This is a genomic window from Vallitalea longa, assembly GCF_027923465.1.
Taxonomy (GTDB): Bacteria; Bacillota; Clostridia; order Lachnospirales; family Vallitaleaceae; genus Vallitalea; species Vallitalea longa.
Window position 1 is genome coordinate 230686 of sequence record NZ_BRLB01000003.1, and the last position, 57671, is coordinate 288356.

Consider the following 57671-nt stretch of genomic DNA (forward strand, 5'->3'; position numbering starts at 1 on the left):
TGAGATAGATAATTGCGATTATTATTTTCAAGATTGATTTCCTTGCATAGCTTAGATATTTTATTATATAAAGTTTTAGCGCCTATGGGTTTCAATATATAATCTTTGACTCCAAGAGCTATAGCATCTTGAGCCAACTCAAATTCATCATATCCACTTAAAATGACTATATAAGAATTAGGAAGATATTTATTCAACTGTTTAGTTAATTCCAGACCATCCATAAATGGCATTTTAATATCTGTTAATACAAGATTAGGTTTTTTATCTAAAGCTATCTCAAGTGCTTGTTCACCGTCTTCTGCTTCATAGACTTCAGAAAAACCTAGGGAATTCCAATCAATTATAGAACTGATAGAAGAACGTATTAACTTTTCATCATCCACAATTAATAGTTTATACATATTATGAACCACCTTATTGCCTTAATTTAAAAACTAAAAAAAGCTTATCATTATAATGTCAAAAAATCAACATTATTACAGGGATTGTTAAGAAATGGACCAAAACATGTTAAGAAATTGAATTAACTTATTATTGTAAGCAAATTATAATATATCTATCGCAAGTGATGTGCTAATATTAACAATAATAATGCTTAAGGAGGAGTATACTTGAAAAAATTATTAGCACTTGTTATAGCTTTTTTTCTATTGTCAGGTATGTTTGTTAGCTGTAAATATAAAAGGAATGATTATGATACATATAAGAAAACAGATAGTATTTCGGTTAACGATCAATTAGCATATCAAAATAATATAGATGTACAAGCTGATATTTCCAAATTAAAGTCCTATGATGGGCAGTTACTCATTTATCCAACTCAAAATAAAAATATACCTAATAGACCTGCTGATCCTGATTTGCTTCCAATATCCGATCCTATGCATTGGTACGATATTCAATTTCCAGGTTGGGTAGTGGATAAAATCAATATTCCTTTATCTGATGGAGATGGACCAAAGGGTAAAAAAGTCTATGTTATCATAACCAGTGAACATCCCTATTGGACAGCAGTAGGCATTGGAGCAAAAAAAGTAGCGGATGCCTATGGAATAGATTTCAAGATGTTAAATCCCAATGGAGATTTAGTAAAACAGAATGAGCTGATTGAGGATGCGATAAATGATAATGCTGACATGATAATATTAGCTACTATTGATACAAGAAAAGCAGTAACTCAAGCAAAAAAAATCAATGAAGCAGGAATACCACTTATATTCTTTAATACTCTTCCAGAGTCAGAAGCTTTGAAATATTGTCTTGCTTGGACTGGACCTGATGATTGGGAAAATTTCAAAATGCTTGCTAGGACTTTGGCAGATGAATTAGATAGTATTGGGGGTGTTTGTTATCTTAGACATGCACCAAAAGGAGGATCTCCATATTATGCCAGAAATTGGGCACCTATTACAGAATTGGCCGATTATTCTCCTATGATTAAGTCTCTAGATAGTAAAGACGCTGAATTCAATTATGACAAGACTAAGAAAATAGTTATTGATTGGATTAATGATTATGGAGATGAATTAAAAGGTATTGTATGTAGTGATGATTCAATTCAAGCCATTGGAGCTATAAATGCTTGTAAGGAAATGAATAGACCAGACATAGTAATAGTAGCATCAGGTAATGGTAAAAACGGAATGGATGCAGTTAAAAAAGGAGATATGTTTGCTATAACATATCAGTCAGCAGAGGCAGATGGAGCACTTCCATTAAAAGTTGCAGCTGATTGGTTTAGTGGAAAAGAGATTGATAATATATATTATCTATCAAGTAATATCATAACTAAAAAGAATGTAGATAAATATATGCCAGCTCAATGGTGAGGAGGGATAGGTATGACTTCAAAAGAAAGAGGAATCGCTCCAATGAAGAACAAGAGACTGGACAGGTTTCCCATGTGGTATGGAGGTGATCCAAGAACCACTCAGAATATAGTTACTGCTCTAGGTGTAAACAATGCTGATGAAGCTCTATATGACGTGTTAGGTATAGATTATAAGACATTTAGACCAAATTATATTGGAGAACCTTTTCAAGTTTATGAAGATGGAAGTGTCGATACTGATTGGGGGATACGAAGAGCAGGGCTTCATTATGGGCAAGCAATTACTCATCCTCTTGCAAAGGCTGATTCAGTTAAGGATATTATTAATTACTCTTTTCCTAATATAGATGATTATGATTGTAAAATTTCTAAAGAACAGCTCTTAGAGGCAGAAGGTTATTCCATAATTGGAGGGACCTGGTCTCCATTTTTCCATGATTCAACCGAATTAATTGGCATGGAAGAATTCTTTATAAAAATGTATACTCATGAAAAAGTCATAGATGCTCTTGTTGAAAAATGTTTTAATTTCTATTATGAGTTAACAGAACGATGTTTTAAGGAAAATCCTGGGATCATTGATATGTTTTTCATGGGGAATGATTTCGGGACACAACGTTCGTTATTGTTATCTCCAGAAATGTGGAGAAAATATTTTAAGAACAGGATTAGAAAGATAGTAGATTTAGCACATAGCTATGGTGCTGTAACCGCAGTTCATTCATGTGGTGCAATTAGAAAACTAATTCCTGATTTGATAGATATAGGTTTTGACGCAATCAACCCAATACAGGTAAATGCTGAAAATATGAATCCTAAGGAATTAATCAATGAATTCGGTGATGATGTAACATTTTTTGGAGGTATTGATGAAAATGATATTTTATTAAATAAGTCAGAAAAATGCGTTAGAGAAGAAACAAAACGAATAATTGATATATTGGGTAGTAAAGGAAAATACATAGTTGCAGCATCTCATGATTATCTTTTACCAGAAGTTCCAGCAAGAAATATTATTGCAATGTTTGAAGAAGCAAAGAAATATGGTTTAGGTGATTTCAAGGAAAATAGAAAGTAGAACTTTCATATTTAATTAAAGAGATAGAAAGTGGGGATATATTTTGGCAGACAAAGTGGCACTTGAAGTAAAAAACGTTAGTAAGAGATTTCCTGGAACTCTTGCTGTTGATAACGTAAGCGTCAAATTTAATAGAGGTGAAGTTCATGCTCTTATGGGAGAAAATGGGGCAGGAAAATCCACTCTAATGAAGATGATAGCAGGTTCCTACAATGATTACACAGGAGATATATTGATAAATGGAGAAAAGAAATTGCTATACTCGCCTTCGATATCTAAGAAAAACGGTATAGGTATGATATATCAGGAACTTAGTTTAGCACGTCCTATAAGCATAGCAGAAAATATTTTAGTAGGTAGACTTCCAGTAAAATACAAAATAATAACAGATAAAGCCAAGATGATAGAGGAAGCAAAAGAATGTCTTGAAACAGTAAGGTTAGAACATCTAGATCCAGAAAAGAATATTTCGGAAATTAGTCAGCATCAAGCTCAACTAGTTGAGATAGCAAAAGTTATGGGGAACAAACCGAGTATTCTAGTATTTGATGAACCAACATCTGCATTATCAAGAGAAGAAGTAGAAATGTTGTTTGATATAATCAATGATTTGAAAAGGAAGGGTATGGCTATTATTTATATATCCCATCATATAAGTGAAATATATAGAATTGCTGATAAAGTTACTGTAATGAGAGATGGGAAGAAAATAGAAACACGAAATATAACAGACGTCAAATCTGAAGAACTTGTTCAAATGATGGTTGGGAAAACAATAGATAAATTCTACAGTAAAAGAAAAGGGAAAATTGGAAAAACATATTTAGAAGTGAAAGATTTAACCAGATATGGATTCGTTCATAATATATCATTCAAAGCAAAGAAAGGCGAGATATTAGGATTTATGGGGCTTTCTGGAGCGGGACGTACTGAACTTGCAAGATGTATAGTTGGTATTGATCCTATAGATAAAGGAACAGTCATGAAAGATGGGGTAGATGTAACTCCTAAGAATTATGATGATGGTATTAGTAAAGGATTTGCTTACTTGTCTGAAGATAGGAAATCACAAGGATTATTCTTGAGGTTAACTAATGAAGAAAATATTCTGTCAGCACTAATTCCTATGTGTTCAAGCAAGGGTATATATAAAAAAAGAAATGCCGGTGATGTAGTTACGGAGCAAATAGAAAAATTGAAAATCAGTCCTCCGAATCCACATGTAGGAGTAGGAAGCCTGTCGGGTGGTAATCAACAAAAAGTTTTATTGGGAAAATGGCTTGCAACTAAACCAGATATCCTAATATTGGATGAACCAACAAGAGGCGTTGATGTTGGTGCAAAACAAGTAATACATGATGTAGTTACTGAGTTAGCCAATAAGGGAACAACAGTATTGTTGATGACCTCTGATCTACCTGAATTAGTTGGATTATCCGATAGAGTTTGCGTAATTAGAGGAGGCCATATAATTGGAGAAATAAGTAAAGAAAAGCTTACGGAAGAATCAGCCTTATTAGCGGCTAATGGGGAAGGAAGTGTATTTGATGCCTGCTAAAGATAATACAGCATTAAGTGGATCAAGATTTAGCAATGTAGATAATAAAAGTGGAATCAGCAAATTATTTGATAAAGCAGGAGTATATGTTATTGCACTTTGTTTAGTTATTCTGGGAATTATTGTTTCGCCTACGAAATTTTTGACACCAGATAATTTATTAAACATATTGAGAGCAGTCGGAATGTTAGGTATAACAGCTTGTGGGTTATCCTTTGTAATTTATAGTTCACAAATGGCGGATATGAGTGTTCCTTCTGCAATGGCTTTTTCAGGAATAATAACCGTACAATTTTTACATCTTGGATTTGTTCCTGCAATAATTCTTGGAATCATATTCGGTATGTTGATTGGTCTTGTTAATGGGATTGTTGTAGGTTATTTTAGAGCAAATGCTATTCTGTGGACTCTAGCTATGCAGTTCGGTATGGAAGGAATTATGAGATATGTATGGTCTGGTAATCAATTATATCCGGATCTAGAGCCTGGTACATCAGGAGCAGCTTTCGTTAATATTTTCAGATTAGAAGTATTCGGTATTCCATTTTTGATTATCGTAATGATAGTTCTATACATAATAGCAGATATTATTATGAAGAAAACAAAATTCGGTAATCAGTTGAAATTGGTGGGTTCTGCTATTGATGCTGCAAAATGTACAGGTATCAACGTCAGAAAAACAGTATTATATGCATTCTTAATCAGTTCTTTTACTGCTTCAATAGCAGGAATATTCATTACTTCCATGAATAAACTTGGTGTCTATTATCTTGGAGAAGGTTATGACTTCAAGAGTGTTACAGCTATTGTAATTGGAGGTATGGCATTATCAGGAGGTAGAGGTAACATTTGGGGTGTACTTGGAGGAGTCTTGGTAATGGGATTGTTAAATAACATATTAACTTTTATAGGTATACCTACAGCGGTACAGAATGTCTTTATAGGATTGGTATTCATAGCAGTTGTTGCTTTGCACACATATAAATTGAGAAAGGTGGGAAAAGACTATGCGTAAGAAAAGTAATATTATCTCACTTATTGATCAAAATAGAGCAATGCTATTAGTGATTTTATTAACTATTTTCTCATGTATTTTTGCGCCGAATTTTGCTAACAGGATGAATTTTTCAACTATACTCATCTCAGCATGTATGTTAGCTATTATATCGGTAGGATTTACTATTGTATTTATTTTAGCTCAGATTGATTTATCAATCGGTGCTACTGCTCAATTCTGTGGAATGCTATGTGTTGGGTTACAGCCTAATCTAGGTTGGGGGTTAAGTTTAATTGTAGCTGTTGCAGCAGGAGCTTTAATCGGATTATTTAACGGAATAGTTGTAGTGAAATTCAGGATTCACTCTTTCATTGCAACAATAGGTACAATGACGATTATTAGAGGTATCTTACATCTATATAGTGATGGAGGAACAAAAAGTATCGATGATTATTCATTAGGTGAATTCTTAGAAACAGGTCAATTCCCAATATGGTTTATTATAATAGTTATCGCTGCAATAGTAGCATTCGTAGTATTAAGTAAACCAGATATAAAAACAATAAATGGAATAGCTACTTTAGTTGTTCCTACAGTATTTATAGTGCTGTGGTTAACAACTAAATTATTCTCTCCTATAGTTATCATTACGTTCATTATCATCTCAGTAGGAATATTTATTGTTGATCATACAAGATTCGGTAAAGGTTTTTATGTAGTAGGAGGTAATGCTGAAACAGCGTGGTTAGCAGGTATTAATAAAGATCTGTACATTATACTTGGTTTCGTGATATGTGGAATAACTGCTTCACTAGCTGGCTCTATATTTGCAATGAGATTAAGTTCAATGACTGCTAGATTCATATTCGCACAGAAAGCTCTAATGACAGCTCTTGCAGCTGTAATTATTGGGGGTACACAACTAACTGGTGGAAAAGGAAGTATTCTAAAAAGTTATTTCGGAGTGTTGATGTTCCAAATATTATTCAATATGATTGGTTGTTTCGGACTTGGATTCGAGATTCAAATATTTATTAATGGACTTATTCTTGCAGTGGTAGTTTTCTATGAAGCATATACCAATTATAAACATGATTTGCTAAAAGGACAGAGACCAGAATTATTGAAAGAAGCACAGAGTATGCGTTTGTAGGTAATAAAAATTACATATAAATAGGAGGATTATTATGTTAAAAAAATGTTTTGGAGTAATCTTGGTTATGAGTTTGGTTGTAACTATATTCACTGGATGTGGTACTAAAGATAAGGCAGAAAAAACTGACAGTGGTAAAACTTCTGTAAGTGATAATGCTGATGGACAATCTAATCTTGAACAATCAAAAGAAATAGACGTATTCTCGATTATTGGTAGTGATGGTCAACCATTGATTCTACCTACTGAAAAGAAAGAAGTACCAGAGCGTCCAGAAGATCCAAAAGCTTTAGCAGAAGAAGAAGCTGGACATTGGTGGGATATCGAATATGCAGGCTGGACAACAGAAAAAGAAAATCTACCTAAGTCTCCAGCAGATGGAGCTATAGGCAAAAAGGTCGTTCTTCTAAAAGCAGGAGATCACCCTTATTGGACTGCTTATGTTAATGGATTCACTCAAATAGCAGAAGCGTATGATATTGATTTCAAGATTCTTAATGGTAACTGGAACATGGATTTACAGTCTCAACAAGTTGATCAAGCGATTAATGAAAAACCAGATGCTGTTATATTCGCACCTGTAGATGCAACAGCTTGTGCACCTCTAATGAGAAAAATAAATCAGGCAGGAATACCTATCATAGCATCTAACACAATTCCAGCAGAAGCTGCAATGAAATATTGTACAGCATGGACTGGTCCAGATGACTGGGGACAATTCAGAATGATAGCTAGACATTTCGCTGATGAGATGGGTAAAAAAGGCGGATATGCCATAGTAAGACATATGCCAGGTTCTTCACCATATTTTGCAAGAACATTCGCGCCGATTACAGAATTAGTGGAATATGCACCAGATATGGAATTATTGGCTATGGATACAGCTAACCTTGAAGCAGAAGCAACAATGCAGTTGGTATCTGATTGGATCACTAAATATGGAGATGACTTAAAAGGATTAATCCTTGCTGGTGACGGTTTCAGTATGACAGGTACAGAAGAAGCTCTTAAAAATACCGGAAGAGAAGATATTGTAGTAGTAGCAGCAGGTAACTGTAAAACAGGTATGGATGCAGTTAAAAACGGAGTATGTTCAGGTATCACATACCAGTCAGCAGAAGGTGACGGGGCAATTGCTTTATATACAGCAGTAAGATTCTTTAATGGAGAAGAATTAGACCCAGTTGCTTATTTACCTAGACATATCATTACAGCAGATGACGTAGACAATTATATGCCAGCTCAATGGTAAAAAAATAATTTGAATTAAGGGCTGTCTTTTAATACATTAGTATTCATAGACTGCCCTATATTAATAAAGGAGGAAAAGAATATGGAGAATAAAAGTGTAAAAACTAAAATAGATAGAATCAGAAATGCAGCTGAATTCAGTGATGAATGCGATAAAATACCTGTTGGAGAATTCTTTTGGACAGGGTTTAAAAATAAGTGCATCAAGAAGTGGGGAGAAGATTTTGATCCATATCTTTTCTTTGATTTAGATTATATACCTATAACTCCCAATATGGACCCCCATATTAAACCATTTGAAGTAATTAAGCAAGATGGTGATGATATATACATACAAACAGGTTTTGAAGCTACTATTCATAGATCCAAAGATATCGTTATGCCTCATTATGATAGCTTTTCTATAAAAGAACCACAGGAGATGGCCGAATTCACTTTTGATGATCCTACTGACAGAAGAAGGTTCTATGAAGATGGTGATGACCAGATTAATGGTGTTGGAGATGTTCTAGTTCAAAATATCCCAGCATGGTCTAAACGTGTAGATGATTATTATGGTAAATTGCCCGTATTCGGTTCTGTTTGCGAAGGTTATGAATATGTATGGCGTATTGTAGGTACTGAAAATTCTCTTATGTGGATGTTAGCAGAACCAGATGCATTTGGAGATTTCATGAAACGAGTAGGAGATTTCCTATATAAATTTGCAGAAGCACAGATTAAAGAAGGAAAAGGAAAACTTTCCGGAATGGTCATATGGGGTGATGTGGCTTATAGAAACGGTATGCTCTTCAGTCCAGATGCCTGGAGAAAATATTTTAAGCCTATAACCAAGAAACTTATTGACTTATGTCATGCTAATGATTTGATCGTCATTTATCATGGATGTGGTAATGCTACTTCAATCTATGATGATATGGTTGAATTGGGACTTGATTTTTATAATCCTCTTGAAGCAAAAGCAGATCTCGATGTAGTTGAATTAGAAAAGCAGTATGGAGGTAGATTAGGCTTCTGTGGAAATATCGATATGAGAGTTTTGGAGAGCAACAATCTGGATATGATTAAACGTGAAGTATTATATAAAATGCAGGCAGCAAAAAATGGTGGTTGGATATTCCAATCGGACCATTCAATAAGTAATGACGTTGAACCGGAGAGTTATCTGCATGCACTCAATGTAGTTAGAGAATATGGAAATTATCCTCTTAATTTAGATAAAATCAAGGCAGAAATAACAAGGTTAGATGAAGAGTTGAACATAAAATAAAAAGAGAGGTTGATATTATGAAAAGATACGGTTCAGTAATTAAAGTAAAACCCGAGAAATTAGATGAGTATAAAAAATTACATGGAAATGTATGGCCAGATGTATTGAAAATGATAAAAAAATGTAATATAGAGAATTATTCTATTTACTATAAAGATGGTTACCTATTCAGTTATTACGAATATGTCGGTAGTGATTATGAGAAGGATATGGCAAAAATGTCAGCTGATCCTGTGACTATCAAATGGTGGGACTGTTGTAAACCATGTCAACAGCCTCTAGAAAGTAGAAAAGATGGAGAATGGTGGGCAGATATGGAAGAAGTATTCCATCAAGATTAATTAATGGGAGGTAGATCATATGAATTCAAGAGAAAGAATATTAGCTGCTATAGAACATAGAGAACCTGATAAAGTACCAGTTGATCTTGGTTCTACTCCTAGCTCTAATATTTCTGCTATAGCTTATAATAATCTGAAAAAGAAATTGTCTATCAACACAGGACATACAAGGGTATATGATGTTGTACAACAGGTTGTCATTCCTGAAGATGATATTATTGATAGATTCGGTGTAGATGTCATTGATATAGGCAGAGTGTATAATGATAAAGAATCAGATTGGTATGATTATACATTAGCTGATGGTTCCATAGCACAATATCCCAAGTGGTTCAAACCTAAGAAGGCTGATGATGGGAGTTATGAGGCTTATCACTCTGATGGTACTTTTATCGCTAAGATGCCTAAGGGTGCAACTTTTTTCGATCAAACCATTTTTCCATATGTTGATGGATATCCAGATAACTATAAAAACATCAAGGATGCAATGGATAAAGTTTTGTGGTCGTATCTTGTACATAGTCCATGGGATCATGCAAATGAACCAGATTTTTGGGAGAATCTAAGAAAAAAAGCAATAGAATTACGCAATTCCACAGATAAAGCTATAATGATAGTATGTGGTTGTAATCTATTAGAATGGGGTACATTTCTTAGACGTATTGATAATTTTCTGATGGATTGTTATATTGACCAGAACAACGTAGAAAGATTATTGGATAAGCTTATGGAAATACATCTTGATACACTAGATAAAGTGTGCCAGTCAGTTGGCGACGTAGTAGATATTCTAAGATTTGGGGATGACCTAGGTATGGATAGTGGACCTCTCATTGGTCCTGATGTTTATAGAAAATTATTCAAGCCTAAACATACTATGTTATGTGATTATGTACATAAACACTCTAATATGAAAACATTTTTACATTCATGTGGTTCAATTCATTCTCTTTTACCTGATTTAATTGAAGCAGGATATGATGTGATTAACCCTGTTCAGACTACAGCTAATGGAATGGAGCCTGCTGTATTGAAGAAAGAATTTGGTAAAGATATAACTTTTTGGGGTGGAGGATGTAATACACGCTGGATACTTAATAGAGGAACACCTGAAGAAGTCAGGAAACATGTACTTAGTAATTTGGAAATATTTTCACCTAGTGGAGGTTTTGTATTCAATCAGGAGCATAATATTATGCCTGATGTACCCGGGGAAAATATTATTGCTATGTTTGATGCGGTTAGGGAATTTAATGGAGGGTGAATGAATTTAAGTATTGTAGTGCAAGATGGGTTGGATTAATAGAGAGAAATATGAGATTAGGATTGATTATATGTATTATAATTGGTCCTTTTTTTATTATATAAGTGAAATTTTTAAAAGGAATCTTTTTAGGTTAGTTGTGCAGTATATTATGTTTTGTGTATGAAAATAAGTATGGTATACTTTTTATTGAATGATATTTTTTGGAGGTGTTATTAGTGAAGAAATTCATATTAAGTGGATTGATGTTGATTCTATTGCTGATAGGTTGTGATAATAATAACATCAAAGACAAGCAGGAATTAGTTACTGAAGTAGAGACTGAATCAGAAGATAATAATTCATTAAGTGAACAAGGTGAAGATTCAACTTGGTATTCTATGTATGATACTCAAACTGATAAGATTATAATTGCTGTAGCTGATTATGCTTCTGACCATCCACACAAGGAATTAAAGCATATCGTTGAATTAACCGATACTGATGATATAACACTTATTACTGATTCTATAGCTTTTCCTTCTTGGGAGAAAGTTAAAGGGGGAAATGTAATAGCAGCTGAACCATACTTTTATATAATAATAAACGATAATATAATGATATATATGTTAAGTGATACTGCTTATGGTGGTGTCATAGAATATACACTTAAAGATAGTATGTATATAGGTAAAGATTATAGCGGTGATTACGTTATTACCCAACAATTTTTTACCACCATATGGCAATTAGTGGAACCTTACTCAGAACAACTTGACGTAGAAATATACCAAAGTGAGTAAGATCTATTAATAATCTCTAATTGACTACAGAGGGTAAATCTTGACAGAAAAACCCCTATACTTTAATATGTATCTGTATAAAATTATTTGGTCAAAAATGCAAAATGGTGATTATTTAACAAAATATAATACACTAATCAAATAATTTTGTCTAAAAACAATAAAAGTTTGGGGGTGAAATATGAAATTCAGAGCAAAAATAATTTTAAGTATTATTTCTATCACAGCGATAATATCAATCATAACAGCAATAATATATTATAAAAGAACTTCTAACACTATACAAATAAATTACAGAAAAACCATATCAGAAAACATTAATAACAAAGCGTTAGAATTTGATACCATAATGAGAAAGATGTACTATACATGTATAGAAGCCAGCTGTGATAAGGAATTGATACGATTGATCAGGGAACAAAATGGCGGACAAGACAGATTACTGGCAATTAGTATATTACTGAACCACTATAAGATATCAAGTGATAATATTGATTCGATATATGTTTATTTGCCGCGAGAAAAGAAGATAGTTATATCTCAAGAATATAAAGCTGTAAAAAATATCAATACATCCAATGACTATAATTGGCTTCGTAATACTAATAACTATATACAGAATTTTAGTCCTATCTATATAGAAGATGATATCGGTTCTGCTAACAAATTTCTATTTACATATAAAAAGCCAATCAAAGATCCAGATACAAATGAATTAATAGGGGAAATTGCTTTTAACATGGATGAGCGGATCGTATATTTCTTATGTCTTGATAGTATCAACAGTTCTCTTAATATTACCACAGAAATAATGAATAAAGATAATAAAATCGTTTCTAGCAAATTATTATCTAAGCTAGGCAAAGAAGTTTGTCTAGAAGAATATGTTAATGCAAAGCAATACCAAAAAATTACTGCACCATTTACTGGGTATGATTTTATTAGTGTTCTAGATGTAAATGCATTAACTAAAGATATTGTTCAAATAAGAAATTATATAATCATAGCAGCGATAATCACTATAATTATAGCTATTCTATTAGCATTTATCATGTCAAACAGATTGTATGCTCCAGTCAAGAATCTAAAAATAGCTATGAGAAAACTCAGTGAAGGAGACCTGAAAGCAAGAGCTATTATAACTGGAAATGATGAGATAACTATTTTAAGTAGAAGATTTAACAATATGGCTGATAGAATGGAGAAACTTATTGATGAACTTGTGACAGAGAAACTACTTAAAAAAGAAGCTGAACTTGAAGCATTACAATATCAGATTACTCCTCATTTTATGTATAATACCCTTAATTCAATAAAATGTGCTGCTTTTTTAGAAGAGGCTTATGACATAGTCGATCTACTAGATGCTTTTATTGAATTATTACAGTCTACAATAAGTAAAAAAGGAGCTTTTATTACACTGGAAGACGAACTCAATCTTGTCAAGAATTATGTATTGCTACAACGTTTTCGTTATAAGGACAATTTCTCAGTGGAGTATGAAATTGATAATAACGTGAAAACGTTATACGTACCTAGACTTATCTTACAACCTTTAGTAGAAAATTCTATTTATCATGGACTTGATACTAAAACTGATAAAAATAGAATTATTATTTGTGCTTCAATGACACATGATGAATTAGTACTCAGTATAGAAGATAATGGAAAAGGTATGGCAGAAGATGTAAAAAAGAACATATTCAAAAGGCAAACCAGTAAAAAAGAAAAGTTCAATCACATAGGTATTACTAATATAAAAGATAGAATCAATCTATATTATGGGGATTATGGAAATATATCTTATTCAAGCGTACTAGAAAAAGGAACAAAAGTTGTAATTATAATACCAGCTACAAAAGATAAAGAGCAATATATGATTAAGGAGGAGGAGGAATCATAAAAAAGATAGTATTTATTATTATTATATTAACTTTAGTTATAGGATATATGATTCTATTTAGTGATGAACATTATACACAAGAAAACTGTACTGATAAATATAGGATAGGGGTTGTTTTAAAGGCCATGGATAGTGAATATTGCTTATCATTAAAATCTGGTGTGGAAAAAGCTGCTGATGAACTAGATGTTGATGTTCTAGTTGTTAATCCATTAACTGAAAAAGATGTTAGACAACAGAATATCCTAATAGAAGACACCCTTAACAGTAATGTGGATGCTATCGTTATTGTTCCTTGTGATTCATATAATACAGAAGAATATATGGAATTGGCTGAAGAAAAAAATATACCAGTCTTTTCAATGGATACTGATATTTATGGGAAAGATGAAATTTATGTGGGTTCTGATAATATAGAAATAGGAGAGATTGCAGGTCGATATATGGATAAATTACTGAATGGTAAAGGTTTGGTAGCAGTATTGACAGGTACATTATTACAATCTCCTCATGTTGAAAGATTAGAAGGATTCAAAGATTATCTAGAGTGCAATACCAATATAAATATTGTTTATGAAGAAGAGGCCTATTGTAGTTTCTTTGATTCTTCACAAAAAACAAAAGAAATATTGGATGAGTATGGGAACATTGATGGTATTTTCTGTACCAATGCTACAATGGCACTAGGTGTAATAGATAGATTAGAATTTTTGAAACCTAATAAATCTGTACGAATCATTGGCGTGGATACACAAACAGATACTATCCGTAAAATAATAGATGATAAAATTTCAGCTATGGTTTCTCAAGATGGATATGATATTGCTTATGAAACGATGCAAACAGTTGTAAAATATCTTAATGGAGAAGATATAGAAGGTAATCTATATATAGAAAATGAATTGATAAACAAAGAAAAGGCGGAAAAGTACTTGATAACAAACAAATAGAAGAAGGTGGAAGAGTATGATAAGAACAATAATAGTTGATGATGATTATTTAGTTCGTATGTTTTTACTCGCAGTAACAGATTGGGAGAAAGAAGGATTTGAAATAGTTGATAATGTTCAAGATGGAGAACAGGCGTTAGAGATAATAGAAAGACTTAGACCAGAATTAGTCATTACTGACATAAGTATGCCTGTAATGGATGGAATATCACTTATAAAAGAAATTAAAAAAAGAGATTTCTTCTGTAAGATAATAGTATTAAGTTGCCACGATGATTTTGACTATGTAAAAGAAGCGTTAAAAGAAGGAGCAGATGATTATATATTAAAAAATTCTTTCAACAAAAAGAACATAGATAGTATATTAGAGAATCTAAGAAGTAAAGTTGAAGAAGGAAGACAGGAGATAAGAGAAAAAGCAAAACTATTACATCTGGCGGATCTTGGAAGTAATGAGTTGAAAAAGAAATTTCTTATTAATGTAATTAACAATAAATATAATTATGAGCAGTTAAAAGGTAAATCAGCCAATAATGATATCAGAATATCACTACTGAAAACGGCTGTCATAGAAATAAAGATATTGTTAACATATAAGCCTAATGATAAAAGTGACCAGCAGAAACAAGCTGAAATTTTCAATGATTTGATAGGTATGAGTAAAAATATAATAGATACAAAATATAAATATGAAATAATAGCCACTAAAGATTTTAACTATACGATAATCATAGATGCAGTGTCTATTTCTAGTCACGAAGTTCTGAATGAAATAGCAACTAAGATACATATATTCATTGAAGAGCATTACAAGCTTAAATCAGTTATTGGAGTCAGTGATATCTGCATAGGAAAAGATAGTTTAAAAAATGCGTTCAGTCATGCTCAAAAAGCTATAGAGAGAAGTTTTTATAATGAGAATGAGATATTTTATCATGAGTTGAAAAGCATTATATATAAAGAAAAATGTTATACAAGGTTTTATGATGATATAAAAAAATTATTGATAACTGTGGATATTGAAGAGATATTAAAGAAATCAAAAGAACAGATTGATTATTTTGAGAGGGAGCATATTAACCCACAAATAGTAATAGAGTGGTTAAAAAAGATGGATGATATACTTAAAGTAGCTAGAGAAAATCAGATATATGAACATATTACATCTATTGAACAAGTAAAATCGATGGTAGACGATTATAGGGAACATATTAACTATTATCCTAATATCAGTGTAAAGATTACTAATATAATTGTAGCAAAAGCAATTCAACACATTAATAATAATTATGATAAAACCATATCACTAACTAGTGTAGCAGATTATCTCCAAGTCAATTCAACTTATCTTAGTCGTCTTTTTAAACAAGAAACTAAAATGAACTTTACAGATTATTTGGCAATAGTCAGAATAGATAATGCTAAGAGTCTATTAAGCAGTACCGATAAGAAAATAAAGGATATCGCTAAGTTATGTGGTTTTTATGATTATAGATATTTTTGTAAAATATTCAAGAAGATAGTTGGTAGAAATCCTATGTCATATAGAAAATTCAATAACTGATAAGAGCAAAATTTTACACTAATATCATTATTTTACACTTCTAAAATTATTTATGTGTGTAAATATTTGACAATGATATTATTATAGGTAAATTAAATAGTATATTATCTTGAAAATGCATGTCTGTTAAGGACATGCATTTTATTTTACAATTATATATGAAGAACTTATTAAGAACATTATAGATATATCACATATTTTTTATATCTATGAGTTCAAAGAAACGATAAGGAGAGGTAAAAAATGAAGAAATTTTTAGCATTATTATTTACATGTATTTTAACAGGTTCGTTATTAGCAGGTTGCGGGGGGAAAACTACAACTACAGGTAATGAAGGAAATAGTGGTCAAGAAGGTGGCAAAATCAAAATAGGACTTACTATGTCCTCAAGAGATCAATTTCTTTCAACTCTGGAAACAGCCGTTAAAGATGCGGCAAAAGATTATAGTGATGTAGAAATAGTTGCTTTTGATGCAGAAAATGATATTCAAAAACAGTTATCTCATATCAGTAGTTTCGTATCACAAGATTGCGGTGCAATCATAGTCAATCTTGTCAATACAGATACAAGTGAAGAAATATTGAAAGCAGCAGGTGATGTTCCTGTTGTATTCGTCAACAGGCTTCCTAATGAAAAAATACTGGAAGATTCAAGTAATGCATCTTATGTAGGTTCTGATGAATATGAAGCAGGTCAGTTACAAGCAAAATTCTTAACTGATTATTTCAAAGATAAGAGTGATAAGACTATCAATTATGTACTGTTCATGGGTACACTTGGTCTGCAACATACTAATGCTCGTTCCAAAGCTGTAAAAGCTACACTTGAAGAAAATGGATTTACTCTTGTAAAACAATTTGAAGATACAGCTGAATTCGATCGTGCAAAAGCTATGGCTAAGATGCAGCAATTTATCGGAACTGGAAAACCTTTTGATGTTGTTATCGGTAATAATGATGAAATGGCTCTTGGAGCTGTAGAAGCATTGAAATCAGCTAATAAATTAGATGTTCCTGTCGTTGGTATTGACGCTACAGCTAATGCTATTGCAGCTATAGAAGCTGAAGAAATGGCATGTTCAGTTTTTCAAGATGCAAGTGGACAAGGAGCAGGAGCTTTTGATTTTGCATATAAAATGGCAAAAGGAGAAGAAGTCGATAAATATGGTTGGATACCTTTCCAAGTGGTATCTCTTGATAATATAGAAGATTTCAAATAAGTGGGAATAAACTAAGCTGGGGTCTAGTTGCCTCAGCTGTTGAATATAAAGCGATAGATATTGGAGGTAAGGCTTTAATGAGCGAATATATATTGGAAATGATAGATGTCGTTAAAGTTTTTCCTGGGGTCAAGGCATTAAAAGGAGTTAATTTCAGAGTAAGATCTGGGACTGTACATGCACTGATGGGAGAAAATGGAGCAGGCAAGTCTACTTTAATGAAATGCTTAATGGGTATCAATCAAATGACTTCTGGAAAAATCATCCTTAAAGGAGATCAAGTGACTATAAAAGATGCATTATCAGCACAGAAACATGGAATATCCATGATTCACCAAGAACTTAACGTTGTTACAGCAAGAAGTATTTCAGAGAACATATGGTTAGGAAGAGAACCATTAAAAAATAAAATAATGATTGACCATAAGAGAATGAGACAGGATACAAAAAAGTTACTAGATCAATTACATATGGATATCAATCCAGATGAATTAATGGGTAATCTTACTGTAGCAAAAATGCAGATGGTTGAAATAGCCAAGGCTGTATCATTTAATGCTGATATAGTTATCATGGATGAACCTACATCTGCACTTACTACAACAGAGGCTGAACATTTATTTAAAATAATCGATAACTTAAAGAAAAAAGGTGTAACTATCATATATATATCTCACAAGATGGACGAGATATTCAGAATATGTGATGAAATTACAGTGTTAAGGGATGGAGAATTAGTAGGAAGTGATATGGCTTGTAATTTAGACATTGACAAATTAATTTCACTGATGGTAGGAAGAGAACTTACTGAAATGTTTCCTAAAATAGACTGCAAAATAGGTGATACAGTATTAAAAGTCGAAAACTTGTCAGCAGGAGATGCATTTCATAATGTTTCTTTTGAACTACATAGAGGTGAGATTTTGGGATTTGCAGGTCTAGTTGGAGCTGGTAGGACAGAAATAGTTGAAACTATTTTTGGAATCAGACCTAAGACTGAAGGTCATATATATATCAATGGGAAAGAAGTGTATATTGATAATCCTCATGAGGCATTAAAAAATGGATTATGTCTATTGACGGAAGATCGTAAGAAGATGGGAATCATACCTGTTCTAAGCGTTAGAGACAATACTGTCTTATCCAGTTTAGATAAATATTCAAATGGAATTAAGCTTAATCATAAGAAAATTCATGTTGATACTGAAGAATATATTAATAAATTAAATGTAAAAACAGCAGATTTTGATACTCAAATCAAAAGTCTCAGTGGTGGTAATCAACAGAAAGTATTAGTCGCAAGAGCATTATTGACTGATCCAGATATATTAATGGTAGATGAACCTACAAGAGGTATTGATGTAGGTGCCAAAACGGAAATACATAGTTTGATAACGAAACTAGCTTCTGAAGGTAAGGCAGTCATAATGATTTCATCAGAAATGCCAGAAATATTGGGGATGAGTGACAAAATACTTACAATGCATGAAGGAAAAATGACAGGTATCATCAATCGTGAAGACGCCAATCAGGAAGTAATAATGAAGTATGCTACGGAGGGTTTTAGTACAGACGAGGAGGGAAAAGATGAATAGAACATCTGATTTAAAGAAACTAGCCAGTAAAAATTCTATATATATCGTATTGATATTTTTAATTGTTGTAGTAACAATTGCATCTCCAAAGTTTTTGACTATAGGTAATATAATAAATATATTTACGACTGAATCTATAAAAGGTCTATTAGCATTAGGAGTAGCTTTTTGTATTCTATCAAAAGGTATTGACCTTTCACTTGGTTCTATTGTCGCTCTGTCAGCTGTTGTATCAGCAAGTCTGATTCAAGATCCAACTTATAGTGCACAGATGTTCAAAGGACTTGATATGCCCATTGGTATTGGATTACCTGTAGCGATAATTGCAGGAATATTGGCAGGGACTATTTTTGGAGTTGTTAACGGAGCACTTATTGCTTATACCAAGATACCTCCTTTTATTGCTACTCTAGGAAGTATGGTTGTAGCTAGAGGCCTTGCCATGTTATATACTAATGCTTATCCTATACCAATGTTGAAAAAGCCATTCAAAACTGTTGGTCAGGGCAACATATTAGGTATACCTAATTTGCTGATCATACTTATAATATTTGCTATATTTGCTTGGTTCCTGCTTAATCATACTAAGTTCGGAAAGAATGTATATGCAATAGGAGGTAACGATGTAGCAGCTAGAGTTGCTGGAATAAAGGTTAAGAAGAACATAATATTGGTATATACATGGTCATCATTCTGTGCTGCTGTTGCAGGAGTTCTATTAGCTGCCAGAACAGGATCAGGAATTGCAACTCTTGGATTAAACTATGAATTAGATGCTATAGCCGCAGCAACTATCGGAGGAGTAAGTCATAATGGGGGCGTTGGACGTATAGGCGGTGTAATAGCTGGTATATTGATACTTGGAGTGGTTAATAATGGATTACTGTTATTAGGGGTTTCACCTTATATACAACAGATAGTAAAAGGTTTAATTATTGTAGGTGCCGTAGTATTCGATATGAGGAAAAATGCAAAAACCGCATAAATATAATTTAGCAGGAGGTATGTTGTAATGAAAATATGTTTTAATGAAGCAACAACAATGAAACATTCTACATTAGAGAAGGATTTAGCTTATTGTGAAAAGTATGGGTATGACCTTATTGAAATCAGATTAGATAAATTAAGGGATTATCTTACAAGGAATACAATAGAAGATTTAGCTGATTTTTTTAGAAAGAGCAGAATTAAGCCTTTTGCTTTTAATGCTCTTGAATTTATTACATTCAGAGATGATGAAGGTAATAAAGAAATACTGGATAATCTAAGATTCTTATGTGAAATGGGAGATATCATTGATTGTAAAAAAATCGTTATAGTGCCTACATTTGATATTGGAGATTATACAAGGGTAGAGATAAAAAATGAATCTGTAAAGAGAATAACCGAGTTAGCTAAGATAGCAGATGGATATAGTGTTAAATTAGCGTTTGAATTTGTAGGATATCCTAATTGTTCAGTCAATAGATTTGAACAAGCTTATGATATAGTGAAAACTGTTGATTTGGATAATGTAGGAATTGTATTGGATTGTTTCCATTTCCATGCTATGGGTTCTGATATAAGAGATCTGAAAGTAGCAGACGGTAAGAAAATCTTTATATTCCATATTGATGATAGTGAAGACCTTCCTATAGGTGCTTTGCGTGATGATAAACGTTTATGGCCTGGGGATGGAGTAATAGACCTTGATGAAATATTGGCAGCATTGAAAGTTATCGGTTATGATGAAATGGTTTCAGTAGAATTATTCAGACCAGAATATTGGGATATGGATATAGAAGAAACGATTAAGGTAGGAAAAGAGAAAACAAAAGAAGTCGTATCCAAGTTTTTCTATGTTGAATAAGGAGGATTTTGTTATGGTTAAGATTGGAATTATTGGTGCAGGTAGGATTGGAAAATTACATACAGAAAATATTTGTTATAATGTAAAAAGAGCAGAAGTAGTTGCTATAGCAGACATTCACATGACTGATGAGATAAAAAGATGGGCAGAAAGTTTAGGAATAACAAGGTGTTATAAGGATTATAGAAAAATACTTGCTGAAAAAGATATAGATGCCGTTCTTATCTGTTCCTCAACTAACACACATGCACCTATCTCTCTAGAAGCTATACAAGCTTCTAAACATGTATTTTGTGAGAAACCGGTTGATTTGAAGATTGATAAGATTATGGAGGTTATTGATGCTCTTAAAGGGAAGAAACTCAAGTATCAAGTAGGATTCAACAGAAGATTTGATCATAATTTTAGAACTATCAGGCAAGCCGTTGAAAAAGGTGAGATAGGAGATCCTCATATAATGAAAATCACATCTAGAGATCCAGCTCCACCATCAATAGATTATGTGAAAGTGTCAGGAGGACTATTTCTTGATATGACAATTCATGATTTTGATATGGCAAGATATTTAGTTAACAGTGATGTTGAAGAAGTGTATGCTAGAGGAGATGTTCTTATTGATGAGGAGATTGGTAAAGTTGGAGATATAGATACAGCCCTTATTTCTATGAAAATGGAAAACGGTACTTTGGCAGTTATTGATAATTCCAGAAAAGCAGCATATGGATATGACCAAAGGGCAGAAGTATTTGGTTCAAGAGGAATGCTATCAACATCTAACGATAAACCTTCAACAGCTATATTAAGCAATGAAAAAGGTACTATGGGTGAAAAACCACTATATTTTTTCTTGGAAAGATATATGGAATCTTTTAGAGACGAAATGACTTCATTTATTGATTCTATCGTTAATGATGAACCTGTAGCTGTAGGAGTTTACGATGGACTTAAAAGTGTTATGATAGGGATGGCTGCTAAAAAATCAATAGAAGAAGGAAGACCTATTAAAATATTAGAAATTGAAATATAAAATTAATATACTAGTGATGAGATAAAAGGATATTCTCATTGCTAGTATATCAATAATAGACATGATAGGTTTTATTTTTGTTTCAATAAACAATTATGAGCGATATTTATTGCTGTTTCTCTAGGTAAGATTCTATTAAGTTGTCTCAACAGATTATTTTTGATTCCTACCACTTTGAATAATTTGTTTTTCATCAATGCATTATAACCTGCTTTTGCCACTCTTTTTGGAGATAGCATTGATTGAAATATTTTAGCTTGACCTGAACCTTTGGCACAGTCAGTAAAATTGGTATCTGTTGGACCAGGACAAAGAGCTGTAACTTGTAAACCGTAAGGTTTGAATTCACTGTGGAGTGCATCGCTAAAATGTAGTATAAATGCTTTTGATGCAAAATATACTGCCATATATGGACCACCTTGAAAAGCACTTGTTGAAGAGATATTCAATATTTTTCCATGGAATCTTTTAGCCATATCTTTTGAAAATAGTTTGGTCAAATGAGTCAATGCTCTAATATTAAGTTCTATCAAATCTAATTCTTTTTCTAGGTTAGTCTCAATGAATGGACCATAAGTTCCAAAGCCAGCATTATTGACTAAGATATCAACTTGTATTTTTTTTCCTTTTATTATGTTATAGATTTCGTTAGGAGTATTTCTCTTAGTTAAATCCCGTTGAATAAGATTAACTGGTACTTTATAATTTTTCTTAATTACGTTTCTAGCTTCGTATAGGGCTAAAATATCTGTTCCCACAAGAATCAATGGGTAATTGTTTTTGGCAAATATTTTAGCTAGTTCTAAACCTATTCCTTTGTTTCCACCTGTTATTAGTACATATCCTTTTTTCATAACATCACCTTTTTCAAATATTATTTAGTTTCTGTAGTTGTTATCTAATTATTCAGCGTAATACAAAAATAATATGGCAACATTTAGTATTTTTATAAATATATTCTTCTAACTTTTTAATCTGCATATGAGATTTAAAACTTTTTATTTATTTGCATCAATTTAATGGTGGGAAAGTAGAGATAGGAGTTATATTATATATTTATTTGTGGTATAATTTTCTTTGTTAAATAGGAAAGTTCTACTTTCTATTTTCCTTGAAATCTTATATGAGGCGTAGCCTCTTTGTTGATATTATAATATTACAGAATATAAACGAAGAAAGGACAACGTAATGGAATTAATATCTAAAGTAATACCCATTCTTTTATTGTTTTTGGTAGGATACATTATTAGAAGAACCAATTTCCTCAGTAGAGAAACTATGGATGGTATAAAGAAGATAGTTATTGATATAGCACTACCAGCAGTTTTATTTATAGCCTTTGTTGATTTAGAACTCAAGAAGGAATATGTAGGATTAATCTTGTCGATAGTTTTATTGTGTATTCTTATGCTGTTTATTGGGTTTATGATAAATAAAATACCAAAAATCAGTAGCCCTGTGTTTCCTTTTATAATGTCTGGATTTACTTTCGGACTATTAGGTATTCCTTTATATGTAACTGTTTTTGGTGAAGCTAATTTACCTTCTATGGCTATAATGGGTATTGGACATGAGTTTTTTATCTGGATAGTATATATATCGGCTGTAAAATTAGTTTTTAATCATGAGAAGTTGAATCTAGAAACTGTAAAAGGCTTTATAACGTCTCCACTTATAATTGCACTTGTACTAGGAGTTACAATAAATCTATTAGGTTTGACTAATCTATTATATGATAATCTTATATGTAATGGCTTGTATACTACATTAGAATATTTCAGTGGTATAGCTACACCATTAATCTTAATAGTGATAGGGTATGGATTATCTTTCAACAAGGAATATACGAAACCAACAATCGTTTATACTATATTACGTTTAGTGATAATGTTGTTGGTAGGTTACTTAATTAAATTTACGATTATTGATAGATTCATGGAATTTGATAAATATATGGAATATGGTTATTTTACATTCTTAATATTACCACCTCCATTCTCTTTATCAATATTCGTTGGGAAATATGGTCGTGAAAAAGATGCGGAACTTGTAAATAATATAACAGTAACTTATACGTGTTTATGTGTTATTATTTATATTGCATATGTTTTTATGATAGGAAGTTAACTAGAGAGTAGCATATAATAAATATAAAAAAGATTGGACTGAATAACTATGACATATATAGCAAAAGCTAGTATAAATGATATAGAAAAAATTATGATGCTTATTAAAGCATGCGTCAACAATATGAGAACTAATAATATAGATCAATGGGATGATAAATATCCTGATATAGAGATAGTTACAAAAGATATTACAGAAGGAAATCTGTACATAATGAAAGATGATGATAATATTTACGGAATGGTAACTATTAACGAAAAGCAAGAAGATGAATATAGTGAGGTTATATGGAGAAGTGACTCGTCCAAAATTCTAGTAGTTCATAGACTTGCTGTAGACCCACAAGTACAAGGTAATGATATAGGAAAATCATTAATGAAGTTTGCCGAAGATTCTGCAATACTGAAACACTATGATTCTATAAGGTTAGATACTTATTGCGGCAATCCCATAGCTCTTGATTTCTATAGAAAGTTAGGCTATGAAAGAGTGGGACATATTTACTTCCCTCATAAAGAGCTACCATTTTATTGTTATGATAAAATTATGACAGACTTATAGATTTTGGGTAAGGAGAATAGTTATGGAGGAAAGAAATTTCAGCAAAGCATATTTATCAAATTTGAATGTTAATTTAATAATAGCTGATTATATCCATTGTGATGATTCATGGAAATATAAGACATATATTCCTCCATTCAATAAATTCTATTATATCATTGAAGGCAACGGATGGGTTAAAACTGGGGATAAAAGCTTATTCCCTAAAAAAGGTGATTTAGTTATCGTCCCTGCTAATAAACCTCATGCCTTTTCCTATATCAATGATAATTATTATAAAAAATATTGGTGCCATTTTACAGCTACAATAGGTGATAAGAATCTTTTTGATATATTTGATTTTCCCAATCTGATTAATATTACAGATGACAAGGATTGGATTGAAGGCAAGTTCTTGCAGTTGGTACGATATGATAGAGAAGAAGATGTTTCCTCTGTATTGAAAGCAAAAAGTGTACTACTGGATATTATAGCTTATTTTTTGGATAGTATAAATGTAAAAAAACTACGTGTGTCAAAGTCACCATCAATCGAGAAATTGGAGAAGATATTGTCATATATTGATAGACATTTAGCTGAATCCATAACAGTGGAACAACTCGCTAATATTGCCCATTTACAGGTCAACTATTTTATTAAATTTTTCAGACTGCATATAGGAAATACACCTATGAATTATGTTAAAAGGCAGCGACTAGAAAAATCAAAACAGTTTCTTATTAATTCAGATTTAGCAATTTCTGAAATCGGTCAAAGAGTGGGGTATAATGAAGTAAGCCATTTCTCTAATCAGTTTAAGAATTATACTGGGATTACGCCTACTGTGTATAGGAAACAGAGAGAGAATAAATTATAGAGAAATTAAAAAAAGGGCACTATATTTAATCATATAGGCATGCCCTTTAAGTTTATATTACTTAATTGATTTATATTTAGTGCTACATTCTTTACTTAGTAGATACACGCAATATTGATTCATACTGACACCTTCTGTTTTTGCATTTCTAAATTATACTGTTAATCCAAAAGGCAACAAATATAATTTACTTATACCATTACTTAAAAATAATATCACTATAGGTAACTATGGTGGAATAGCAAGTGATACTATGAGTTTTAAAGTGAATAAATTGAATATAACAGGATATGTAAATCATACTTCTAAATGGAATGAAACCCGTATAAGCTTTAACAATGCTAAAACAAAAACTAATGATTTACCAAGAGATATTAACACATATTGGTAAAGTTTTGTTGTAAATGCAGATACTACAAAAATTAATAGCAATAGTAGCGTTTTTGCGAAGAATGTAAAAGCTGAAATTCCAATTTTTATAAAATAAATACGGTAAAAGAAAATGAATTACTATAATATTTTCAATCCATCAATATTATTTGTTAGTAAACATTCATAATATACAATTGAAAATGCATTAATATACATTAAAAAATACAAATATTCATTTTCTTAATATATCGTAATAAAGCAATATACAAAAAACTAGATTATATCAGTGTTCTAGCGATTCTTTGTGAGTTCATATATTTTTTCCTATATGAACTATACTAAACATTAAATTTCTATCTTAGGATTAACAGAAAAGTTATTATGAACATAAAATTCACTATGAAATATAGTAATAAAAACTACTAATTCATCAATTTAGACGAAATATTGAATCAAAATATGAAATATGATACTATATATCTAGTATAGCTCTAAATTGATGAATGATTATTAATGGCGAATAAGATTTTTACATATAAAAGAAGATTATAAACTAATATTATTTTTAAACCTTCCAATTGGAAGGTATTTTTGTTGATAATGAAGGTAGAATTAATAACCATTTATTAAGGATCTAATGGAACATAAAGGAGTTTTGATAGTGCATCTAATTATTTGTTAAGGAGAAATTTGTCTCTAATGTAACTTAAATATGGGAGGAGATATTGTATGAATTGGTTAAGGAACAAATTTCATAGAAAAGGTAATGCTAATGCATATACTGATGAATTAAAATCGACAGATAATAACATAAAACAAGAAGATGATAAAGAGTTAGAACTACATTTAGAAAAATTGATACCAAAAAAATGTAGTGAAAAAGAAATGAAGTATTATAAAGAATCTTTGGATTATATCTTTAGCCAATCTGATTTATTAAATATTGCTGTATCTGGAGATTATGGTGCGGGTAAAAGCAGTGTAATACAAACGTATGATGATTTATATGAAAATAAGAAATTCATTTATATTTCATTAGCCCATTTTGAACAAGAACAATTAGAAAATAATGATATTATTAAAACTGAAGTAGATAGTGAACTAGATTTAGAGGGTAAAATAATTAATCAACTTATACATCAGATTAAAGTAAAAAAAATACCACTAACACGATTTAAAATAAAAAATGATATATCAAAAATAAGTCTAATTATACATGCTGCACTAATCAATATTTTATTTATATCAATATTTTATTTATTTAACTTTGGTAAGTGGAAAGAAATAGTTCACAATACATGGTTTACAATTACAACTACAAGAGTAGCTCATAATGCTTTTTTTATTGTAGCAATAGTTGGTTCTACATTTTATATATATAAAATTATAAGATCACAATACCAAAAACATATCTTTAAAAGAATTAAATTTAATGGTAGTACAGAAATTGAGCTATTTGAAAAAAATGAAAAAAATGATGAATCTTATTTTGACAAATATTTGGACGAAATTCTATATCTTTTTCTTAATGCTAATGCAGATGCTATCGTTTTTGAAGATATAGATCGATATAGAAATAATCTAATATTTAGTAAACTAAGAGAAATAAATAACCTAATTAACAAGAAAACTAATAAACCAATAAGATTTTTATATTTGGTGCGGGATAATATATTTTCTTCTAAAGACAGGACAAAATTTTTTGATATTATTTTGCCTATTATACCAGTTATTGATAGTTCAAATTCCTATGATCAATTGTTAAAGCACTTTAATAATTCTGGTATTAAATTTGATGAATTATTTTTAGATAGGGTATCCCTATATATTGATGATATGCGAGTATTAAAAAATATACATAATGAGTTTGTTATTTATTATGGAAAGATCAAGGGAAAAGAACAAGGCTTAGATAAAAATAAACTATTGGCTCTTATTATATATAAAAATATATTTCCTAAAGATTTCAGTGAGCTGCAATTAAATTATGGTTTTGTATACAATATATTTGCTAATAAAAAACAGTATAATGCTAATGAAAAAAACAAATTACTTAATAAAATTAAACAAAACATAAAAGACATTGAAGATATTAAAAATGAAAATCTTAATGATTTAATTGAACTTGATACGTTATATTTTAAAAGTAATGAATGGAATTATATAAATAGTGTACGCTATAAAACTAGAAAAGAATTTATTGAAGCTGTGTGGTCCGAAGATCAAGATCATATTAAAAAGCGATTCTCAGGAAATGAAAAATATGAACAACGTCGTGAGATTATTAATGGTAAAAATAAAAATAGGATAAAGGAACTTGAAAATACAAACGATAAATTATATTCAAAAATAAATTTGTATAATTCTTTAAAAATGCGTGACATCATTAATAAAGATAATATAAATGAAATATTTAACTTGGATAATAAAAAAGAAAATAACAATTATGATTATATTATTAAAAGTCTGTATTATCCTTTAATAAAATATTTAATCCGTAATGGTTATATTGATGAAACGTATAAGGATTATCTAACATATTTCTATGCAGAAAGCTTAAGTACAAATGATAAAATATTTTTAAGAAGCATAACAGATGAAATAGCAGTACCTTTTGATTATTCATTAACTCATGTTGATAAAATTGTTAGTAAACTAAGGGTTTTGGATTTTGGACATGAAGAAGTACTTAATTTTAAACTATTAAATTATCTGTTAGAAAATAACCATAAATATTTAGATAATTTATTAGTTAATATTAAAGGGAATAAGCGTTTTGACTTTGTTTGGAGTTATTTACATTTAAAAAAGAAAAATAATAAAAAGATAACAGAACTAAAAATAGAGAATTTTTATTTAGATAAATTTGTACTAAAACTAAATAAAATATGGAAAGAAATAGGAAACTATTTGTTTTCAGATTCAGTCTCAGAAATTACTAAAATGCAAAAGAATCTATATATGATGTATACACTTCTCTATTCAGATGGTGAAGATCTATGTAATATGAATATAGACTATTGTATAACACGTTACATATCTAATGTTCCTGATTTTCTAGCAACGGACTTACTTATGGATTATGAAGAGGAAAATATTTTACAGACTTATTTTGCATCGGCAATAAAAGCATTTATAAATTTGGACATTTCATTTAAGAATATTGATTATGAACTGGCAAACAAAGACTTTTTTAGAGAAATTTATAATAATAATTTGTATGATCTAAATTATGAAATGACGGAATTAATCCTTAATAATGTGTACCAGGTTGATTTAAATACTGCTAATGGTAGGTTGTATACTATAATTTTATCTAAACCCGATGAACCTTTTAAAGGATATGTTGACAATAATTTAAAATCATATATTAAAGTAATATTGGATAACTCACAAGATGATATTAACGATGATGAAGATTGTGTAATTAAGATTTTAAATAGTAATGCTGATATTGAAGATAAAATTAATTATATTAAAAAATTAACAACATTGGTATCTTATTTAGATGTGATTGAGGAAAAGGATCTTTGGAAAGTTCTTATTGATAAGAATGTTAAACAGAAAAAGGAAAATATACTACTTTACTATGGATATTATAGCATAGATAATTCCCTTATTAATTATATTAATGGTTTTACAAATAATTTTAAAATGGTTGATGATGACTTCAGTGAGTATCAAATTGATAAACATAAGTTTTATGAGGATGTCATGAACTGTAATGAATTAGATAATCAAAAATATAAGATGATTCTTAACAGTTATTATGAGCAAATATTTGAACTTTGTTTAAATGATAAAGTTGATGAAGATAAGATTAAAGTACTTATTGATTTAGAAATTATTGCTATGTCTAAAGATAATATCAATTATATGAGAGAAGAATACCCTGAATTAATGACATATTTTGTTTCTAATAATACATTAGATTATATTGAGAAACTTGATGATGATATATTGGTTAAAGATGAAATTCTTATGTTTCTAGAAGAGGCTAGTATTAGTGACGAAAATAAAATTAAGCTTATAGAAGAATACCCAGATAGACTTGAAATTAAAGATAAGAATTATTCTGAAAAGATGTTATTATATATCATAGAAAATAATAAATTAGATTTTAGTGATTTTGAAATTATTATTAATAGGTACGAAACAAGTACAATTACTATGAAACATGCAATAGAAAACTTGTGTGTTAAGAATACTAATAAAGTTATGGACATAAATATTGATAATTTAATACCTTTAGAACTTATTTATAATATAATGCTAAGCAATGAATATGATGAAAAATATAAAAAACGTATGATTATTGAATCAATTTCAGAACTAAATATTAAGCAGGTAAGGCAATGTTTTGTAAATGCCAAACTTACCAAATTTGTAAAAGTCTTTGAAGGTAAGAGACCTATGGTTCGTATTACTCCAGAAAATAAAAATATATTATCTCAATATAAAAAGAGAGGATGGATATCAAGTTATAACCCTGATAAAGGAAATTCTAATTATTATAGGGTTCAAGGCAGGAAAATTAAGGATAATAAAGATGATGATGTAGCAGTAGAATTACTTTAAATATATTTAAAACTAGCAGATAAATTTGTGGACTGATTTACTTTTTTATTCCTTAAAAAATCTTAACTAGAGAAAACAAATATTCAAGAATATGGAACAGCATTATCATAAGTTAAAATGATAATGAAAATAAGCCATTGCCATCTATGATTAATGTTAGATGGTGATGGCTTATTAAAGGGATTTTTTAACCAGTTCATATTGTTTTTACTATATGAACTGTTTCATGTTAAAGTTAAAAAGCGAATTAAAAAGGTACTGTTGTAAAAAATAAAGTTCGTTTATATCGTCTTTAATATAAATCATTAAGATATTATTATTTTGTATTGTTAGTAAAGTAAATTATTACCTTATAAATTATTTCACAGATTAACTTCCATAAGATAAGTATTATAAAAAAGGATACTATAAAGGTAAAAATTGATAATATCAAATTATTGGTTGTAACATAGGTATAAAAGATTTCTGTATTTTTCTCGTATGTTACTTCTTTTTCATATGTATAAGTAGTATAAACATAATATGAAATTTTATAAGATTGGTATAATAGTAATATAATTCCTATATAGAATAAATGCATAATAATTTTTTCACAATTCATATTTCCAATAGCAAAAAAACTTTTAAATTTATTATTCAATAAAATCACCTCTATTATATTATATATTTAAATAAAATTTTAATCAACAACAATATAAATTTAAAATATTGATTAATATAAATTGTATAATAAATAAAAAAAGAGGAAACAAAATGAAAAAAATTCAAAACATTAATACTATCTTTGAGTTTGCTATTGTTTTTTAGTCAACCTATACATATTAATGCACAGGAAATAACTAATAGTGAAGATGGTAAAACAATTATGATTATGATTGTACAAAATGGTAAAACAACATTTTTAGAAGGTGAACAGGCAGAAGATTATCTTAATGAAAAGAAACTAGAAACTGACAAACTTAAACAAGCTAAATTAAATCTACAAAATAAAAATTATTTTAAATCAACTGATTCTTTAAGTGAAATAATGCCAATAGAAACTGTACATTATTTTAATGTTTATGAGGAAGTAGGTTCTAGTGAAGATGTTCACAGATACGATTTAAAAGAAAATATTACAGAATATTGGAAAAATTCAACGTCTACACAACAGTCACATACTTTTGGTTGGGCAAGTTCATGCAAATGGACAACAAACATAACATTAGAATCTGCAGAAAAAAAGGCTTTAAAAGCAGTTGTTGGAAGTTCTTGGCAAAAGGAATATAGTAATAATGGGAGTGTAACTATAAATGTTGTACCAGGTAAAACAGTATGGATGACATACTATCCAATTATGGATAATTCATATGGAAATATGGAATATGTTAAAGTTGATTTACTTGGTAATGTAACTGTATTACTCTCTAAATGGGTTGACACATATTCACCTTCTTTATTATATAATCCTTTACTTGATGCAGATGTGCCAAATGGTGTATACGAATGGAGAGAAAAATAATTTTAGAGGAGCAAGTCATAAAAATATGACTTGCTCCTTTAAATGTTTTTAAACTCAATATTATAAAAGAACTTTAAAACCTTCTTAAACAAATCATCTTCATTAAAATCTTTATATTGGATATCAAATACAACTCTTAATACTAATATCCTTAGAAATCAAAATATGTATGTTATTAATTATTTAATAGTATTATAAAATAGCACAAAGACTAAGGGGTTTCCTTATAGAAGAAATAGATGACCTTATAGAATTTAGGGAGAATATTGAATAAAAGAGCTTATGTTGTGGGATGGAAAAGAGGATATAGAAAACTTTGATTCCATTGAAAAAGCAATCATGGATTTTTGTATAGAAAATAAAACGTTTTGAGTTACTACTAAATACAATGTTAATATTTTGAAAAAACAAGTTAATTATTATAAAGAAAGCTTCCTGAAAATTATGTTAGTATGAAATTAAACTAATAAATCAAATTATACATAAGGAGGCTATTTTTTATGGGTAAAATGCCATTTAGACAGATTCATCTAGACTTTCATACTGGAGGGGAGATTCCAGGAGTAGGTAGTAAATTCAACAAGCAACAATTTCAGAATGCACTAATAAAAGGTCATGTTAATTCCATTAATATATTTGCAAAGGGTCATCATGGTTTTCTGTATTATCTTGACGGTGTAAGTAAGTCACATCCAACATTAGAGATTGATTTACTTGAAAATATGCTAGAAGCATGTAAAGAAATTGATGTCAAAACACAGATATATATTTCAGCTGGACTAGACGAAATGATAGCACGCAAACATCCAGAATGGCTCTTTAGAAATCAAGACCAAAGTACAGTATGGGTGAAAGATTTTACAACAGCAGGCTATCATGAGTTATGTATGAATACACCATATCTCGACTATCTTCTGAAGCAAGTTGAAGAAGTAACTAATAGATTTGAGACAGAAGGAATATTTCTTGATATTGTGGGACCTAGAAAATGTCATTGCCAGACTTGTATGAATCAATTGATCGAAGAAGGAAAAGATCCAAGAGATGAGAAAGCAGTAATTGAATTAGGTGAGAGGGTTTATAAAAATTATTTGGAGAGAATAGTTGAGACTATCCATAGCATAAAACCTGATATGAAGATATTCCATAATAGTGGACACATTAAAAGAGGTAGACGAGATTTATTTGGTTATTACACACATTTTGAGCTAGAATCTCTACCAACAGGAGGATGGGGATATGACCATTTCCCTCTATCAGCAAGATATGTTCAAGGTCTTGGAAAAGAATTCCTTGGAATGACAGGAAAATTCCATACTACATGGGGAGAATTCGGTGGTTTCAAGCATCCTAATGCACTTAGATATGAATCAGCGCTCAATTTAGCTAACGGAGCTAAAATATGCGTTGGAGATCAAATGCACCCACAAGGAATGTTGGATGAAGTAACTTATGCATTAATAGGCGAAGCTTATAAAGAGGTTGAAGAAAAAGAGCCTTGGTGTGATGATGTAGAAAATATAGCAGATATTGGGCTGTTGTCTGAAGAGTGTATTGATAGCGGAGATTTAGAAGTCACTAATGATTTTGTAGGTAAAGCTGATGCAGGAGCGGTTCGAATGCTTCTAGAAGGTAAGTATCTATTTAATGTGATAGATTTAGAAGAAGATTTTAATAAATATAAAGTCATTATATTACCTGATGTAATTACGGTAGATGAAATTCTAGAGGAAAAATTAAATGATTATATCAATAGGGGCGGTAAAATACTAGCTACTGGAAATTCATGTCTAGATAAACAAAGACAAAATTTTGCTATCGATATGGGTATCAAATACGAAGGTAATAATCCATATAAACCTGATTATTTTGTTCCTCATTTTAGTTACCAAGGACTTGGTAGTACTTCATTTATCATGTATAGCGATGGAATTAAAATATCACTGGATGGAGGAGAAGTTCTGGGAGAAAGAGAAGATTCATATTTTAACAGAGACCTACTTCATTTTTCTTCTCATTTCCATACACCTAATGAACCTGGTAAACGCTCGCCTGGAATGGTTAAAAGTGATGCGGGAATATATATTGCATGGCAGGTATTTACTGATTATGCAACAAAAGGTAGCTTGATTCTGAAAGACAGCGTTAAATATGCTCTTGATAAGTTATTATCAGATAATAAGTCATTATCAACTAACTTAATGGAACAAGGGGTTACTACACTTCAGCATCAGAAAGATAAAAATAGATACATCAATCATCTTTTATATGCCATACCTGTTAATCGTGGAGAGGGTGTAGAAGTAATAGAAGATATAGTGCCAATATATGATGTTGACGTAACACTACAAGTTAAGGAGAAGATAGAAAAAGTTTATCTAGCTCCTCAGATGATAGACATACCTTATAGTCAGACAGATGGTAAATTAACCTATAATGTTGATAAAGTTGATTGTCATCAAATGGTTGTTATACAGTATAAGTAAGATCTGTAGAATAAGTATAAACATATAATTGATTTTTATATTAAATATTAATAATGTAATAAGTGAAATCCCTATCAAAATTACTCTATATGGTAGGGATTAATTTTATTCTATATAGCATTTACAAGTACTTTATGTATTACTTATTGGCATAAGCACGAATGATTGTTGATGAAAATAATATAATAAATAGATTTTGCTATTATAATTAATAAATTAATGTAACTTGGAACAAAATGTATGTTTATTGATGTTTTTTTAAATTAGGGAATATTATTACTATATTAATAATGTAAAGATAATTTTATTCATTTTTAAACTATGTTATAATAATATAAATAAGTGTTGATAAAAAAGTGACTATTGTAATACATAAAGATGACTGTTGCAATAGTCATTTTCTAAAAGGAGATGATTAAATGAAGAGGCTATAATAACCGAACTTTAACTTTTAGAGCTATTACTGCTAGAAAAGTTTTAATTTTATTATTGAAAGGAGAAGTTATGACTACAACAAAATTGAAGATAATCGCTTGTACAGCAATGTTATTAGATCATTTAGGAGTATATTTTAATTTTATAATACTCCATGTAATAGGAAGGATAGCATTTCCTATTTTTGCTTATTTAATTGTAGAAGGTTTTTTTCATACTAAAAATATTAAAAAATATCTTATAAGATTATTTGCCTTCGCTATAATTTCTCAAATACCATATGTTTTATATTTTAATGGACCTTTTTTTGATCTTGAGCCTGCTAATTATTCAAATCCTATTTTATATCTACAAACTCTGAATATATTTTTTACATTATTTTTTGGGTTGCTTGCCATATATGTTTTTGATAAGAATAAAAAAATGGGAATTGTAGTATTAGTTATATTGTGTATCATAGCTCAATTTACAAATGCTGATTATGGTATATATGGTATATTGACTATATTTTTATTTTATTTATTCAGAGGACATTTTTGGAAACAGACAATTAGTTATTCTACTCTTACAATATTGATATTAGCAAAAAGATTAATAAAGTTTGCTTTAAGAAATTATAGTGTTTTTGTAAGATGTTTTGGTATAGCCTTGATTGCACAGATTTTTTCTATATTAGCCTTAGTATTCATTTATTTTTATAATGGTAAAAAAGGGAAAAATATCAAATACATATTCTATGTGTTTTACCCTGGACATTTGTTGGTATTATGGTTCTTAAGAGATGTTTTATCTAATATAAATACTTTTTTATTTGTTGGATAGTAGTATTTACATATTAAGAGAAAGGAATATGTTTGAATAACATAATTATTACTTGTAGGATAAAAAATAATGCAAATAATGTCTTGACAGAAAAGTGACTATTATGATAGTATAAAAATGACTATTGCAATAGTCATTTCTGAGGAGATGATTAAATGACTATGAAAAAAATAAAAGGAAAGGAGAAGATTATGAAACTAAATAAACTATCAATAATTACTATTTTAAGTGCTTTTGTGTTGTTCGTGGCTTGTACTAGTGTATATGCTATGACGGAGGCTATAGAAATGCCTGATGGTACTGTTAAATTCAAGAGAAATTATCAAGATGTTGATATACAAACTAGTGAATCCACTGTATTTGATGTTGATGGAAAGATTTATAGGTGTGACTCAGATGGAGAACTTATCGAAATCAACCCAGAAGAGATAGAAGATAAATGGGATTTTGAAGAATATACAGCTAAGGAATATGAACAGTATATCAATGAATTCATTGCTAATCATGAGGAATACATGGAGCAGATTAAGAATTCTGAGCATTTTACTCAACCTGAAATAGAGGAAGAGCAGAAAATTTTTGAAGAGACTTTAGCTATAATGCAGGAGCAACTGGAAGCCATTAAATCTGGTGAAGGGTTTGTATGTAAACCTATAGTAATTGATGAATATGTAGATGAAAATGGTGTTTGGTGGTGTAATTCTATAAGTTCATCTGGAACTTACGGAGAAGTAGGAGTAGGAATTTCTGTCGGAGGTTGTATAGATGATAAAGAATTTGGTCCATTTGATACGACAGAAGAGTTTAATAAAGCAGTAGAAAATTATCTACAAGATGAAGTGGAAACAGGTAGAATGACAGAAGAAGAAGCAGATAAAATTCGTAAAGATTTCGAAGAGCAGACAAAAGAAAGAAGTATTTAATTAATTAAAAACTGCCGAAAATTATTATCGGCAGTTTTTTAAAATTACTATAAAATGAAGTTGTTATATGAAGTGTTGTTATAATATTAATGGTGTATTGACGATATTTTCATTTTATTTCTTAAGAGGACATTTTTGGAAACAAAAGTATTGAAATCAAATGACTATTGTGTTAGTATGAAAATGACTATTACAATAGTTTTTTGGAGGTATTGATATGAGTATAAAACTATTCGATTCAGAGTTGAAAGTAATGGAAGTGTTATGGGAAAAAGGAGATCTAGCCGCAGGAAAGATAGCTAAATCTTTAAAAGTAGATATTGGATGGAACAGAAATACTACTTATACAGTTATTAAAAAATGTATAGCAAAAGGTGCTATTTCTAGGTATGAACCTAATTTCATGTGCAGCGCAAATATCAGTAAAGAGCAAGCTCAACAATATGAAACAAAAGAGTTAATTGATAAGATGTTTGATGGCTCTACAGAAAAATTTTTCGCAGCTTTTATTGGTAATCAAAATCTTTCAAAAGAAGAGATAGAAAAATTAAAGAAAATGGTTACTAAGTCAAAGTGAGGTGTATATATTGGATATAGTTAAAATAAGTTTGAATACAAGTTTTTTTATAATATTTGTAATTATTTTGAGAGCTATTGCAATGTACCATATTCCCAAAAGGATATTTGTAATGTTATGGGATATAGCGATCTTACTGCTTATTGTACCTTTCCGTATTCCCTCGCATTTGAAGATACATTCTTTTATAAACAATATATTTAATAATGTTATTGATGGTATTTCACCTTCTACTAATGCAAATAATAATATTACTATAATAAGTGATTCCGTTTCTAATATAAGGGATATTTCTGTTAGAGACAGTAATAATCTTAATACATGGTTTGTTATATGGATTATAGGAATAAGTGTTTTAATTATTTATTTTACGATATCATTCATTAAATCATCAAAAAGGTTACAATTAGCAATACCAATTAGTGATAATAATTTTATTACTAATTGGATTCAAGAACAGAAATTAAAACGTAAGATAAAAGTCTTATGTCTAGATAGAATAACATCCCCTGTCACCTGTGGTATCTTTCGACCTAAGATTATACTCCCTAAAATCATAGATTATTCCAATGAAAAACAATTAGATTTTATATTGACTCATGAATTGATGCATATAAAAAGATTTGATGTCTTGTTAAAATCAATTTTAATAATAGTTACGTGTATTTATTGGTTTAACCCTTTGGTATGGATAATGTATGTTTTAGTAAATAGAGATATGGAGATTTCATGTGATGAAAAAGTATTATCAATATTTGGAGAGGAATCTAAGTCAGAATATGCCTTATCTCTAATAAATCTAGTAGAACCTAAAGCAGAATTTTCACATGTCTATAGCTATTTCGGTAAAAATGCTATTCAAGAAAGAATCGTTATGATAATGAATTTCAATAAAATATCAAAATTAACAGTTACAGCTCTTATTGCTCTTGTATTAAGTTTTACAAGTATATTTGCAATGACAAAGGCTGAAGAAACACCTAATGAAGTTAAAAAATATATAGATGATAAAAATAGAGAAATAACATTTGATGGATTACATGAACAAATATTTGATGCCAATGAAAATATTTATACTATAGATTTTGATTATAATAATAATTTTGAATCAAATCAGTCTGATGTAATTTATGATTTTGAAGATAATACATCTTCAGAATCAACATATATAACTATTATGACTGACGATTCAAATGAAATGAACAGTGAAAGGACTATCATATATAAACCATATGAAGAAAAAGAATATTTAACTGAGGACGGTTTTTCAGTTAAGAGTTCAATTGTAATTGATCAGAATTAATAATAAAAAATATCTTATTTTATAGAACTGTCGAAAAATATTTCGACAGTTTTTATATTGAAAAACAATTTATGTCTACTCTGAAATCATTATAACATAACATACTTTAATAAAGCAAAGCTTTAAAACAATTAAGTTTTTTATATGATATAACACCTTGTATTAAATTATTTTAAGAAATTTATAAAAAAATTTTATTTATAATTAAACGTTTTTTTCTTAAAAAATACAGTAATTATGGGGATTTTTGTTGAATATTTATCCGAAAAGCATTGAATATAAATTCATAATATTTTAAAGGGTGTTTTAATTTAAAAAAGGTGGTTGTTATTGGAGGATAATTATGTGATAATATGTATGTAAAAGTGCATATTTCTGACACATGAACAATATTATTCATGATATGTTTGCTAATGACATTTCCTATTTGCTAAGCTTACTTACTCATTCATTAACACAATTCTATAACTTTAATATAAATGAGAAAATAAAGATATTTATCACATAGTTAATAGTATTAATTTTCTCAGCTAAAAAACTTATTGTAAAAGGGGGAAGTTGATGTCTTACGATAATCCACTCCATGTAACATCAGAAATAGGCCGGCTTGTTTCTGTTATTCTGCATAGACCTTCAAATGAATTGGAAAATCTAACACCTAATCTAATGGAGAAGCTGTTATTTGATGAAATCCCGTATCTGAAAGAAGCAATACGAGAACATGACTATTTTGCGAAAACATTAAAAAATCAAGGGGTAGAAGTTCTATATCTACAGGATTTAGCTGTTGAATCAATAACAGATAAAAAGGTTAGAGATAATTTTATAAAAGACTTCTTAAATGAAGCGAGAATCTACGATGTAAGAATGAAATATGCACTCTTGGAGTATTTTGATAGTAAAGATAATGGTATGCTTGTAAGAAAAATGATGTCAGGAATTAGAAAAAACGAATTACCTAATATAGCCTATAAATCTTTGGCTTATTTAGTGGATGACACATATCCTTTTATACTTGACCCTATGCCCAATCTATATTTTACGAGGGATCCAGCTGCTGCTATAGGAAATGGTATAACTCTTAATAAAATGAGAACATCTACAAGAAACAGAGAAACATTATTCATGAAATATATAATTGAAAATCATCCGAGATTCAAGGATGCTGATATACCAATATTATATAATCGAAATGAAAAGACTTCATTAGAAGGTGGAGATACATTAGTTCTTAATAAAAATGTGTTGGCTATAGGTATATCGGAAAGATCAGAAGCACATTCAATAGAGACACTTGCTCATAATATTTTTAACTCTGGTCAGAGTTTTCATACTATACTTGCATTCAACATACCTAAGAAAAGAGCATTTATGCATCTGGATACAGTCTTTACTATGATAGATTATAATAAATTTACAATTCATCACGAAATCGAAGGTCCATTGACAGTTTATTCAATAACAAAAGATAATAATGGTAATATCAAAATTAGTGAAGAGAATGCTACTTTGGAAGACATACTCAAAAAATATCTTGGCTTAACGGATATTAAGTTGATTCGCTGTGCAGGTGGTGACAAGATTGATGGACCTAGAGAACAATGGAATGATGGTTCTAACACTTTGGCAATAGCACCTGGAGAAGTTGTTGTTTATTCAAGAAATTATGTTACCAATAGAATTCTTAATGAAAATGGAGTAAAGACACATGTTATTCATAGTTCTGAGTTATCACGAGGCAGAGGTGGTCCTAGATGTATGAGTATGCCAATAGTAAGAGAAGAAATTTAAACTTATCATATTACTTAGAATCTATTATTCATATTATGACATAGATAGGAATATTCAGTAAGAGTGATAAGAAATAAATTATAATTTTATAAGGAGGAAGGTAAGATGGGTTTTAATTTAAAAGGAAGACATTTATTATCGTTAGAGGATTACTCTAAGAAGGAAATTGAGTATTTAATTGATTTGGCTAGTGAATTGAAAAGACAAAAATACGCAGGTATCCGACCAAAAAATCTTGAAGGTAAAAACATAGCATTGATTTTTGAAAAACCTTCTACAAGAACAAGATGTGCATTTGTAACAGCGGCTGTTGATGAAGGAGCTCATCCAGAATATCTAGGAAAAGGCGATATTCAATTAGGGAAAAAAGAGTCAGTAGCTGATACGGCTAGAGTATTAGGAAGAATGTTTGATGGTATTCAATTTAGAGGATTCAGCCATGATACAGTAACAGATCTTGCAAAATACGCAGGTGTTCCTGTATGGAATGGACTTACAGATAAATTTCACCCAACTCAAGTATTAGCAGATTTTCTTACTATTTTTGAACATAAAGGTTATTTGAAAGGAATAAAATTTGCATATGTGGGTGATGGAAGAAACAATATGGCTAACTCATTAATGATAGGTGCATCAAAAGTTGGAATGGACTTTAGAATAGTATCTCCAAAAGAGTTATTCCCAGAACAATCATTGGTTAATAAAGCAGAAGCTTATGCAAAAGAATCTAGTGCAAAAATAACAGTTACTGATGATATCAGTGAAGGAATAAGCGGTGTTGATGTAATCTACACAGATGTATGGGTTTCCATGGGAGAAGAAGAACATTTTGAAGAAAGAATCAAATTATTAAAACCATATCAAGTAGATATGAATATGATAAATATGGCGGATGAAGATGTAATATTCATGCATTGCCTACCAGCATTCCATGATCTAAAAACCACTGTTGGTAGAGAAATAGAACAGAAGTATGGCATAAGTGAAATGGAAGTCACTGATGAAGTTTTTGAAAGCAAATATTCAGTTGCTTTTGACGAAGCAGAGAATAGGATGCATACGATTAAAGCTGTTATGGTAGCAACTTTACAATAAATTATTATAGAGCACTTATTTATTACATCAGTATGTAATAAGTATTTTAGAGGAGGATAAGGTATGGAGAACATAAAAGTTGTTATTTGGGGATTTGGAGCAATGGGTAGCGGAATGGCTAAAATGCTTTTGAAAAAACAAGGTGTCGAAATAGTTGGTGTATGTGATAAAGACCCTAACAAAATAGATAAAAGCATGTATGAAGTTCTAGGAGCAGATAGAGGAGATAAAAGAGAAGTTATCATTAAAGGTAATGAACAAGAAGTCTTTACAGAAAAATGTGCGGATATAGCTTTATTATGTACTGATTCATATGTGAAGGGTGCTTTTAATAAAATTAAATATATAGCAGAAAAAAAAATAAACATTATATCTACTGCTGAAGAAATGGCATATTCAAAAGCACAGTCTCCTGAATTATCAGAAGAAATTGATAAAATAGCTAAGGCTAATGGGGTATCAGTTTTGGGAACTGGAATCAATCCAGGGTTGATAATGGATTTGCTAGCAGTTGTTTTGACAGGAGCATGTGAAGAAGTTGAAAGTATAGAATGCGAAAGAGTCAATAGTTTATCACCTTTTGGTCCAACAGTAATGGAAGAACAAGGTGTAGGTATTAAAGCAGAAGATTTCATTAAAAGAGTAGAAGACGGTTCTTTAGCAGGTCATGTAGGATTTGCTGAATCAATCAGAATGATTACAGATGCTATAGGTTGGAAATTAGATGGACCTATAAGTCAGGGATGTAAACCTATCATTTCTAATGTTTATAGAGAAACTCCATATGCAAAAGTAGAAGCAGGTAATGTTGCTGGTGTTAATATGGTAGGTCACGGTATGGTTAATGGAGAAAGAAAAATCAATATGATACATCCTCAACAAATAGAACCAGAACTTGAAGGAGTAAGTACTGGTGATTACATAAGAATCAAAGGTGTTCCAGACATAAATATGGCAATTAATCCAGAAATACCAGGTGGCATAGGAACCATTGCAATGTGTGTCAATATGATTCCTCATGTTATTAGTGCAAGAGCAGGTCTAAAAACAATGTTGGATTTACCAGTTCCAAGAGCTATCATGGGTGATATGAGAGATTTAATTCAATTATAGATTATTCAAGGTTTATAGAAGATAGAAGTATTGTTTTACTTCTATATCAAAATTTTTTACTTGGTATAGCATTTAAATTCTGCTATAGGATAGTCTATCTAGCAAAAGGGGACTATATCTATAAGTGCTATGGGAACTGTCCTATAGTGGAATATTTACTATCAGAAAAATAAAGAATGTGAGTTTTTCTTACTGAAAATGTTTCAATTATGGAAATTAATTATTACTATATAGTAATAAAAAAGGAGGGTATTTATAATGATCGCAAAAAAAGGTGATTGGGTTAGAATTCATAATATTGTACTTCAACCTGACAAGAGGGCTAGTCATTTGCCTGATGATACCAAAAAGTGTCCTCTTGAAATGTGGGTAAAAGGATTCTTAGTAACTGAAGAAGCGTGTATTGATGATGAGGTTGTAATAGAAACATACATAGGACGTAAGATGGAAGGAACATTGATAGAATTTAATCCAAGCTATCAACATACTTTTGGAGATTATATTCCTGAGCTTTCTTATATCGGCAATCAGCTTAGGGCAATTCTTGGAGGTGAAGATAGTGAGTAGAGATAATAGTTATGAAGCAATAATGAGTAGAAAAAATGAGATCATGAAAAAAGCAGTAGGTATTGATTATAACGAATTCGAAAGAGAAGGTATCGCTTTTGATTATGAAGAAATGATGAGAAAGACTGGTTATAGTCTGGATCAGATAATAGAGATCGAAAAAAATACTAGTATAGGGAATACTCCTGTATATGAACTTAAAAATCTAACAAAACTAGCTAGAAAGCTCTCTCCTAGTGGTAAAGGAGCTAGAATTTTCCTTAAAGACGAAGCAGCTAATCCATCTGGAAGTTTCAAAGCAAGACGTGCAGCTGTCTCGGTGTATCATGCTAAGAAACTTGGATATAAAGGTGTTGTAGCAGCTACTAGTGGTAATTATGGCGCAGCAGTCGCTAGTCAAGCAGCTATGCAGGGACTAAAATGTATCATTATCCAAGAATGTTATGACAGTATGGGAAAAGGACAGCCAGAGATAATTGAAAAAGCCAGAAAATGTGAAGCATATGGAGCTGAAGTCATACAGTTGACAGTTGGACCAGAATTATTCTATACCTTTTTAAAAGTACTAGATGAAACAGGTTATTTCAATGCATCATTATATACTCCATTCGGTGTAGCAGGAATTGAAACAGTAGGATATGAATTAGCAACATGGTTCAGAGAGAATGAGAACAGAGATCCTGATATGGTTGTTGTCACCAATGCAGGAGGCGGAAATCTAACAGGGACTGCAAGAGGATTAAGGAAAGCAGGAGCAAAAGGAACTACTATAGTTGGAGCAAGTGTAGACTTGACAGGACTACATATGGCAAGTGATAGTCAATTCAATAAAAAATCATTTACCACAGGTCATACAGGATTCGGAGTACCTTTTTCAACTAATCCAGATAGGTCAGATGTACCAAGATCGGCAGCACGTCCATTAAGATATATGGACAGATATGTAACTGTATCCCAAGGAGAAGTTTTCTATATGACAGAGGCTTTGGCAATGGTCGAGGGACTTGAAAGAGGACCTGCAGGAAATACAGCTGTGACAGCAGCTTTTGACCTAGCTAAACAAATGGATGAAGATAAGATGATTGTTGTCCAAGAGACAGAATATACTGGTGCTGGTAAACATGTATCCGCTCAGCTATCTTTTGCTAGAGAAAATGGAATCAGTATTGAAATAGGTGATCCAGTAAATCAGGTTCCAGGTGAAAATATAATACTACCAAAACATCCAAGTCTAATAAAAGCTAAAGAACTGGATATGATGAAATTGAAAAAATCTTATATAAAGAATCTAAAATCAGACAAAAGCTTTTCAGATAAGGAGCTTGAGTTTATTAAAGATGAAACTAGATTAAGTATAGAAGAAATAGAAAAAATAGTAGAACAATTGTAGCTGATTTATAGGTATTAGGTATTTGATTACATTATATATAGGTTATGGGGACTTAGATTATGTAATAGAATATTAAAATTTAGAGGAGGAAGTTTATGGGTAACAATCGACTGGATGATTATGAGTCAAGAAGAAAACATTTGGAAAATCTATCAGAGGAAGAATTAGAAGAAAGATTTTGGGAACTTGCTGAAAAAATTGTTGATCCTATGATTGAGATGGCGAAGAACAATACTTCACCTTCAATTGAACGTTCTGTACTTTTGAGAATGGGATTTTCTAGCATAGAGTCTAAAGCTATAGTTTCAACTTTGATGGAGAAGAAGAAACATCTTGTTGGAAAAGGCGCTGGACATTTAGTATACAGGACTGCCAGAGATAAAGATATATCAATTAGAGAAGCAGGACTTCGTTTAGCAAATAATGATGAAGAGCTATGGGCTCACTTAGAACAAGTTTTTGGGGGAGGAAAGTAACAAATGAATCTAAAACCAAATGAAAAACTGGATATAAATAATATCTTGCAAGATCTAGAACATTATGTGCCTCGTAGAATGGGATGGCATTGGAGAGATGGCAGAGGAGAAGTAAGGAACATAGGTCCATTTGAATATAGTGACACAAGTGAAAATCTAAAGCAGAGTCAACCTCTTCCAGCTGCACATTACTTTAATGATATCGATCCACAGCCAGATAGTGTTATAACTACAGAAATAGCTTCAGGAAGATTTGAAGATGATATAAGAAGGATGCGTATGGCAGCTTGGAATGGAGCCGACCATCTTATGGTAATTAGAACAGCAGGTCAAAGTCATTTCGATGGTTTGATTGAAGGAACTCCACAAGGTATAGGTGGTATACCAATAACTAGAAAACAACTTAGAGCTCAGAGAAAAGCACTTGATTACATAGAAGATGAAGTAGGAAGAAAAATCAATTACCACTCTTACGTTAGTGGTGTTGCAGGACCAGAAATAGCAGTAATGTTTGCTGAAGAAGGTGTCAACGGAGCTCATCAAGATCCACAATATAATGTTCTATACAGAAATATCAATATGATCCGTTCATTTGTAGATGCAGCTAATGCAAAACATGTAATGGCTTATGCTGATATAGTACAGATAGATGGAGCTCATAATGCTAATGCCACAGCTAGAGAAGCATGGAAGGTAATGCCTGAACTTATGGTACAACATGGACTTAACTCAATGTTTTCAGTAAAGTCTGGAATAAAAAAAGAAAATATATGTTTATCATCAGTACCACCAACAGCACCACCAGCACCTTGTATGAAATTAGATCTACCATATGCTATCGCACTTAGAGAATTATTTAGAGAATACAAGATCAGAGCACAGCAGAATACTAAGTATATGGGTTCATCAACGAGAGAAGCAACTGTAACACATACTCTCAACTTATTGATATCGAAATTGACTAGTGCTGATATACAATCTACGATAACTCCTGATGAAGGTAGAAATGTACCTTGGCATATTTACAATATAGAAGGAACCAATACTGCAAAACAAGCAATGATAGGTATGGATGGCTTGAAGGAAATGGTAGAACTAAAAAGACATGAAGGTTTTCTTCCAGAGAGAATACGTGAATTAAAAGAACGTGCTGTACTATTTATGGAAGAAATATTAGATGTCGGTGGCTACTTTAATGCAGTTGAAGAAGGATTCTTTGTGGATTCAGGTTATTATCCTGAAAGAAATTATGATGGTATCGTAAGAAAGATTAATGGTGGAGTTGGTTCAGGTACTGTATTTGAAAGAGACGAAGATTATATGGCACCTGTTACGGCATTTTTCGGATATAACAATGTTGCTCAGTATGGTGAAAAAGCTATTGATGATCCTTCATCTTTAATTGGAGGATGTAGTTTTGAGGACAGAAGTAAAGTCGTATACATAGATGAACTTGATGAAGAAGATAATGTCAACAAAAGAATGGAAGAATCTAAAGAAATCCGTGAGACTTCTATGCTGAAACCTGAAATGGAATGGATGGGTGACGGTACAGTATTCATTACTATGATGTTACCAACAGATGAGAGGACAGCAGAATTCGCAGCAGTTGAAATCGGTAAAAAGATGCATCTTGAAGAGGTAGAAATGATTCACAAGCAAGTAATGCAGATGGCAGAAGGAACCAGGGTTGAGATAAAGGGAAAAGTACCTTTTGCTATAGACATAGATAAGCTTGTCATACCTCCAAAACCAATAGTGATGTCTGATGATGAAATAAGAGAAGATGTAAAGAATAAGCCTTTGAAAATCGTTGCAGGAACTATAGGAGAAGATGAGCATTCGGTAGGTCTTAGGGAAATACTTGATATCAAACATGGTGGAATCGAAAAGTACGGAATTGAATGTCATTATCTTGGAACATCCGTACCAGTCGCTAAGATAGTAGATTCAGCTATTGAATTAAATGCAGATGCTATACTGGCTTCAACTATAATAAGTCATGATGAAATTCATTATAAGAATATGAAAAGAATAAATGACTACTGTATAGAAAAAGGTATAAGGGATAATATAATTCTTGTAGCCGGTGGAACACAAGTTACACCTGAGATAGCTGTTAAAAATGGCATGGATGCTGGTTTCGGTAGAGGATCGAAAGGTGTAGATGTGGCGACATTCTTAGTTAAGAAAAGAAGAAAAAATGAAGCTGATAAATAGACTTATGTCAGAAAAATCTCGTTAAAGAAATGAGTGATGAATATGAAAGTTGATCTTATTTCAGCTGAGATAGGAAGTACAACTACAGTTGTTAATGCGTTTACAGATATGAATACCGATAATCCAAAATTTATTGGTCAAGGGCAATCATATACAACGGTTCTAGAGGGAGATGTAACCAAAGGATTAAAAAATGCATTTAAAGATCTGAAAAAAAATCTAGAGGCTCCTTTCGTTGAGTACAAAGAGTTCTTTGCAACTAGTAGTGCAGCAGGAGGTTTAAGAATGACTGTACATGGATTAGTCCATGATATGACAGTAAAAGCCGCTAAGGAAGCTGCACTAGGAGCAGGTGCGAATATTAAATTCATTACATCCGGAAAACTCAGAAGGTCAGATATCAAAAGATTAAGAGATATTAAACCTAATATAATTCTATTGGCTGGTGGAGTTGATTTTGGAGAAAGAGATACTGCTCTGTATAATGCTGAATGCATAGCTGAGATAGAAGAATTAAAAGATACTCCTGTTATCTATGCAGGTAATATCCAAAATCAAGAAGATATCAGAGAAATATTTGATGAAGTATCTAGAAAAGTGTATATAGTAGAGAATGTGTATCCTAAGATAGATAAACTTAATGTCAGACCGACAAGAAAAAAGATTCAACAGGTATTTGAAGAACATATTACAAAAGCTCCAGGAATGGAAAAGGTACGTGAACTTGTTAATATGAATATTTTACCTACACCTGGTGCTGTTATGAGAGCAACCCAGATACTAGAACAAGAGATAGGTGATCTAGTAGTAGTAGATGTTGGGGGAGCTACAACGGATGTTCATTCAGTGACATTAGGTAGTGAAGAAATCAGTGAAATTCTGGTAAGTCCTGAACCAATGGCAAAACGTACGGTGGAAGGTGATCTAGGGGTTTACATCAATGTAAATAATATAATAAATAATATATCTCTTGATGAACTTTCCAGAAAAATGCATATAAGTATTGTTGAATTACAAAATATCATTGAAAATTATAAACCTATACCAGAAACTGATAAACAAAAAGAATTAATTAAACAATTGACTCTAGAAGCAAGTACTATAGCTATTAGAAGACATGCGGGAAGATTAAGATATCTCTATGGTACAACTGGTAAAAAAACTATTGCTGAAGGTAAAGATCTAACTAGTGTTAAGTACATAATTGGAACAGGCGGTGCATTGACTAGACTTGAAGGTATTGATATTCTTAGGAAAATGATACAGGGTAGCGGTGATGAATTATTGCCATCAAAAAAAGTTAAGATATTAGTTGACAAATTATATATAATGGCCTCATTAGGAGTAATATCTGAAAAATATCCTAAAGGAGCTTTAAAATTACTATTAGAAAGCTTAGAACAAGGTGAAAATATAATTTTATAATTCATTCATGTATATTTAAGATTGTTCTATAGGAGGTTATGATGTGTTATCCAAGAGTCGAAATAAATCTCGTAAAAATTAGGAATAATACTAAGAAATTAGTTGAGCTTTGTAATGAAAACAATATTGACGTAGTTGGAGTTACCAAAGTTTTCTGTGGTAAAACTAAAATAGTAAGGGAGATGATTAAAGGAGGTATAAGAGTAATAGGAGACTCGCGTATAGAAAACTTAAAGAGGTTAAAACGATTTAAGTTACCCAAACTATTACTAAGACTACCAATGATAAGCGAAGTTGATGAAGTTGTAGAATATGCGGATATGTCTCTTAATTCTGAAATCGCTACCATAAGACAGCTGTCAAAAGCAGCTAAAAAGAAAGATGTTAGGCATAAAATTATTTTGATGGTAGATTTAGGAGATCTTAGAGAGGGCATATTTGATGTAGAAGAATTACTTGAAACTGTTGAAATAATGATTTCGCTGGATAATATCGACTTAATTGGAATTGGAACTAACTTAACATGTTACGGGGGAATTTTACCTGAAAAGGAAAACTTACAACAGCTTATAGATTTAAAACAAGTCATCAGAAAAAAATACAAATTAAACCTAAGAGTATTATCAGGAGGTAATTCTAGTAGCTTGCATCTAGTTGAAACTGGGGATATACCAACAGGGATTAACCAACTAAGGCTTGGTGAATCTATAATACTTGGAAGAGAGACAGCTTTCGGTAAGGAAATAACTGATACGTATCAAGATGCAATGATATTGAAATGTGAAATAATTGAAGTGCAGAATAAGCCTTCAATCCCAATAGGTACTATAGGAATGGATGCTTTCGGTAATAAACCTTCTTTTGAAGATAAAGGTATAAGGAGAAGAGCTATATGTGCTATCGGTAAACAAGATGTAAGTGCTTCTGAGATATTACCAGAAGATGGAAATATGAAAATTATCGGTTCAAGCAGTGACCATCTAATTTTAGATGTTACTGAATGCAATGAAGACTACACTGTAGGAAGTATCGTTACATTTACATTGAAATACGGTAGTGTATTGAGTTTATTTACATCCGAATATGTGAAAAAAGTATATCTATAATTTTTTACGCTAAAAAAATTTGTTGAATATTTTTCCTATTATTGTATAAAATAACTGTGTAATTATATTTGATAATTACTAGATGTTTGACATCAATATTTACATTACTTTAACTGGTTTTGTACAAGAAGGAGAGGATATTCATGGAAAAAGCTAAAATCACTAAAGTCAGAAAAGACGGTTATGGAAAGATAACAGATATAATGTTAGATGATGGCAACTCTTATCCTATTGAAGATGCAATAAGAATGACACAAGAAAATAGAATAGAAGGTGTCAACGTAAGTAAAGCCAAAAACGGTGCAGAGTATTTAAGAAGTGACCCAGATGGAACAACTGATAACAATTTAGATAATCTTCCAAGTTTTTAAATATTAAGTACAAATAATAAACCCCAGTGTTAGATAAAATGGAACCTATGTTAAGGACATTTTAGAAACATTGGGGTTATTTTTATGAATGTAATTATATCTAGTATATATAATAGGAACAGCTTTCTAGTTTTTAATTGACTATATCGCTATACTATGTTAGAGCTTTTTTCATAAACTTTAAGATTTCTTGTATGACCATTTCTTCATTTTGAATAGTATCGTAACCAGTGAATATTTTCATACGTTCCCTATAATAATCGGATGTATATGAAAATTGGAACATCACTATTAAGTTGTCTATGCAAAATGAGATAACCTTAAAATTCATTTTTTCATCGATAAGATTATTTTCTTTTGCATGATTCAACATATCTAAATAAAAATTAGCTGTAATCTCTTCAAGTTTATGAGATAACTTATTGGAGAATTTACTTAATGCCTGAGTCGTGACGTCTAGATATATCTGGTTGAATTCAGGATATTTTATTGCATAATATCTAGAAGCCCTTAGTAATTTTTCAAGGGTATAGAATATATCTCCTTCTTCAATGTCAATAGAATACATGACTGATTCTAATACATGAAAACATTTATCTACAATTGTTAGAAATAAATCTTCCTTGGAGGCAAAATAACTATACATTGATCCGATACTTATTTCAGCGTTCTTTGCTATTGTATTAATATTTGATGCATTATAACCATTAGCAGCAAATTCAGAGATAGCTACATCCATAATTCGTTGCCTGCGTTCTTCAGATATTTTGTCAAAAGTGCTTTTATGAAATTTAGTTCTTTGAGGGGTCTCTTGCGTATTTGATGTTATATCCATTTTAACCTCCTTATGTAGAGAAAAACAAAGTTATTTACTATAATATTTTTTGAATTTGGATTTTGACATTATATGACCTACTAGTCCTCCAATAACTCTAATTATAGTATAATTCAATTTTAAATCAATAAGTTCAATCAGATTACCGTCAGGATCTTTCATGAATACCCATTCTGTTCCATCAGTGTTTTGAGGTTCGCATAAAAATGTTATGCCCTTAGCTTGTAATATATTATACCATTTCTTAACATTTTTTACATCTAGAGTGAAATGTGTGGCTCCAGGTTTATTCCATATTGTATTTTCTGAAGGAAGACTAGGGTTGAATTCAAAAATTTCAATGATACCACCTTTTGGTGCTCTTAAGAAACCAAAACGGACTTCTACATCTTTTAAAAGATATAAGTTGTATAATTCATTGACTTGTTTTTTCCCTAGAGTCTGCTCACTTATCAATCTGAATCCAAATGTTTTACTATAAAAATCAATAGCTTTTTCAAAATTAGAAACTGTTACACCCACATGGCTGAGTGACCTGATTTTCATCCAAAATACATTCCTTTCATTAATTACTTGTTATCAGCTACCTTTTGCATAGGAACCAACAAGTAACATGTATTCACCAAGCTGTGCCCCGAATTCAGGTGCACCTTCCATTATTAGTTTTTCAGTAACTGTAGCTTCAATCATATCATCAATACCAAGAAGTGTTCCAAGAGCACTATCTGTCGTATCAAAACGCATTGTAAAAAATGGCTTCGATCTTTTGTATTCACCTCTTGCTGCTTTAGACTTTCCTGCCTTTACTCTTATATAAGAAGATAATTCTGGTTTATCAGTTACTTTCCATGCAAATACTCTATCGGGACTCCTTTTTGCCCATTTTGATATTGCTGGATGACCTGATTTATTTAGTTGACTTATACCTGCTGCCAATAGTGAGAAATATAGTTTTACTACTAGGTCTTTTTCATCTGCTTTTTCAGGAGGTGTTGTTGCACCTAATAATTTAGCCATATACATGAGAACTGATAATGTGGCGGTTAGGAGTCCTACATGATACCATCCCTTGATTTTGGGAAGTTTCTTACTTGTACCAGCAAAAAAATTATTTAGAGCAGGTATACTCTTGAATTCAAGTTCAAGGTCACATTTTTCATTAGGTCCTTTTATAACAGTAAAATTACCATTTTCAATAATATAATGCGTACCGACTTTACCATCAGGATCTTTTGCACTTATACCAACGATACCATTCTTGTTCTTGAATTTTTTTGCCATGATTTCATTGGATTCAATAATAATTTTAACTAATGGAAGTACTGCGTTAAGAAATATTTTATTAGCGTAAATATTTTCTCTAGTAGCCATTATCTACACCTCGTCTTCCCAATCTTCATCTTCTTCAAATTCCAGACCAATCAGTTTACGAACATTTTCAACTATTCCGTTGGTATCAATCTCATAGTAAGCCATTAAGTCTTCGTGAAGACCAATGATTGAGAAAGTATCTGGAATCCCTAATTTCCTAAAAGCACAGCCTTTTCCACTTTCTACTATGACCTCTCCTACAGCGCTTCCAAGACCACCTATTACATTATGGTCTTCAACGGTAATGATTCTTCTTGTTTCATGTACGGCTTTTAATATTGCTTCCCTGTCAATAGGTTTGATAGTGTGCATGTCAAGAACTCTTGCTTTGAGACCATCAACACTACTAAGGATTTTGGCAGCTTCAATAGCTTGGTAGACACAAGAACCACAAGCGATGATTGTTAGGTCGTTTCCATCCATCAATTGATGAGCTTTACCTATTTGAAAATCATAATCGGTATTCTCGTAGACTTTTTGGTCGAAACCTCTATTGATCCTAATATATACAGGTCCATCAGTTTCATATGCTCCTACTACTGCATTAGCTGTTTCAATACCATCTGCAGGTACTATGACTTTTAGGTTAGCCATTGAACGCATGATAGCGATATCTTCTGTACAGTGATGAGTTGTTCCTGCCTGACCGAATGACAATCCTGCATGAGTAGCTATCATTTTCACATTAAGATTCTGATAACATATATCTGTATGAACTTGGTCTAGAGCTCTCATGGATGTAAATATCGCAAAAGTACTAACAAAAGGAACAAGACCACATTTCGCCATACCAGAAGCAATACTGAACATATTTTGTTCAGCTATACCAGTATTAAAGAATCTATCTGGGAATTTATTTGCAAATAAGCCTATTTTGGTTGATTTAGCAAGGTCTGCTGATAGACCTACTATCTCAGGATGATGTTCACCGAGTTCACATAGAACATTTCCATACATTTCGGCTGTTGAAAGATTAGTTGTATCAAGCATTGTATAAGTTAATCCACCCATTGTCTATGCTCCTTTCACGCGTTTTTGATAATATTTTTCTAAACTATCTTTGCTCTGAGTTATTTTCTCTGAGTTAAGTCCTCCGTAATGCCATTTGTAATTGTCTGCCATAAAATCTATACCACAGCCTTTTATAGTATTAGCGATGATGACAACAGGAGCTTTATCTTCAGTTATGGCATATTCAATTGCTTCTGATAGTTCTTTGAAACTGTGTCCATTGACTTCTTTAACGATAAAGCCAAAAGCTTCCCATTTCTTAGCGAATGGTTCAAGAGCCATTACATCTTCAGTAGGACCATCAATCATACAACGATTCCTATCTACTATCGTGATTAAGTTGGTTACTTTGTAATGTGTTGCTGACATGGCTGCTTCCCAAACAGAACCCTCATCACATTCACCATCACCTAGAAGACAAAATGTTCTATAGCCTTTTTTATTGATTCGTGCAGCTAGAGCCATGCCAACTGCAATTGGTAGACCATGACCTAAGGACCCTGTTGAAGCATCTACGCCAGGAACCTTGTTGGAATCAAGGTGCATACCGAGTTTGGAACCAGTGTGATTATATTCTTTTAGATCTTCTTTATCTATATAGCCCTTATCAGCAAGAACAGGAGCGAATCCAACTCCTACATGACCTTTGCTGAGAATAAAACGGTCTCTATCCTCCCATAGTGGTTTGGATGGGTCGATATTAAGATATTTATAATAAAGTATTGTCAATATATCCATAGCACTCAGTGAACCACCAATATGTCCACTTCCTGCCCAAACTACTGTATCTACACATAGATTGCGTAATTCATGTGCTTTTTTTTCTAGATTCAATAATTCTATATCTGTTAATGGCATGATGTTCTCCTTTCCAAGAAATATTATAATTCTTTGTGATTATTTTTTACTGCTCTAAAGCTATCAGCTGCAATTTCATGAGTAAGTTTTATATCATCATCTGATAAGGAGCAATTAATGAATAAGTTATGATGATTAGCGAAGAAAGCTCCTCTTCTGACGCATTCAGATATCCACTCTTGATGAAGCGTAAGAGAATCGTCATTAGTTATTCTCATATACCACATGGACGGTACACCTGATACTTTTAAGTTGAAGCCATAGCTTTTCGCTATCTTAACTAAACCAGCTGTCAATTTCTTACCTTTATCTTGCATAAGTTTTGGAGCTTTTAATTTCTTCATCTTATTTATACAAGCTATTCCAGCGGCAAATGGTATTGCTGATAACCAATAGCTACCTGTATACATAACAGAAGAAACAGCATCTTTTAAAGCATCTGTACCGCATAAGGCAGAGAAATTATATCCATTACCGAGAGCTTTACAGAAACACATCAAATCGGCTTTGAATCCAAAGTAGTGGTCTGAACCTTTCATATCCAATCTGAATCCACAACGAACATCATCAATAGCTAATACTATGCCATAATCAGTACAGAGTTTTCTTATTTTCTGCCAATAATCTTTTGAAGGTAGTTCGCTATCGGTGAAAACTGGATGATGATAAGGTGTTGCCATGAAACAAGCGATATCATTAGGATTTTCTTTCACTATTTTCTCAACTTGTTCATAATTGTTCCAATCTACGTAGATGTTATTGATAACATCTTCTTGGCAGATTCCTGGATGACCTAATTTTTGAGTCCAAGGGGCAACGCCATGGTAACCTCCATTGATAAGTATAGTTTTCTTTCTTCCTGTAGCTGCTTTTGCTACCATAAGAGCGAAACTAGTAACATCTCCTCCATTTTTGGCAAAGAATGCCCAATCTGCCATGTCAACAGTATCTACAAGTAGTTCTGCAAAATCAATCATAATGGAAGATGGAGCAGTTGTGCAATTACACAGTTTCATCTGTTCTGCGACTGCATTATCAACATCATCGTCATTGTAGCCTAAGACATTAGGACCATAGGCACACATATAATCAATAAAGCGATTTCCGTCAACGTCCCAGAAATAGCTGCCTTTTGCACGAGAAGCAAAAAAAGGATAAGAGCATACTGGTATGAAACAACCTTCAGCAGGACCTAAGTGGCCATATACGCCTGTAGGTATTAATTTCAAAGCTTTTTTAAAAAGCTCTTGATTTTTATTATAAGTATAGGTTTGCAATTATTTAAACCTCCTTTACATTATTAAATTTTTTTATTGTAGATAAGAAGATACCAGACCGAGAAGTTTATTCATATTATCTAGCATTGGAATGTAACCTTTCATTTCAAGCTTTTGTGTTGCAATACATGAATATGTGTCTATTGCACCAGTTAATATTTTATTGGTAGTAGCGATATCTGTGAATGTCATAGAAGCTCTATGGTTAGGAGATAAACCTTTTTTTGCTTCTAAATGACCATCTTTGACAATTAGATGAATGGCTGTATTGCTTTCGGTTATAGATACATTGATTATTCCATCTGGTATTCTTTCAGCATTAAGTTTACCAATAGGGTCAGTATTTCCGACTTGTGCGAGAGCAAAAAAAGCAGTGTATGCAGTGAGTATTGTATTGATTCTTAGGTAAGTTGAATTTTCTAATAGAGATGGGGTTGGTTTTAGGTAATAGGTGAGTTTGTCTGTTAAGGTAATGAATTCATTTTTTAGGAAACTGATTTTTGATAGTCCTTTTAGAGGTATTGGATTAGCTTTTCCATCAATCATGTTATTAAAATGACTTGGAGATTTGAAGTAAAGAGTAATATTACTTTTGTCCAGGTTCTTGCAAAATGTACATTTACCGTTTTTGAATGATAAGAATCCTTTTGGACCATTTTTGACAATGAATTTTATTGTCATATCTAGATCTTTTATAAGGGCTTTCATGTCCTCATCTAGTTCACATAGATCTTCAAGGTCTCGAAATATGGCATACAGATTGATATATGCTTTTGTTGGTTCTTGTGTCACGTAACCTCCTCCTTTCAATTAACGCATAAGAGATAAGTATAATTATATTAATAGTATATTACCTCATGTGCATTTATAGAACGAGCGCTCACTCTATATTATAGTATTATTGTTACATAAGAGAAATATGTTTTCAATGATAAAGAGGAAAGTATTAATTAATATTATAGTTTTTTTACCTATGCATTATAGTTTTAAGCTTCATGAATCAATTGCTTAATTTTATATAGGAGATTTTCTAATAATTATTTAGAAGCTTGAACACAATATATGATATGGGATAATTAATTCTTTGGTAATGCTTCAAAGTGAAAAATAATACGCTTTATTTTTTTAGTATTATTTGGTATCATCATATTATTATTGATTTTATTTGATAATATAAGGAGGAGTACGGTGGCTAAATATCATTCAATGAGTATAAAAGATATCGCAATGGATCTGAAAGTTGATACGAATAATGGATTGAGTAGTGAAGAAGTCAATGAAAGACAAGCTGAATACGGTCCAAACAGTTTAAAAGAAAAACAAGGTAAAACAGTATTTAAAATGGTAATAGAACAGTTCGCCAGTTTTATCATACTTATATTAATTGCTGCCAGCATTCTGTCGATTGCTATAGGAGAAGTAGTTGATGGAATAGTCATCATTGGGATAGTTGTCCTTAATGCAGTACTTGGTATTGTTCAGGAAAGAAAAGCCAGCAATGCTCTAAATGCTTTAAAAGAAATGGCAGCTCCTAAAGCGAAAGTAATAAGAGATGGTAAGATATCAAGTATAGATTCTAAAGAATTGGTTCCTGGTGATATAATAGTATTGGAAGCGGGTGATTATGTACCTGCAGATATTAGATTGATTGAAAGTATTAACCTTAAGATTGATGAATCTGCTCTAACTGGTGAATCAGTTGCTGTTGAAAAAGATGCTGATAGTATTATGGATGCTGAGTCCCAGATTGCAGATAGAGTTAACTGTGCCTATATGAGTACTATTGTTACATATGGTAGAGGTAGAGGTATTATTGTAGGAACTTCAATGAAGACTGAAATAGGCAAGATAGCTTCTATGCTTAATGAAGCAGTTTCAGAAGAGACACCACTACAGAAAAAATTAGATGCTTTTGGTAAAATGCTAGGAATAGTATGTATTGGGGTTTGTGTAATCATATTTATTCTTGGTCTGCTTAGGAAACAACCTCCTATTGAGGTTTTGATGACTTCTGTGAGTTTAGCTGTCGCTGCTATTCCTGAAGGGTTGCTTGCAGTTGTAACAGTGGTGCTTGCTATGGGTATGCAAAGAATGATTAAAAGACATGCCATCATGAAGCGACTTGGTGCTGTAGAGACCCTTGGAAGTACTACGGTAATATGTACTGATAAAACGGGAACATTAACGCAGAATAAAATGACAGTTGTCAAGATATTCGATGGTGTTGATCATTGGGATGTTTCTGGTACAGGCTATACAACAGATGGGGATATAATCAGTGAAGGAAAAGATAAAAAACTCCTAGATAAAATGTTGATATCGGGTATTCTATGTAATGATTCAAGATTGAAAGATGAAGATATCATAGGAGACCCTACGGAAGGTGCTTTGATTGTTCTAGGAGCGAAAGCAGGATATGATAGGGATGAGCTTAATAATAAATATCCTAGAATTAAAGAGTATCCATTCGATTCAGATAGAAAATTAATGTCAACACTTCACAATATTGATGGTAATCATACAATGTTTACAAAAGGTGCTCCTGATGTAATATTATCTAGATGTACTAATATAATTATTGATGGTA

48 protein-coding genes (2 of these 48 only partly in view) are annotated in these 57671 nt (G+C 31.2%); 39 read left to right on the plus strand and 9 right to left on the minus strand.

The genetic code is table 11. From position 1 onward, the window contains the following. Positions 1-404, minus strand: the 5' end (the start) of a protein-coding gene (locus QMG30_RS08970; protein ID WP_281814735.1) for a response regulator transcription factor. Its footprint begins 1201 nt before the window's first position; the window shows 404 of its 1605 coding nt (coding positions 1-404); its start codon is at positions 402-404; its stop codon lies beyond the left edge, outside the window. Between the two features lie 210 nt (positions 405-614). Between QMG30_RS08970 and QMG30_RS08975 the strand changes: the two genes are divergently transcribed. The 18 genes from QMG30_RS08975 (at position 615) to iolG (ending at position 21637) form a co-directional block, all read left to right on the plus strand. Continuing rightward, positions 615-1832, plus strand: a complete 1218-nt coding sequence (locus QMG30_RS08975; protein WP_281814736.1) for a sugar ABC transporter substrate-binding protein — start codon at positions 615-617, stop codon at positions 1830-1832. Between the two features lie 12 nt (positions 1833-1844). Further along, on the plus strand, positions 1845-2912 hold the full coding sequence (locus tag QMG30_RS08980; protein ID WP_281814737.1) for a uroporphyrinogen decarboxylase family protein: 1068 nt from the start codon (positions 1845-1847) through the stop codon (positions 2910-2912). 43 nt (positions 2913-2955) lie between these two features. Beyond that, a complete protein-coding gene (locus QMG30_RS08985; protein WP_281814738.1) occupies positions 2956-4470 on the plus strand; it encodes a sugar ABC transporter ATP-binding protein in 1515 nt (504 codons plus the stop codon). Then, entirely contained in the window at positions 4460-5485 is a 1026-nt protein-coding gene (locus tag QMG30_RS08990; protein WP_281814739.1) for an ABC transporter permease, read from the plus strand. Before QMG30_RS08985 ends, QMG30_RS08990 begins: the two co-directional genes overlap by 11 nt. Then, on the plus strand, positions 5478-6620 hold the full coding sequence (locus QMG30_RS08995; protein ID WP_281814740.1) for an ABC transporter permease: 1143 nt from the start codon (positions 5478-5480) through the stop codon (positions 6618-6620). Before QMG30_RS08990 ends, QMG30_RS08995 begins: the two co-directional genes overlap by 8 nt. A gap of 34 nt (positions 6621-6654) precedes the next feature. Then, on the plus strand, positions 6655-7872 hold the full coding sequence (locus QMG30_RS09000) for a sugar ABC transporter substrate-binding protein (protein WP_281814741.1): 1218 nt from the start codon (positions 6655-6657) through the stop codon (positions 7870-7872). Between the two features lie 81 nt (positions 7873-7953). After that, positions 7954-9141, plus strand: a complete 1188-nt coding sequence (locus QMG30_RS09005; RefSeq protein WP_281814743.1) for a uroporphyrinogen decarboxylase family protein — start codon at positions 7954-7956, stop codon at positions 9139-9141. A 17-nt stretch (positions 9142-9158) separates the two neighbouring features. Beyond that, the gene (locus QMG30_RS09010) at positions 9159-9482 is read left to right on the plus strand and encodes an L-rhamnose mutarotase (protein ID WP_281814745.1); all 324 of its coding nucleotides are present in this window, start codon (positions 9159-9161) and stop codon (positions 9480-9482) included. 19 nt (positions 9483-9501) lie between these two features. Beyond that, on the plus strand, positions 9502-10746 hold the full coding sequence (locus QMG30_RS09015; RefSeq protein WP_281814747.1) for a uroporphyrinogen decarboxylase family protein: 1245 nt from the start codon (positions 9502-9504) through the stop codon (positions 10744-10746). Between the two features lie 218 nt (positions 10747-10964). Next, positions 10965-11528 carry a hypothetical protein gene (locus tag QMG30_RS09020; RefSeq protein WP_281814749.1) on the plus strand — a complete coding sequence of 188 codons (564 nt, stop codon included), beginning with the start codon at positions 10965-10967 and terminating at the stop codon, positions 11526-11528. 181 nt (positions 11529-11709) lie between these two features. Beyond that, positions 11710-13431, plus strand: a complete 1722-nt coding sequence (locus tag QMG30_RS09025) for a sensor histidine kinase (protein ID WP_281814751.1) — start codon at positions 11710-11712, stop codon at positions 13429-13431. Positions 13432-13478: 47 nt separating this feature from the next. Then, a complete protein-coding gene (locus QMG30_RS09030) occupies positions 13479-14381 on the plus strand; it encodes a substrate-binding domain-containing protein (RefSeq protein WP_281814752.1) in 903 nt (300 codons plus the stop codon). Between the two features lie 16 nt (positions 14382-14397). After that, positions 14398-15945 (plus strand): response regulator transcription factor, encoded by a 1548-nt coding sequence (locus QMG30_RS09035; protein WP_281814753.1) that lies wholly within the window; start codon positions 14398-14400, stop codon positions 15943-15945. Between the two features lie 243 nt (positions 15946-16188). Continuing rightward, entirely contained in the window at positions 16189-17166 is a 978-nt protein-coding gene (locus tag QMG30_RS09040) for a substrate-binding domain-containing protein (RefSeq protein WP_281814755.1), read from the plus strand. A gap of 77 nt (positions 17167-17243) precedes the next feature. After that, the gene (locus tag QMG30_RS09045; protein ID WP_281814757.1) at positions 17244-18761 is read left to right on the plus strand and encodes a sugar ABC transporter ATP-binding protein; all 1518 of its coding nucleotides are present in this window, start codon (positions 17244-17246) and stop codon (positions 18759-18761) included. Continuing rightward, entirely contained in the window at positions 18754-19746 is a 993-nt protein-coding gene (locus tag QMG30_RS09050) for an ABC transporter permease subunit (protein ID WP_281814758.1), read from the plus strand. Before QMG30_RS09045 ends, QMG30_RS09050 begins: the two co-directional genes overlap by 8 nt. A 27-nt stretch (positions 19747-19773) precedes the next feature. Then, entirely contained in the window at positions 19774-20610 is an 837-nt protein-coding gene (locus tag QMG30_RS09055) for a sugar phosphate isomerase/epimerase family protein (RefSeq protein WP_281814759.1), read from the plus strand. 13 nt (positions 20611-20623) lie between these two features. Continuing rightward, a complete protein-coding gene (iolG, locus tag QMG30_RS09060) occupies positions 20624-21637 on the plus strand; it encodes an inositol 2-dehydrogenase (RefSeq protein ID WP_281814760.1) in 1014 nt (337 codons plus the stop codon). Between the two features lie 71 nt (positions 21638-21708). Here iolG and QMG30_RS09065 read toward each other — a convergent pair whose 3' ends face one another. Then, a complete protein-coding gene (locus QMG30_RS09065) occupies positions 21709-22491 on the minus strand; it encodes an SDR family NAD(P)-dependent oxidoreductase (protein ID WP_281814761.1) in 783 nt (260 codons plus the stop codon). Between the two features lie 334 nt (positions 22492-22825). On the opposite strand from QMG30_RS09065, the gene QMG30_RS09070 reads away from it, so the two are divergent. The 20 genes from QMG30_RS09070 to QMG30_RS09165 all read left to right on the plus strand — a co-directional run bounded on the left by QMG30_RS09070 (position 22826) and on the right by QMG30_RS09165 (position 49732). After that, positions 22826-23764: an AEC family transporter gene (locus tag QMG30_RS09070; protein ID WP_281814762.1), complete on the plus strand. Its 939-nt coding sequence runs from the start codon at positions 22826-22828 to the stop codon at positions 23762-23764. A 48-nt stretch (positions 23765-23812) separates the two neighbouring features. Then, positions 23813-24325 carry a GNAT family N-acetyltransferase gene (locus QMG30_RS09075; RefSeq protein ID WP_281814763.1) on the plus strand — a complete coding sequence of 171 codons (513 nt, stop codon included), beginning with the start codon at positions 23813-23815 and terminating at the stop codon, positions 24323-24325. 22 nt (positions 24326-24347) lie between these two features. Beyond that, complete coding sequence (locus QMG30_RS09080; RefSeq protein WP_281814764.1) at positions 24348-25181, plus strand: AraC family transcriptional regulator; 834 nt, start codon at positions 24348-24350, stop codon at positions 25179-25181. A gap of 1101 nt (positions 25182-26282) precedes the next feature. Continuing rightward, positions 26283-30131 carry a YobI family P-loop NTPase gene (locus tag QMG30_RS09085; RefSeq protein WP_281814765.1) on the plus strand — a complete coding sequence of 1283 codons (3849 nt, stop codon included), beginning with the start codon at positions 26283-26285 and terminating at the stop codon, positions 30129-30131. Between the two features lie 796 nt (positions 30132-30927). Next, complete coding sequence (locus QMG30_RS09090; RefSeq protein ID WP_281814766.1) at positions 30928-31632, plus strand: hypothetical protein; 705 nt, start codon at positions 30928-30930, stop codon at positions 31630-31632. 500 nt (positions 31633-32132) lie between these two features. Beyond that, the gene (locus tag QMG30_RS09095) at positions 32133-34118 is read left to right on the plus strand and encodes an alpha-amylase family protein (RefSeq protein ID WP_281814768.1); all 1986 of its coding nucleotides are present in this window, start codon (positions 32133-32135) and stop codon (positions 34116-34118) included. Positions 34119-34622: 504 nt separating this feature from the next. After that, entirely contained in the window at positions 34623-35375 is a 753-nt protein-coding gene (locus QMG30_RS09100) for a TraX family protein (protein ID WP_281814769.1), read from the plus strand. Positions 35376-35530: 155 nt separating this feature from the next. Continuing rightward, entirely contained in the window at positions 35531-36298 is a 768-nt protein-coding gene (locus QMG30_RS09105) for a hypothetical protein (RefSeq protein WP_281814771.1), read from the plus strand. 217 nt (positions 36299-36515) lie between these two features. After that, positions 36516-36875, plus strand: coding sequence for a BlaI/MecI/CopY family transcriptional regulator (locus QMG30_RS09110; protein WP_281814772.1), 360 nt, complete (start codon positions 36516-36518; stop codon positions 36873-36875). Between the two features lies 1 nt (position 36876). After that, a complete protein-coding gene (locus QMG30_RS09115; RefSeq protein WP_281814774.1) occupies positions 36877-38178 on the plus strand; it encodes a M56 family metallopeptidase in 1302 nt (433 codons plus the stop codon). Between the two features lie 561 nt (positions 38179-38739). Further along, positions 38740-39969 (plus strand): arginine deiminase, encoded by a 1230-nt coding sequence (gene arcA / locus QMG30_RS09120; protein ID WP_281814776.1) that lies wholly within the window; start codon positions 38740-38742, stop codon positions 39967-39969. A gap of 105 nt (positions 39970-40074) precedes the next feature. Further along, entirely contained in the window at positions 40075-41064 is a 990-nt protein-coding gene (gene argF, locus QMG30_RS09125) for an ornithine carbamoyltransferase (RefSeq protein WP_281814777.1), read from the plus strand. Positions 41065-41127: 63 nt separating this feature from the next. Further along, on the plus strand, positions 41128-42177 hold the full coding sequence (gene ord, locus QMG30_RS09130; RefSeq protein ID WP_281814779.1) for a 2,4-diaminopentanoate dehydrogenase: 1050 nt from the start codon (positions 41128-41130) through the stop codon (positions 42175-42177). 258 nt (positions 42178-42435) lie between these two features. Continuing rightward, positions 42436-42744, plus strand: coding sequence for a 2-amino-4-oxopentanoate thiolase subunit OrtA (gene ortA, locus QMG30_RS09135; RefSeq protein WP_281814780.1), 309 nt, complete (start codon positions 42436-42438; stop codon positions 42742-42744). Next, positions 42737-44134, plus strand: a complete 1398-nt coding sequence (ortB, locus tag QMG30_RS09140; protein ID WP_281814781.1) for a 2-amino-4-oxopentanoate thiolase subunit OrtB — start codon at positions 42737-42739, stop codon at positions 44132-44134. The genes ortA and ortB overlap by 8 nt, the downstream gene beginning before the upstream one ends. A 95-nt stretch (positions 44135-44229) precedes the next feature. Further along, positions 44230-44610 (plus strand): ornithine aminomutase subunit alpha, encoded by a 381-nt coding sequence (locus tag QMG30_RS09145; RefSeq protein WP_281814782.1) that lies wholly within the window; start codon positions 44230-44232, stop codon positions 44608-44610. Positions 44611-44613: 3 nt separating this feature from the next. Next, entirely contained in the window at positions 44614-46830 is a 2217-nt protein-coding gene (gene oraE, locus QMG30_RS09150) for a D-ornithine 4,5-aminomutase subunit OraE (protein ID WP_281814783.1), read from the plus strand. Between the two features lie 42 nt (positions 46831-46872). After that, positions 46873-48255 carry a GlmL-related ornithine degradation protein gene (locus QMG30_RS09155; RefSeq protein ID WP_281814784.1) on the plus strand — a complete coding sequence of 461 codons (1383 nt, stop codon included), beginning with the start codon at positions 46873-46875 and terminating at the stop codon, positions 48253-48255. A 41-nt stretch (positions 48256-48296) separates the two neighbouring features. Next, on the plus strand, positions 48297-49361 hold the full coding sequence (gene orr / locus QMG30_RS09160) for an ornithine racemase Orr (RefSeq protein WP_281814785.1): 1065 nt from the start codon (positions 48297-48299) through the stop codon (positions 49359-49361). A gap of 143 nt (positions 49362-49504) precedes the next feature. Next, a complete protein-coding gene (locus tag QMG30_RS09165; RefSeq protein WP_281814786.1) occupies positions 49505-49732 on the plus strand; it encodes a DUF3892 domain-containing protein in 228 nt (75 codons plus the stop codon). 154 nt (positions 49733-49886) lie between these two features. Here the strand turns inward: QMG30_RS09165 and QMG30_RS09170 are convergent, their stop codons facing one another. The 7 genes from QMG30_RS09170 to QMG30_RS09200 are packed head-to-tail and all read right to left on the minus strand — an operon-like array spanning position 49887 to position 55876. Then, positions 49887-50567, minus strand: a complete 681-nt coding sequence (locus tag QMG30_RS09170) for a TetR/AcrR family transcriptional regulator (RefSeq protein WP_281814788.1) — start codon at positions 50565-50567, stop codon at positions 49887-49889. Between the two features lie 30 nt (positions 50568-50597). Next, on the minus strand, positions 50598-51113 hold the full coding sequence (locus tag QMG30_RS09175; RefSeq protein ID WP_281814790.1) for a VOC family protein: 516 nt from the start codon (positions 51111-51113) through the stop codon (positions 50598-50600). 33 nt (positions 51114-51146) lie between these two features. Further along, positions 51147-51938, minus strand: coding sequence for a hypothetical protein (locus QMG30_RS09180; protein ID WP_281814791.1), 792 nt, complete (start codon positions 51936-51938; stop codon positions 51147-51149). 3 nt (positions 51939-51941) lie between these two features. Then, positions 51942-52949 carry a transketolase family protein gene (locus tag QMG30_RS09185; RefSeq protein WP_281814792.1) on the minus strand — a complete coding sequence of 336 codons (1008 nt, stop codon included), beginning with the start codon at positions 52947-52949 and terminating at the stop codon, positions 51942-51944. A 3-nt stretch (positions 52950-52952) separates the two neighbouring features. Beyond that, complete coding sequence (locus QMG30_RS09190; RefSeq protein ID WP_281814793.1) at positions 52953-53807, minus strand: transketolase; 855 nt, start codon at positions 53805-53807, stop codon at positions 52953-52955. Between the two features lie 23 nt (positions 53808-53830). After that, positions 53831-55084, minus strand: a complete 1254-nt coding sequence (locus QMG30_RS09195) for an aminotransferase class III-fold pyridoxal phosphate-dependent enzyme (RefSeq protein WP_281814794.1) — start codon at positions 55082-55084, stop codon at positions 53831-53833. Positions 55085-55117: 33 nt separating this feature from the next. Then, the gene (locus tag QMG30_RS09200) at positions 55118-55876 is read right to left on the minus strand and encodes an SCP2 sterol-binding domain-containing protein (protein ID WP_281814796.1); all 759 of its coding nucleotides are present in this window, start codon (positions 55874-55876) and stop codon (positions 55118-55120) included. Between the two features lie 396 nt (positions 55877-56272). On the opposite strand from QMG30_RS09200, the gene QMG30_RS09205 reads away from it, so the two are divergent. Beyond that, positions 56273-57671, plus strand: the 5' portion of a protein-coding gene (locus QMG30_RS09205; protein WP_281814798.1) for a calcium-translocating P-type ATPase, PMCA-type. Its footprint extends 1256 nt past the window's final position; the window shows 1399 of its 2655 coding nt (coding positions 1-1399); its start codon is at positions 56273-56275; its stop codon lies off the right edge, out of view.

What these genes read in the sequence shown, in the direction of transcription:
- QMG30_RS08980 (WP_281814737.1), top strand. Translation starts at nt 1,845, where the DNA reads ATGACTTCAAAAGAAAGAGGAATCGCTCCAATGAAGAACAAGAGACTG.
- QMG30_RS08990 (WP_281814739.1), top strand. Translation starts at nt 4,460, where the DNA reads ATGCCTGCTAAAGATAATACAGCATTAAGTGGATCAAGATTTAGCAAT.
- QMG30_RS08995 (WP_281814740.1), top strand. Translation starts at nt 5,478, where the DNA reads ATGCGTAAGAAAAGTAATATTATCTCACTTATTGATCAAAATAGAGCA.
- QMG30_RS09000 (WP_281814741.1), top strand. Translation starts at nt 6,655, where the DNA reads ATGTTAAAAAAATGTTTTGGAGTAATCTTGGTTATGAGTTTGGTTGTA.
- QMG30_RS09005 (WP_281814743.1), top strand. Translation starts at nt 7,954, where the DNA reads ATGGAGAATAAAAGTGTAAAAACTAAAATAGATAGAATCAGAAATGCA.
- QMG30_RS09010 (WP_281814745.1), top strand. Translation starts at nt 9,159, where the DNA reads ATGAAAAGATACGGTTCAGTAATTAAAGTAAAACCCGAGAAATTAGAT.
- QMG30_RS09015 (WP_281814747.1), top strand. Translation starts at nt 9,502, where the DNA reads ATGAATTCAAGAGAAAGAATATTAGCTGCTATAGAACATAGAGAACCT.
- QMG30_RS09025 (WP_281814751.1), top strand. Translation starts at nt 11,710, where the DNA reads ATGAAATTCAGAGCAAAAATAATTTTAAGTATTATTTCTATCACAGCG.
- QMG30_RS09030 (WP_281814752.1), top strand. Translation starts at nt 13,479, where the DNA reads ATGATTCTATTTAGTGATGAACATTATACACAAGAAAACTGTACTGAT.
- QMG30_RS09035 (WP_281814753.1), top strand. Translation starts at nt 14,398, where the DNA reads ATGATAAGAACAATAATAGTTGATGATGATTATTTAGTTCGTATGTTT.
- QMG30_RS09040 (WP_281814755.1), top strand. Translation starts at nt 16,189, where the DNA reads ATGAAGAAATTTTTAGCATTATTATTTACATGTATTTTAACAGGTTCG.
- QMG30_RS09045 (WP_281814757.1), top strand. Translation starts at nt 17,244, where the DNA reads ATGAGCGAATATATATTGGAAATGATAGATGTCGTTAAAGTTTTTCCT.
- QMG30_RS09050 (WP_281814758.1), top strand. Translation starts at nt 18,754, where the DNA reads ATGAATAGAACATCTGATTTAAAGAAACTAGCCAGTAAAAATTCTATA.
- QMG30_RS09055 (WP_281814759.1), top strand. Translation starts at nt 19,774, where the DNA reads ATGAAAATATGTTTTAATGAAGCAACAACAATGAAACATTCTACATTA.
- iolG (WP_281814760.1), top strand. Translation starts at nt 20,624, where the DNA reads ATGGTTAAGATTGGAATTATTGGTGCAGGTAGGATTGGAAAATTACAT.
- QMG30_RS09065 (WP_281814761.1), bottom strand. Translation starts at nt 22,491, where the DNA reads ATGAAAAAAGGATATGTACTAATAACAGGTGGAAACAAAGGAATAGGT.
- QMG30_RS09070 (WP_281814762.1), top strand. Translation starts at nt 22,826, where the DNA reads ATGGAATTAATATCTAAAGTAATACCCATTCTTTTATTGTTTTTGGTA.
- QMG30_RS09075 (WP_281814763.1), top strand. Translation starts at nt 23,813, where the DNA reads ATGACATATATAGCAAAAGCTAGTATAAATGATATAGAAAAAATTATG.
- QMG30_RS09080 (WP_281814764.1), top strand. Translation starts at nt 24,348, where the DNA reads ATGGAGGAAAGAAATTTCAGCAAAGCATATTTATCAAATTTGAATGTT.
- QMG30_RS09085 (WP_281814765.1), top strand. Translation starts at nt 26,283, where the DNA reads ATGAATTGGTTAAGGAACAAATTTCATAGAAAAGGTAATGCTAATGCA.
- QMG30_RS09095 (WP_281814768.1), top strand. Translation starts at nt 32,133, where the DNA reads ATGGGTAAAATGCCATTTAGACAGATTCATCTAGACTTTCATACTGGA.
- QMG30_RS09100 (WP_281814769.1), top strand. Translation starts at nt 34,623, where the DNA reads ATGACTACAACAAAATTGAAGATAATCGCTTGTACAGCAATGTTATTA.
- QMG30_RS09105 (WP_281814771.1), top strand. Translation starts at nt 35,531, where the DNA reads ATGACTATGAAAAAAATAAAAGGAAAGGAGAAGATTATGAAACTAAAT.
- QMG30_RS09110 (WP_281814772.1), top strand. Translation starts at nt 36,516, where the DNA reads ATGAGTATAAAACTATTCGATTCAGAGTTGAAAGTAATGGAAGTGTTA.
- arcA (WP_281814776.1), top strand. Translation starts at nt 38,740, where the DNA reads ATGTCTTACGATAATCCACTCCATGTAACATCAGAAATAGGCCGGCTT.
- argF (WP_281814777.1), top strand. Translation starts at nt 40,075, where the DNA reads ATGGGTTTTAATTTAAAAGGAAGACATTTATTATCGTTAGAGGATTAC.
- ord (WP_281814779.1), top strand. Translation starts at nt 41,128, where the DNA reads ATGGAGAACATAAAAGTTGTTATTTGGGGATTTGGAGCAATGGGTAGC.
- ortA (WP_281814780.1), top strand. Translation starts at nt 42,436, where the DNA reads ATGATCGCAAAAAAAGGTGATTGGGTTAGAATTCATAATATTGTACTT.
- QMG30_RS09145 (WP_281814782.1), top strand. Translation starts at nt 44,230, where the DNA reads ATGGGTAACAATCGACTGGATGATTATGAGTCAAGAAGAAAACATTTG.
- oraE (WP_281814783.1), top strand. Translation starts at nt 44,614, where the DNA reads ATGAATCTAAAACCAAATGAAAAACTGGATATAAATAATATCTTGCAA.
- QMG30_RS09155 (WP_281814784.1), top strand. Translation starts at nt 46,873, where the DNA reads ATGAAAGTTGATCTTATTTCAGCTGAGATAGGAAGTACAACTACAGTT.
- orr (WP_281814785.1), top strand. Translation starts at nt 48,297, where the DNA reads ATGTGTTATCCAAGAGTCGAAATAAATCTCGTAAAAATTAGGAATAAT.
- QMG30_RS09165 (WP_281814786.1), top strand. Translation starts at nt 49,505, where the DNA reads ATGGAAAAAGCTAAAATCACTAAAGTCAGAAAAGACGGTTATGGAAAG.
- QMG30_RS09170 (WP_281814788.1), bottom strand. Translation starts at nt 50,567, where the DNA reads ATGGATATAACATCAAATACGCAAGAGACCCCTCAAAGAACTAAATTT.
- QMG30_RS09175 (WP_281814790.1), bottom strand. Translation starts at nt 51,113, where the DNA reads ATGAAAATCAGGTCACTCAGCCATGTGGGTGTAACAGTTTCTAATTTT.
- QMG30_RS09180 (WP_281814791.1), bottom strand. Translation starts at nt 51,938, where the DNA reads ATGGCTACTAGAGAAAATATTTACGCTAATAAAATATTTCTTAACGCA.
- QMG30_RS09185 (WP_281814792.1), bottom strand. Translation starts at nt 52,949, where the DNA reads ATGGGTGGATTAACTTATACAATGCTTGATACAACTAATCTTTCAACA.
- QMG30_RS09190 (WP_281814793.1), bottom strand. Translation starts at nt 53,807, where the DNA reads ATGCCATTAACAGATATAGAATTATTGAATCTAGAAAAAAAAGCACAT.